This window comes from Sphingobium jiangsuense (assembly GCF_014196495.1).
Taxonomy (GTDB): Bacteria; Pseudomonadota; Alphaproteobacteria; order Sphingomonadales; family Sphingomonadaceae; genus Sphingobium; species Sphingobium jiangsuense.
The window spans coordinates 284,208-339,938 of record NZ_JACIDT010000004.1 but is presented as its reverse complement, the minus strand read 5'-3'; the positions used below and the strand labels follow the sequence as shown (position 1 = coordinate 339,938).

Annotated in this window: 53 protein-coding genes (2 of these 53 running past the window's edge); 20 read left to right on the top strand and 33 right to left on the bottom strand. The window is 67.4% G+C overall.

All coding sequences use genetic code 11. From position 1 onward, the window contains the following. On the top strand, positions 1-559 hold the 3' portion of the coding sequence (locus GGR43_RS08275; protein ID WP_188071484.1) for a LysR family transcriptional regulator. It extends 344 nt beyond the left edge of the window; the window shows 559 of its 903 coding nt (coding positions 345-903); its start codon lies off the left edge, out of view; the stop codon is at positions 557-559. A gap of 25 nt (positions 560-584) precedes the next feature. Here GGR43_RS08275 and GGR43_RS08270 read toward each other — a convergent pair whose 3' ends face one another. Genes GGR43_RS08270 through GGR43_RS08255 form a run of 4 tightly spaced genes read right to left on the bottom strand, consistent with a single transcriptional unit; the run spans position 585 to position 3,756 of the window. Further along, the gene (locus GGR43_RS08270; RefSeq protein ID WP_188071483.1) at positions 585-1,436 is read right to left on the bottom strand and encodes a TauD/TfdA dioxygenase family protein; all 852 of its coding nucleotides are present in this window, start codon (positions 1,434-1,436) and stop codon (positions 585-587) included. A gap of 24 nt (positions 1,437-1,460) precedes the next feature. Next, positions 1,461-2,624 carry a thiolase gene (locus tag GGR43_RS08265; protein ID WP_188071482.1) on the bottom strand — a complete coding sequence of 388 codons (1,164 nt, stop codon included), beginning with the start codon at positions 2,622-2,624 and terminating at the stop codon, positions 1,461-1,463. After that, on the bottom strand, positions 2,621-2,989 hold the full coding sequence (locus GGR43_RS08260) for a Zn-ribbon domain-containing OB-fold protein (protein WP_246343424.1): 369 nt from the start codon (positions 2,987-2,989) through the stop codon (positions 2,621-2,623). The genes GGR43_RS08265 and GGR43_RS08260 overlap by 4 nt, the downstream gene beginning before the upstream one ends. After that, the gene (locus GGR43_RS08255) at positions 2,986-3,756 is read right to left on the bottom strand and encodes an enoyl-CoA hydratase/isomerase family protein (RefSeq protein ID WP_188071481.1); all 771 of its coding nucleotides are present in this window, start codon (positions 3,754-3,756) and stop codon (positions 2,986-2,988) included. The genes GGR43_RS08260 and GGR43_RS08255 overlap by 4 nt, the downstream gene beginning before the upstream one ends. 162 nt (positions 3,757-3,918) lie before the next feature. Here GGR43_RS08255 and GGR43_RS08250 point away from each other — a divergent pair, with 162 nt between their 5' ends. Further along, on the top strand, positions 3,919-5,100 hold the full coding sequence (locus tag GGR43_RS08250) for an acetyl-CoA C-acyltransferase (RefSeq protein WP_188071480.1): 1,182 nt from the start codon (positions 3,919-3,921) through the stop codon (positions 5,098-5,100). A 48-nt stretch (positions 5,101-5,148) separates the two neighbouring features. Here the strand turns inward: GGR43_RS08250 and GGR43_RS08245 are convergent, their stop codons facing one another. The 11 genes from GGR43_RS08245 to GGR43_RS08195 all read right to left on the bottom strand — a co-directional run bounded on the left by GGR43_RS08245 (position 5,149) and on the right by GGR43_RS08195 (position 16,695). Continuing rightward, on the bottom strand, positions 5,149-5,835 hold the full coding sequence (locus tag GGR43_RS08245; protein ID WP_188071479.1) for an SDR family NAD(P)-dependent oxidoreductase: 687 nt from the start codon (positions 5,833-5,835) through the stop codon (positions 5,149-5,151). Positions 5,836-5,876: 41 nt separating this feature from the next. Continuing rightward, a complete protein-coding gene (locus GGR43_RS08240) occupies positions 5,877-6,431 on the bottom strand; it encodes a nuclear transport factor 2 family protein (RefSeq protein ID WP_188071478.1) in 555 nt (184 codons plus the stop codon). A 32-nt stretch (positions 6,432-6,463) separates the two neighbouring features. After that, positions 6,464-8,221: an N-acyl-D-amino-acid deacylase family protein gene (locus GGR43_RS08235; RefSeq protein ID WP_188071477.1), complete on the bottom strand. Its 1,758-nt coding sequence runs from the start codon at positions 8,219-8,221 to the stop codon at positions 6,464-6,466. 176 nt (positions 8,222-8,397) lie between these two features. Next, a complete protein-coding gene (locus tag GGR43_RS08230) occupies positions 8,398-9,693 on the bottom strand; it encodes a cytochrome P450 (protein ID WP_188071476.1) in 1,296 nt (431 codons plus the stop codon). 77 nt (positions 9,694-9,770) lie between these two features. Continuing rightward, positions 9,771-10,304 carry a MarR family winged helix-turn-helix transcriptional regulator gene (locus GGR43_RS08225; protein ID WP_188071475.1) on the bottom strand — a complete coding sequence of 178 codons (534 nt, stop codon included), beginning with the start codon at positions 10,302-10,304 and terminating at the stop codon, positions 9,771-9,773. Between the two features lie 68 nt (positions 10,305-10,372). Continuing rightward, a complete protein-coding gene (locus GGR43_RS08220) occupies positions 10,373-11,593 on the bottom strand; it encodes a cytochrome P450 (protein ID WP_188071474.1) in 1,221 nt (406 codons plus the stop codon). 14 nt (positions 11,594-11,607) lie between these two features. Then, entirely contained in the window at positions 11,608-11,925 is a 318-nt protein-coding gene (locus GGR43_RS08215; RefSeq protein WP_188071473.1) for a 2Fe-2S iron-sulfur cluster-binding protein, read from the bottom strand. Positions 11,926-11,953: 28 nt separating this feature from the next. Further along, positions 11,954-13,195, bottom strand: a complete 1,242-nt coding sequence (locus GGR43_RS08210) for a cytochrome P450 (protein ID WP_188071472.1) — start codon at positions 13,193-13,195, stop codon at positions 11,954-11,956. A gap of 71 nt (positions 13,196-13,266) precedes the next feature. After that, entirely contained in the window at positions 13,267-13,962 is a 696-nt protein-coding gene (locus tag GGR43_RS08205; protein WP_246343423.1) for a TetR/AcrR family transcriptional regulator, read from the bottom strand. Positions 13,963-13,966: 4 nt separating this feature from the next. Further along, a complete protein-coding gene (locus GGR43_RS08200) occupies positions 13,967-15,562 on the bottom strand; it encodes a GMC family oxidoreductase (protein WP_188071471.1) in 1,596 nt (531 codons plus the stop codon). After that, positions 15,559-16,695 (bottom strand): serine hydrolase domain-containing protein, encoded by a 1,137-nt coding sequence (locus GGR43_RS08195; protein ID WP_188071470.1) that lies wholly within the window; start codon positions 16,693-16,695, stop codon positions 15,559-15,561. The genes GGR43_RS08200 and GGR43_RS08195 overlap by 4 nt, the downstream gene beginning before the upstream one ends. 92 nt (positions 16,696-16,787) lie before the next feature. Here GGR43_RS08195 and GGR43_RS08190 point away from each other — a divergent pair, with 92 nt between their 5' ends. Both GGR43_RS08190 and GGR43_RS08185 read left to right on the top strand, forming a co-directional pair. Then, complete coding sequence (locus GGR43_RS08190) at positions 16,788-17,540, top strand: enoyl-CoA hydratase/isomerase family protein (RefSeq protein WP_188071469.1); 753 nt, start codon at positions 16,788-16,790, stop codon at positions 17,538-17,540. Positions 17,541-17,633: 93 nt separating this feature from the next. Then, a complete protein-coding gene (locus tag GGR43_RS08185; RefSeq protein WP_188071468.1) occupies positions 17,634-18,731 on the top strand; it encodes a phosphotransferase in 1,098 nt (365 codons plus the stop codon). On the opposite strand, the gene GGR43_RS08180 is transcribed toward GGR43_RS08185, so the two are convergent. Next, positions 18,713-19,651: an SDR family NAD(P)-dependent oxidoreductase gene (locus tag GGR43_RS08180; protein ID WP_188071467.1), complete on the bottom strand. Its 939-nt coding sequence runs from the start codon at positions 19,649-19,651 to the stop codon at positions 18,713-18,715. The two genes, GGR43_RS08185 and GGR43_RS08180, sit on opposite strands and share 19 nt — an antisense overlap. Positions 19,652-19,899: 248 nt before the next feature. On the opposite strand from GGR43_RS08180, the gene GGR43_RS08175 reads away from it, so the two are divergent. Next, positions 19,900-22,266, top strand: coding sequence for a TonB-dependent receptor (locus GGR43_RS08175; RefSeq protein ID WP_188071466.1), 2,367 nt, complete (start codon positions 19,900-19,902; stop codon positions 22,264-22,266). A 262-nt stretch (positions 22,267-22,528) separates the two neighbouring features. Here the strand turns inward: GGR43_RS08175 and GGR43_RS08170 are convergent, their stop codons facing one another. From GGR43_RS08170 to GGR43_RS08155, 4 genes are all read right to left on the bottom strand, one after another. Then, positions 22,529-23,059: a MarR family winged helix-turn-helix transcriptional regulator gene (locus GGR43_RS08170; RefSeq protein WP_188071465.1), complete on the bottom strand. Its 531-nt coding sequence runs from the start codon at positions 23,057-23,059 to the stop codon at positions 22,529-22,531. Between the two features lie 77 nt (positions 23,060-23,136). Further along, complete coding sequence (locus tag GGR43_RS08165; protein ID WP_188071464.1) at positions 23,137-23,457, bottom strand: 2Fe-2S iron-sulfur cluster-binding protein; 321 nt, start codon at positions 23,455-23,457, stop codon at positions 23,137-23,139. A 112-nt stretch (positions 23,458-23,569) separates the two neighbouring features. Beyond that, positions 23,570-24,796: an amidohydrolase family protein gene (locus tag GGR43_RS08160; RefSeq protein ID WP_188071463.1), complete on the bottom strand. Its 1,227-nt coding sequence runs from the start codon at positions 24,794-24,796 to the stop codon at positions 23,570-23,572. Between the two features lie 124 nt (positions 24,797-24,920). After that, positions 24,921-25,601, bottom strand: a complete 681-nt coding sequence (locus tag GGR43_RS08155) for a TetR/AcrR family transcriptional regulator (RefSeq protein WP_223177354.1) — start codon at positions 25,599-25,601, stop codon at positions 24,921-24,923. Positions 25,602-25,743: 142 nt separating this feature from the next. Between GGR43_RS08155 and GGR43_RS08150 the strand changes: the two genes are divergently transcribed. From GGR43_RS08150 to GGR43_RS08140, 3 genes are read left to right on the top strand one after another with little or no spacing between them, the layout of a single operon-like run. Next, positions 25,744-26,226: a VOC family protein gene (locus GGR43_RS08150; protein WP_188071461.1), complete on the top strand. Its 483-nt coding sequence runs from the start codon at positions 25,744-25,746 to the stop codon at positions 26,224-26,226. A gap of 48 nt (positions 26,227-26,274) precedes the next feature. After that, a complete protein-coding gene (locus GGR43_RS08145; RefSeq protein ID WP_188071460.1) occupies positions 26,275-27,288 on the top strand; it encodes an alcohol dehydrogenase catalytic domain-containing protein in 1,014 nt (337 codons plus the stop codon). Further along, the gene (locus tag GGR43_RS08140; RefSeq protein ID WP_246343422.1) at positions 27,285-28,454 is read left to right on the top strand and encodes a sulfotransferase family protein; all 1,170 of its coding nucleotides are present in this window, start codon (positions 27,285-27,287) and stop codon (positions 28,452-28,454) included. The genes GGR43_RS08145 and GGR43_RS08140 overlap by 4 nt, the downstream gene beginning before the upstream one ends. 20 nt (positions 28,455-28,474) lie before the next feature. Here the strand turns inward: GGR43_RS08140 and GGR43_RS08135 are convergent, their stop codons facing one another. Next, positions 28,475-29,704: a CaiB/BaiF CoA transferase family protein gene (locus GGR43_RS08135; RefSeq protein WP_188071459.1), complete on the bottom strand. Its 1,230-nt coding sequence runs from the start codon at positions 29,702-29,704 to the stop codon at positions 28,475-28,477. Between the two features lie 189 nt (positions 29,705-29,893). Between GGR43_RS08135 and GGR43_RS08130 the strand changes: the two genes are divergently transcribed. From GGR43_RS08130 to GGR43_RS08115, 4 genes are read left to right on the top strand one after another with little or no spacing between them, the layout of a single operon-like run. Next, complete coding sequence (locus tag GGR43_RS08130) at positions 29,894-30,697, top strand: enoyl-CoA hydratase/isomerase family protein (RefSeq protein WP_188071458.1); 804 nt, start codon at positions 29,894-29,896, stop codon at positions 30,695-30,697. A gap of 14 nt (positions 30,698-30,711) precedes the next feature. Next, positions 30,712-31,854 (top strand): NADH:flavin oxidoreductase, encoded by a 1,143-nt coding sequence (locus tag GGR43_RS08125; RefSeq protein WP_188071457.1) that lies wholly within the window; start codon positions 30,712-30,714, stop codon positions 31,852-31,854. Then, the gene (locus tag GGR43_RS08120; RefSeq protein WP_188071456.1) at positions 31,851-32,414 is read left to right on the top strand and encodes a nuclear transport factor 2 family protein; all 564 of its coding nucleotides are present in this window, start codon (positions 31,851-31,853) and stop codon (positions 32,412-32,414) included. The genes GGR43_RS08125 and GGR43_RS08120 overlap by 4 nt, the downstream gene beginning before the upstream one ends. A gap of 1 nt (position 32,415) precedes the next feature. After that, on the top strand, positions 32,416-33,183 hold the full coding sequence (locus GGR43_RS08115) for an SDR family NAD(P)-dependent oxidoreductase (protein ID WP_188071455.1): 768 nt from the start codon (positions 32,416-32,418) through the stop codon (positions 33,181-33,183). A 27-nt stretch (positions 33,184-33,210) separates the two neighbouring features. Here the strand turns inward: GGR43_RS08115 and GGR43_RS08110 are convergent, their stop codons facing one another. Further along, positions 33,211-33,663, bottom strand: a complete 453-nt coding sequence (locus GGR43_RS08110) for a nuclear transport factor 2 family protein (protein ID WP_223177353.1) — start codon at positions 33,661-33,663, stop codon at positions 33,211-33,213. Positions 33,664-33,677: 14 nt separating this feature from the next. Beyond that, positions 33,678-34,871 (bottom strand): acetyl-CoA C-acetyltransferase, encoded by a 1,194-nt coding sequence (locus GGR43_RS08105; RefSeq protein WP_188071453.1) that lies wholly within the window; start codon positions 34,869-34,871, stop codon positions 33,678-33,680. 86 nt (positions 34,872-34,957) lie between these two features. Here GGR43_RS08105 and GGR43_RS08100 point away from each other — a divergent pair, with 86 nt between their 5' ends. Then, positions 34,958-36,046 carry an alpha/beta fold hydrolase gene (locus GGR43_RS08100; protein WP_246343421.1) on the top strand — a complete coding sequence of 363 codons (1,089 nt, stop codon included), beginning with the start codon at positions 34,958-34,960 and terminating at the stop codon, positions 36,044-36,046. Positions 36,047-36,078: 32 nt separating this feature from the next. Here GGR43_RS08100 and GGR43_RS08095 read toward each other — a convergent pair whose 3' ends face one another. Together GGR43_RS08095 and GGR43_RS08090 are read right to left on the bottom strand one after the other, a co-directional pair. Then, positions 36,079-37,233, bottom strand: coding sequence for a Gfo/Idh/MocA family protein (locus GGR43_RS08095; protein ID WP_188071452.1), 1,155 nt, complete (start codon positions 37,231-37,233; stop codon positions 36,079-36,081). 102 nt (positions 37,234-37,335) lie between these two features. Beyond that, entirely contained in the window at positions 37,336-39,078 is a 1,743-nt protein-coding gene (locus tag GGR43_RS08090) for an N-acyl-D-amino-acid deacylase family protein (RefSeq protein WP_188071451.1), read from the bottom strand. A 108-nt stretch (positions 39,079-39,186) separates the two neighbouring features. Between GGR43_RS08090 and GGR43_RS08085 the strand changes: the two genes are divergently transcribed. The 5 genes from GGR43_RS08085 to GGR43_RS08065 all read left to right on the top strand — a co-directional run bounded on the left by GGR43_RS08085 (position 39,187) and on the right by GGR43_RS08065 (position 44,002). Next, on the top strand, positions 39,187-39,837 hold the full coding sequence (locus GGR43_RS08085; RefSeq protein WP_188071450.1) for a TetR/AcrR family transcriptional regulator: 651 nt from the start codon (positions 39,187-39,189) through the stop codon (positions 39,835-39,837). An 87-nt stretch (positions 39,838-39,924) separates the two neighbouring features. Continuing rightward, on the top strand, positions 39,925-41,157 hold the full coding sequence (locus GGR43_RS08080) for a cytochrome P450 (RefSeq protein WP_188071449.1): 1,233 nt from the start codon (positions 39,925-39,927) through the stop codon (positions 41,155-41,157). A gap of 33 nt (positions 41,158-41,190) precedes the next feature. Continuing rightward, positions 41,191-42,159 (top strand): SDR family NAD(P)-dependent oxidoreductase, encoded by a 969-nt coding sequence (locus tag GGR43_RS08075; RefSeq protein WP_188071448.1) that lies wholly within the window; start codon positions 41,191-41,193, stop codon positions 42,157-42,159. Further along, positions 42,156-43,064 carry an acyl-CoA thioesterase gene (locus GGR43_RS08070; protein ID WP_284276543.1) on the top strand — a complete coding sequence of 303 codons (909 nt, stop codon included), beginning with the start codon at positions 42,156-42,158 and terminating at the stop codon, positions 43,062-43,064. The genes GGR43_RS08075 and GGR43_RS08070 overlap by 4 nt, the downstream gene beginning before the upstream one ends. An 11-nt stretch (positions 43,065-43,075) precedes the next feature. After that, a complete protein-coding gene (locus GGR43_RS08065) occupies positions 43,076-44,002 on the top strand; it encodes an NmrA/HSCARG family protein (protein WP_188071447.1) in 927 nt (308 codons plus the stop codon). On the opposite strand, the gene GGR43_RS08060 is transcribed toward GGR43_RS08065, so the two are convergent. Further along, positions 43,978-45,240 carry an MFS transporter gene (locus GGR43_RS08060; RefSeq protein ID WP_246343420.1) on the bottom strand — a complete coding sequence of 421 codons (1,263 nt, stop codon included), beginning with the start codon at positions 45,238-45,240 and terminating at the stop codon, positions 43,978-43,980. The genes GGR43_RS08065 and GGR43_RS08060 overlap by 25 nt on opposite strands. Before the next feature lie 138 nt (positions 45,241-45,378). Here GGR43_RS08060 and GGR43_RS08055 point away from each other — a divergent pair, with 138 nt between their 5' ends. Next, a complete protein-coding gene (locus tag GGR43_RS08055) occupies positions 45,379-46,191 on the top strand; it encodes an enoyl-CoA hydratase/isomerase family protein (RefSeq protein WP_188071445.1) in 813 nt (270 codons plus the stop codon). Between the two features lie 13 nt (positions 46,192-46,204). Here GGR43_RS08055 and GGR43_RS08050 read toward each other — a convergent pair whose 3' ends face one another. Then, positions 46,205-47,185: a TauD/TfdA dioxygenase family protein gene (locus GGR43_RS08050; RefSeq protein ID WP_188071444.1), complete on the bottom strand. Its 981-nt coding sequence runs from the start codon at positions 47,183-47,185 to the stop codon at positions 46,205-46,207. 368 nt (positions 47,186-47,553) lie between these two features. Here GGR43_RS08050 and GGR43_RS08045 point away from each other — a divergent pair, with 368 nt between their 5' ends. Beyond that, the gene (locus GGR43_RS08045; RefSeq protein ID WP_188071443.1) at positions 47,554-48,660 is read left to right on the top strand and encodes an amidohydrolase family protein; all 1,107 of its coding nucleotides are present in this window, start codon (positions 47,554-47,556) and stop codon (positions 48,658-48,660) included. 210 nt (positions 48,661-48,870) lie between these two features. Here the strand turns inward: GGR43_RS08045 and GGR43_RS08040 are convergent, their stop codons facing one another. The 6 genes in view from GGR43_RS08040 to GGR43_RS08015 are tightly spaced (at most 34 nt apart) and all read right to left on the bottom strand, a layout consistent with a single transcriptional unit that may run on beyond the window. Next, on the bottom strand, positions 48,871-49,593 hold the full coding sequence (locus GGR43_RS08040; protein WP_188071442.1) for an enoyl-CoA hydratase-related protein: 723 nt from the start codon (positions 49,591-49,593) through the stop codon (positions 48,871-48,873). Continuing rightward, a complete protein-coding gene (locus GGR43_RS08035) occupies positions 49,578-50,687 on the bottom strand; it encodes an epoxide hydrolase family protein (RefSeq protein ID WP_188071441.1) in 1,110 nt (369 codons plus the stop codon). Before GGR43_RS08035 ends, GGR43_RS08040 begins: the two co-directional genes overlap by 16 nt. Positions 50,688-50,705: 18 nt before the next feature. Beyond that, entirely contained in the window at positions 50,706-52,280 is a 1,575-nt protein-coding gene (locus tag GGR43_RS08030) for an AMP-binding protein (protein WP_188071440.1), read from the bottom strand. A 32-nt stretch (positions 52,281-52,312) separates the two neighbouring features. Further along, positions 52,313-53,713: an MFS transporter gene (locus tag GGR43_RS08025; RefSeq protein WP_188071439.1), complete on the bottom strand. Its 1,401-nt coding sequence runs from the start codon at positions 53,711-53,713 to the stop codon at positions 52,313-52,315. Further along, on the bottom strand, positions 53,710-55,185 hold the full coding sequence (locus tag GGR43_RS08020) for an aldehyde dehydrogenase (RefSeq protein ID WP_188071438.1): 1,476 nt from the start codon (positions 55,183-55,185) through the stop codon (positions 53,710-53,712). Before GGR43_RS08020 ends, GGR43_RS08025 begins: the two co-directional genes overlap by 4 nt. Positions 55,186-55,219: 34 nt before the next feature. Beyond that, on the bottom strand, positions 55,220-55,731 hold the 3' portion of the coding sequence (locus tag GGR43_RS08015; RefSeq protein ID WP_188071437.1) for an SDR family NAD(P)-dependent oxidoreductase. It continues 277 nt past the right edge of the window; the window shows 512 of its 789 coding nt (coding positions 278-789); its start codon lies beyond the right edge, outside the window; it ends in the stop codon at positions 55,220-55,222.

Sequence of the window (55,731 nt, the reverse complement as noted above, 5' to 3'; positions counted from 1 at the left end):
GCTTCATCCCAATATCACGCTGGACCTCAGCCTGGGCGACCGGGGCACCTTCTTCCGCATCGACGGCTTCGACATCGTGCTGCGCGCAGGGGAGGTGCCGGCGTCGGGCTGGCGGACCATCCCGCTGGGGATGACGCGCCTGATATTCCTCGCCGCGCCCGCCTATATCGAGCGCCACGGCCTGCCCGCCGACCCGGACGGGCTGAAGCATCATCGCTGCATCTTGTACGCCAGCACCGAGACGCCCGGCGGCAATCCCTGGACGCTGATCCATCATGGGCGCAGGATGAAGCTGCGCCCGCCCGCAGCCTTCACCTTCAACGATGGCGCGGCGATCATGACGGCGACGCGCGCGGGCCTCGGCATCGCGCAGAATCTGGAGATGCTGGCGCGCGACGACCTGCAATCGGGCAGGCTGGTGCAGGTGATGCCGGAATTCGGCGTGGCGGAGCTTGCCGTCGTGCTGATGAGCGCGCAGGAGCGCATGGCGCTGCCCCATGTGCGCGCCGTACTGGATTTTCTTTCCAGCCGCATCGACTGGGCACTGGACCGGCGATGACGTGGCGGGTTTGGGCGCGGCCGGATCAGGCGGCGGCTTCGCACAGGGCGGGAATTCCCTTGGTGCTGATGCGGTAGAGCAGGCGCCGCTTGCCCGGCTCGTCCGAATAGTCGATGGGCGTCGCGCTGTGCAGCACCTGGAAATTGTCCCACAGGAAGATGTCGCCCACCCCGACCTTGTAGCTGGTGACGAACTCCGGCCGCGTCACATGCGCGCGCAGTTGCGCGACAAGCTCGCGCCCCTCGTCGCGGTCCATCCCCTCGAAGCCGAAGAGCGTGCCGGAGGGGAAGAGTGCCCTGCGGCCGGTCACCGGATGGCGCATCACCAGCGGATGCTTCCTGATGCCGTTGGCGGCGGTGCTTTCCGGGTTGAACGGGATTTTCTCGCCCGGCAGCGGGGGCGATCCGCCGAGGCAATGCAGGCCGGTCAAGCCGTCGAGCCGCGCCTTCATCGCCTCGTCCAGCGCGTCATAGGCCTGCACCGTGCTGGCGATCAGCGTTTCGCCGCCCTGCTCCGGCGCCTCGACGCCATAGAGCATGGTGACGCTGGCGGGCACTTCCTCATAGCTGCTGTCCGAATGCCAGTGCATCGCCCCGTCGCGATAGCGTTCCGGCGTGGCGGCGGCATTGGCGATGCGGATCATCTCCGGGTGATCGTCGCGCCGGTGGCTGTCGATGAAGAAATTGAGCGGCGTGCCCCAATGCCGCCCGAAGGCGACATAGAGATCGTTGCTGAGCGACTGGCCGGGAATCGCCAGTATCTGATGTTCGTGCAACGCGGCGATCAACGCGCGCATCGTCGCCTCGCTCTGGTCCGCCGCCAGATCCACATCCTCCGCGACGGCGCCGAACGGGCCGTCCATGGGCCTGATTATCATGATCGCTCTCCGAACTGGTTCATATTATCCGGCTGCCTGCGCGCTTCCCAGCACGACGGTGGCCTCGCTGGACAGCACGCCGCCATTGCCGTGCGCGATCGCGAGATGGGCGTCCGCTATCTGCCGCTCGCCCGCCGCGCCGCGCAATTGCCGCACCGCCTCGACCAGCAGGAACAGGCCGTACATGCCCGGATGCACGCAGGAGAGGCCCCCGCCATTGGTGTTGACCGCCAGCCCGCCGCCGGGCGCGATATGGCCGCCCGACACGAAGCGCCCGCCTTCCCCCTTGGGGCAGAAGCCCAGATCCTCCAGAAACAGGATCGGCGTGATGGTGAAGGCGTCGTAGAGCATCACCACGTCGATATCCGCGGGGACGAGGCCCGCCTGCGCGAAGGCCTGCGGGCCGGAGATCGCCGCGCCGGTCACCGTCAGGTCCGGCATGGAGCTGATCTCGCGGTGGGTGACGGCATGGGCGGCGCCCAGCACGGGGATGGGCGCTTTCGCGCAATCCCGCGCCCGGTCGGCGCGCACCATCACTATGGCGGCCGCGCCGTCGTTGAACAGGCAGCAATCGCGCACCGTCAGCGGGTCCGACACCATGCGCGCGCCCAGCACTTCGTCGACGGTCAGCGGATCGCGCACCGCCGCTTCGGGGTTGAGCCGCGCCCATTGACGGGCGGCGACGGCGACCTCGGCCAGCTGCTCGCGCGTGGTGCCGTAGAGATGCATGTGACGGCTCGCCGCCAGCGCATAGGAGGAGATCGGCGCGAGCGGGCGATAGGGCGCTTCCCACGGGCTTTGCCGGGTCATGCCGACGCCCGGCGGCGGGTTGCTCGCCGGGTTGGAGCCATAGGCGATCAGCGCGCAGTCGATCAGCCCCGCATCCAGCGCCAGCGCCGCCTGCTGCACATAGACCTCGAACGCCGAGCCGCCGGTGCGGTTGCAGTCGGTGATCTCCGGGGTCAGCCCCAGATATTCGGCCAGTTCCATACCCCCCAGCGCCTCATAGGGGGCGGAGGTATAGAGGGCGTCGACCTCCGACAGCGAAATGCCCGCGTCGGCCAGCGCCAGCAGCGCGGCCTTCGCCGCCATGTCCACCGCCGAGATGCCGGGGCATTTGCCGATGCCGAAGGTCGCCGCCCCGACGATGGCGGCGCGGCCGCGCGGAAATCCGTGGGTCATGGTCATGCGGGCACAAAGACGAGCAAAGGCGTGTCCCCTTCTTCGATGATACGGGCGCGGACCTTGAGACCGATCGCCACCCGATCGGCGGGAAGGCCGTCGACCCGGCTCATCAGCCGCGGCCCCTCGGCCAGATCGACCAGCACGACATTGTAATTGTCCGCCGGGTCCTTCTTGCGCACGACGGTGACGGCATGGACGACGCCCTCGCCCGACGCCTCGACCCATTCGAGATCCTCCGCGCCGGTACCGGGTTCCGCCACGCGCGGGTAAAAGACATGGCCGCCGGTCGAGCGGCTGCGCTGGATCATGAAGCGTCCCCCGGCAAGGTGGGCGCGCCATTCGGCCTCTGGCTGGAGCATCGCGGTCATTCCCCCCGGAATTCCGGTTTCCGCTTTTCGCGAAACGCGCGGAGGCCCTCCTCATGGTCCTCGGTGCGGCTGGCAATGGGCTGCATCGTCGCCTCCATGTCGAGATATTGCTCGAAGCTGGCGTTCCAGGCGAGGTCGAACTGGCGCTTGGCCAGCCCCATGGCGACGGTCGGCCCGGCGGCGAAGCTGGCGGCCAGTTCCATCGCCCGGTCCATCAGCGCGCCGTCGGCGACCTTCTCATAGGCGATGCCCATCTCCACCGCCTCTTCGGCGCGAATGATGCGGCCCGAATAGACCAGTTCCTTCGCCTTCTGCACGCCGATCAACTGGCGCAGATGCCAGACGAGGCCGCCATCGGGGGCGAGCGCGATGTTGCGGAAGATCGCGGCGAATTTCGCCTTCTCCCCCGCCAGCACGATGTCGCAGGCGAGCGCATAGGAAAAACCGACGCCCACGCACACGCCCGGCACCGCCGCGATCGTGGGTTTCTTCAGTGCGTAAATGGCCCTCGCGATGCGGTTGAGCGTATGCATCCGGTCCATCGATCCGGTGACGCCGCCCCGGCCCATGCCGCCCACATCCATGCCGGAACAGAAATCGCCGCCCGCGCCGGTCAGGATGACGGCGCGCACTTCATGATCCAGCGCGATATCCTCGAACGCGCCGTAAAGCTGGCCGCGCATCTCTTGCGTGATCGCGTTCTTGGTCTGGGGACGATCCAGCGTCACGATGGCGACCGGCCCCTGCTTGTCGACGGTGATGGTCATGATGGCTCCTTGCCGCAAACTGCTCCCCTCTGCTTTGTTGGGCGGCGGGGCGAGGGTCAAGGGCGCGGAAAAAGATCGGAATTGTGATGATGCGGCGCCGGCATGGCGGGCCGCGCGGGCAGCGCCTATTTCGCGGAAGGATCGAGCTGGAGGGCAGACGTCATGAAAGAAGCAGCCATCGTCGCGACCGCGCGCACCCCGATCGGCAAGGCGCATCGGGGGTCGCTCAACAACATCCATGGGGCGAGCCTTGCCGGTCATGTCATCGCCGCCGCCGTCGCGCGGGCGGGCATCGACCCCGGCGAGGTGGAGGATGTGCTGCTGGGGTCCGCGCGCTGCGAGGGCGCGGTCGGCTCCAACATCGCGCGACAGGCGGCGCTGCGCGCGGGCCTGCCGATCGGCGTGTGCGGCGTGACGCTCGACCGCAAATGCTCGTCCGGCCTCCAGACCATCGCCTTCGCCGCGCAGCGCATCCGCGCGGGCGAGGGGGGCATCTATGTGGCGGGCGGCGTCGAAACGGTGTCGCTGGTCGATCCGCACCGCAACAGCTTCCGCACGAAAGACGAGTGGCTGCTGGAGCACAAGCCCGAACTTTATATGGCGATGAACCTGACCGGCGATATCGTCGCCCGCCGCTATGGCGTCAGCCGCGAGGCGCAGGACGAATTCGCCGTCACCAGCCAGAGCCGCACCGCCACCGCGCAGGAACAGGGCTGGTTCGATCAGGAGATCGTGCCGATCACCACGGTGCGGAACATCGTCGACAAGGCGCTTGCCGTGCAGGGGCAGGAGGAAGTGACGCTGGCGCGCGACGAGTGCAACCGCCCCGGCACGCAATTGGAGGGGCTGGCGAAGCTCAAGCCGCTGTTCGAAGGCGGCACGGTGACGGCGGGCAATTGCAGCCAGCTTTCCGACGGGTCGAGCGTCTGCGTGGTGATGGACGCCGACGAGGCGGCGCGGCGCGGCATCCCGATATTGGGGCTGTACAAGGGCATGCAGGTCGCGGGCTGCGAGCCTGACGAGATGGGCATCGGCCCGATATTCGCGGTGCCCAAGCTGCTCGACCGGCTGGGCATGGGCGTCGATGATATCGACCTGTGGGAATTGAACGAAGCCTATGCCAGCCAGGCGCTCTATTGCCGGGACCGGCTCGGCATCGATCCGGCGAAGGTGAATGTCGATGGCGGGGCGATTTCCATCGGCCACCCCTTCGGCATGACCGGATCGAGGATGACCGGCCATGCGCTGCTCGCCGGGCGGCGGCTGGGCGCGCGCAACGCCGTCGTCACCATGTGCATCGGCGGCGGCATGGGCGCGGCGGCGCTGTTCGAGATTGTAAGCTAAAGGAAGGAAAGGAGGTCGGTCGGCCCGGCCTCCCTCTCTCTTCTCCGCTCAGCCCCCGCGCGACACCGGGATCAGCGCGCCGCTGATCGAGCGGGCGGCGGGCGAGGCGAGGAACAGGATCACCTCGGCGATCGCGGCGGGCTGCACCCATGTGCTGAAATCGGCGTCGGGCATGTCGGCGCGGTTGGTCGGCGTGTCGATGATGCTCGGCAGGATCGCGTTGACGGTGATGTCCTTGTCCGCCAGCTCGGCGGCGAGGCTTTCGGTCAGCCTGTGCACCGCGCTTTTCGATGCGGCATAGCTGCCCATGCCCGCCGCCGCCATGATCGCGCCGCCCGCGCCGATATTGACGATGCGCGCGCCCGCCGTCGCGGTGAGGGCGGGGAGGGCGGCCCTGGTCATGTTGACGCAGGTGGCCGCGTTCATCGCATACATGCGGTTCCAGGTGTCGATGCCGCCGTCGGCCAGCGTCTGCCACACGAAGCCGCCGGCGATATTGACCAGTATCTGCACCGGGCCGATCGCGGCGGCGACGTCCGCCACCGCCTTTTGCGCGGCGACCGGATCGGTCAGGTCGACGCCGCCGATATCCACGCCGCCGGGCAACGGCTCGGCGGGCGCGGGCGCATAGTCGATGCGCGCGACCCGGTCGCCCTGCGCGGCGAAGGCGGCGGCGACCGCGCTTCCCAATATGCCGAAGGCGCCGGTCACGATGACGGTGCGCGCTGATGTCATATTCCTCATCCTTTCTTCCGCTTTTCCGCGATCATCGGCCTTCAAGCATTGTCGCGCGCGCGGGTCAACGGGCGGACATAGGAGATATCCTCCTTGTCGCGCCGGTTGGGGCCGGATTTGAACATCAGCGCCTTCCATTCCTCCGGCAGTTCGGGCGCGACGAACTGGCCGGAAAGCTCGTTCACGCAGACGCGGTGGGCGATGCGCCATTCCCCGTTGCGCCGCTCGAACCGGTCGACATAGCGCCCGAAGGCGAGCGTCGGCGGGCCTTCGCGATTCTCGCCCCAGAATATATAATAGGTTTCGCCATGGGCGGTGTCGCCGCCCAGCTCGATCGTGGAATTGGCGATGATGTGCTGATGTTTGGTCTGGAACTCGCCATGCCAGCCGATCGCCCAGTCCACGAAATCGGCGGCGACGCCCTCGGCCACGCCATGTTCGTCGAAGGCGTCGGGCCAATAGGCGGAGAGCATCAGGTCCCGGTCATGCCGGTCCACCCCGCGCGTGTAGCGCAGCAGGCAGGCCTGGATGTCGGCCCGGTCCTTCTGCTCCCGAAGGAAGGCGACGAGGTCCGGCGTGAGATCTGTGTCGGTCATGGGTCGCGGTGCCTCCTTCGGGCGGTCGGGGTTCAGGCGGGCTGGAGCGCGGGTGCGGCCGCGCCCGCGGGCGCGGGCCTGCCGCCGCGCACCAGCCGCCCCGGCAGCGCGCCGGTGGAACGGCCGTTGCGATAGGTGACGACGCCGCTGACGATGGTCGCCTCATAGCCGTCCGCCCGCTGCGACAGGCGCCTGCCGCCGGCCGGCAGGTCGTAGGTCACGTGCGGGGCATAAAGGTGCAGCCTTTCCAGGTCGATGACGTTGAGGTCGGCCTTGTATCCGGGCCTGATGAGCCCGCGATCCTTGAGGCCGACCGCCTCGGCCGGTTCATGGGTCAGCTTGCGGATCGCATAGGGAAGGTCGATCTTGCGGTCCTCCTTCGCGTCGCGCACCCAATAGGTGAGGAAATAGGTGGTATAGGCCGCATCGCAGATCATGCCATAATGCGCGCCGCCGTCGCCCAGCGCGGGGAAGGTGCGGTCGTTCTTCACCAGATTGCGGCCGGAGCTTTCGAAACGCTCCCCTTCCGAATTGCCCATCGGGCGATAGAGCACCTCATGCCCGTCGCGCTGGAGCAGCGCGTCGTAGATGAGCTCCTTCGGATCGACGCCCATCGCGCGGGCGCGCGCCGCGATGCTCTCGTCCGGGCGCGGGTTGTAATTGGGGGGATTGCCGAGCACGAACAGCGCATCCAGATCGCTGATCACATAGCGGAAGAAATCATTGGGATCGGCCGGTTCCTCGGCGATCAGTGTCTTGCGGAACGCCGGGTCGCGCATGCGTTCGACCTTTTCCTCCAGCGGCAGCTTCTCGATCGCGCGGAAGCTGGGGTTGAGGGCGAAGGGATGGAGCGACAATTCCAGCCCCAGCAGCGCGCCGGTCGGCCGCGGGATGATCTGGCCCCTTATCTCCAGCCCTTCTTCTTTCGCGCTTTCGAGGCCGCGCAGCATCGTCTTCCAGTCCTCGGTCCCCTGCGGGGTCTGCATGAAGGTGAAGGACACCGGTCGGCCGGAGGTCCGGGCGATGTCGTTGAGCAGGCCCATGCGCTCCTCGGCGGTGACGTCGTAGCTCGGCACCATCTGGAACACGCCCTTGCCCGCGTCGCGCAGCCCTTCGGCAAGGGCGAGCACTTCCTGATCCTCGGTCCTGACCGAGGGGGCGGGGCGGCCATCGCGGAACTGATGGGCGAAGCTGCGCGAGGTCGAGACGCCGAGCGCGCCCGCCTCGATCGCTTCGCGCGTCAGGCGGCGCATGCGGGCGAGATCCTCGTCGGTGGGCGGCTCCAGATTGGCGCCGCGCTCGCCCATCACATAGACGCGCAGCGGGCTGTGCGGCAGCTGCGCGGCGAAATCGATGTCGCTTTCCCGCTTCTCGATCGCGTCGAGATAATCGGGGAAGCTTTCCCAGTTGAACGGCACGCCCTCGGCCATGACGACTTCGGGGATATCCTCGACGCCCTCCATCAATTTGATCATCAGCTGGCGATGTTCCGGCCGCGACGGCGCGAAGCCGACGCCGCAATTGCCCATGACCACCGTGGTGACGCCATGGTCGGACGAGGGGGCGAGGCGGTTTTCCCAGGTGATCTGGCCGTCATAATGGGTGTGCACGTCGACGAAGCCGGGCGTCACGATGCGCCCGGCGGCGTCGATTTCCTCGGCGGCCGTGCCGGTGACGTTGCCCACCTGCGCGATCACGCCGTCCTTCACCGCGATATCCGCCACGAAGGGCGCGCCGCCACTGCCGTCATGGACGGTGCCGCCCCGGATGATGAGATCGAAATCCGCCATGCGCTTATCCTCTTTCATTCTGCCTTTTCTGTGCGTCGCGCCTGCCCGGAAAAGGGGAAGGCGCGCCGACCGTCAGGCGCAGGGTGAACCATGGCGCCGGCAGCGCCAAGGCCCTGATGGGGTGCGGGGCGGACAATTCAGATAGGCGATGAATCGCCCGCCAGCTTTTCGCGGAATCAGTCCCAGGCGACCGGCAGCTCGCGCTGGCCCCAGTATATCCAGCTGTTGATGCGCCTGGGGTCGCCGGTCAGGCGCAGATTCGGCAGGCGCTCGACCAGCTTGCGCAGGCCGATCTGCGCTTCCAGCCGGGCGATCGGCGCGCCGAGGCAGAAATGCACGCCATAGCCGAAGCTCAGATGCCGCTTCACCTGATTGAGCGGGCGGTCGATCCTGAAGCTGTCGGGATCGGGGAAGATTGCGGGATCGCGATTGGCCCCCATCATCGAGAACATCAGCTTGCTGCGTTCGGGCAATTCCGCGCCGTGCATCGTCACCGGGCAGAGGCTGGTGCGGAAATGCGAGTTGATCGGCGGGTCGAAGCGCAGGCTTTCCTCGATCGCATTCTCGACCAGGCCCGGATCGGCCTTCAGCCGTTCCCAGCGCTCCGGTTCCTCCAGCAGCCGCCAGACGACATTGGTGAGCAGGCTGGTCGTGGTTTCCTGCCCGCCGGTCAGGAAGGCGGTGCAGATCTGGAACAGTTCCATGTCGTTGAAGCGGCGGCCCTCGACGCGGCTGACCAGCCCCAGCGAGATATAGTCGAAGGGCAGCACCGTGCCCCAATGCTCATGGGTGGGCTCATCGATGCCCGCATCGCGCAGCATCTGCTTGCGTTCCTCGATCAGGCCCATGAAATGCGGCTGGATTTCGGAAATCAGCGTCTGTTCGGCATTCGGGTCCTTGTCGTTGAACAGCAGCGACTGCAATTCATCGGCCCAGCGCTTGTAGTCCGCATAGAGGCCCTGATCGGCGCCCAGCATGAAGCACATGGTGCGCGCGGGCAGGGGCAGGGCGAAGAGATCGTGGAAATTGCCCTGCCTGTCCTCCCGTTTCTCCATCGCGCTTACCAGATCCTCGGCGATCTTCTCGACCTCCGGCTGGTAATAGCGCATGCGGGACGGGGTCATGCCCTTGCGCAGCGCGGCGATGTAATCGAGGTGGAAGGGCGGGTCGGTCAGGATGCCGAAATCGCTGAAGCTTTCCCAATCCATCGGCGCGTCGCCCCATTTGAACGACCAGACCGGGTTGTCGGACAATATTGTGTCGCGAATTTCCTTGTAATCGCTGGTAATGTAGAATTGATAGTCCTTGCCCTGATAGTGGTAGAAGGGGCATTTCGCGGCCAGTTCCGAATAGGCCGGCCCCGGATTGGCGATGGTCGCCGGGTCGAGCGGGTCGAAGACATGATCCGCCTTCGTCATCAACCGCCGTTCGCCCGTTTCCCCGTTCGTTTCTCTTGCCCTGCTGTCGGTCATCCCGTCCTCCTGCTTCGTCTGTCGGCGGGATGATAGGGGAGGGGCGCGGGCGGTTGAACGGCAAAGCCTTTAGCCCCCTAATCATCGCGATAGGGGCCGCCCTCATATTCCCGGTCGAAGCGCTGGTGCAGGTCGCCCAATATGCGCACCAGCGCCTCCCGGTCCTCCGGCGCGAGCTGGCGGAAGAAGCGGACGATCTTCGCCTGCTTGGCGATCAGCCGGATCGCCTGTTCCAGCATCGCATGGCCCCGGTCGGTCAGGCGCAGGTCGAAGGCGCGCCGGTCGCTGTCGCTGCGCCGCCGCTCGATCAGGCCGTCCTTCACCAGCCGGGCGATGCGGGTGGAGATCACCGCGTCGGAGACGTAGAGGGCCGAGGCGATGTCCGTCGCCCGCATCGCCTTGCGCTCGTCTATCGCCAGCGTGCCGAGGAAGTCGAGATCGGCGAAGCTGCACCCGATATCGCGCGCGATGCCGTCCAGATCGGTCGCGACCAGATGGCCGAGCGTGAACATGTGCCAGAGCGCGGCGAAATGATCGACCTCCACGCCCGGCAGCAACCGGGCGTAGAAGGCGCGCCCCGCATTGAGCTGATCCACAGGTTTGCGCGGCACTCTACCTCTCCCCGCTCATTGGCTGTGGGAAGAGATATCGTCCAGCCCTGCCCGCCGATGCAAGGGGGTCAGGGCCAGACCAGCTCCAGCCGCAGCACGCCGTTCACCATGCCGGTCGCCAATAGCGGCGTGGTGCCGGGCCTGATCCGGAAATCGGGGATGCGGCGCAGCCATTCCTGCAGGAAGATCCTGATCTCTCGCCGGGCGAGCACCGCGCCGGGGCAGGCATGGGGGCCGTTGCCGAACGCCGCATGCACCGGCTTCTCGCGGTTGAAATCGACCACCAGCGGATTGTCGTTCAGCCGGTCGTCCATGCCGACGAAGAGATTGGCGGGCAGGATGCGGTCGCCCGCGCGGAAGGATATGCCCTTATAGTCGAAATCCTCCGCGACGACGCGCGCGGTATTGGCGAGGCCGTGGCGGCGCACCAGCTCCTCTATCGCCTGCTTCAGGAAAGCGTCGTCGTCGATCCGCTCGACCAGTTGGCGGCGATGATCGGGATTGAGCGCGAGGAAGCGGGCGATGAAGCCGATCATCCCGGCCACCGTATCCAGCCCGCCGAACAGCACCAGCGTTGCATAGGCGACCGCCTCCTCTTCCGAGATGCGCTGCCCGCCCAGATCGACATTGACCAGCTTGCTGAGCAGGTCCTCGCCCGGATTGTCCCGCCGCGCGCGCACATGGTCGAGCAGATAGCCGCCCATCGCCCGATGGGCGCGCAGCCGGGTTTCGGCATCGCGCCCGCGCACCGAATCCTCGGCGAGGGGAAGCAGGACATGCTTGTCTTCGATGGGCAGGTTCACCAGTTCCAGGAAGACGTGGATCGGCAGGACCTTGGCGAAATCCTCGATGAACTCGCACTCGCCGCGCGGCAGCACCTTCTCGATCGCCTCGATGGCGACGGCCGCCACCGTGCTCTCCAGCTCCGCGACGATCGAGGGCATCAGCGCCTGCATCAGCGGGCGGCGATAGCGCGCATGTTCGGGCGGGTCCATTTCCAGCGGAATCTGGCGCGGCGTCCCCTCCGGCATCGGCGGCAGCACGATATGCTTGTGCGAGAAATGATGATAGTCGCGCTGCATCGCGATGATATCCTCGCCGCGCGTCGCGACCCAGTGGCCGCCATTATGCGGCGTCCAGAAGATATCGGGCGCGGCCTGCTGGATCGCCGCATAGGCCGCCTGCACATCCTCGGCCGCGCCGGGAATGTCGTAGAGGTTGAAATCATGGACCAGTTCGGCCGGGATATGATCGGGCCGGGAAAGGGTCTCTTGCTGATCGGTCTGCATGTCGGTGGCTCCGCTCAGTCTTCGGGGGCGATGGTGACGCGCAGCCCGGCCAGTTCCTCGCCCATGCTGATCTGGCAGGACAGGCGGGAGGTGGCGTCGCGATGCTCGGAACTGTCGAGCAGGTCGCTCTCGTCCTCGCTCATCGCGGGCAGCAGCGGCAGGAAGGCCGGATCGACCTTGACGTGGCAGGTCGCGCAGGAACAGCAGCCGCCGCACAGGGCGAGCAGCTCGTCGATCCCCGCGTCGCGGATCGCCTCCATCAGCGACAGGCCGGCGCCGGCATCTACGGCGCGCTCCTCGCCTTCGCGGGTGATGACTGTAATGGCTGGCATGATGACTATCCTCCCCCAAATATTCCGGTCAGTCGCCGAAGCGGACATGGAGATGGCGGGGCACCCGCATCATCGATCCACGGATTTCCGGCCGGGGCTTGTCCGGGTCGAACCGCAGATTGGGCAGATTGTCCAGCACCGCATGCAGCGCGCGGGTCATCTCCACGCGCGCGAGATGCTGGCCGACGCAGATATGCGGCCCGCGCGAGAAGGAGAAATGCGGCTTGCGCTCGCGGAAGATGTCGAACCTGTCCGGGTCGGCGAAGATCGCGGGGTCGCGATTGGCCGCGCCCGCCACCACGTCGAGCAGCGATCCGGCCGGAATGGCGACGCCGCCCAGCATCGTGTCGACCTTCGCCATGCGCAGCTGCACCAGCACCGGCCCGTCCCAGCGCAGCGCCTCCTCGATCGCCTGCGGAATGAGGCTGCGGTCGGCGCGGATCGCGTCGAACTGGTCGGGATTGTCGAGCAGCGCGGTCAGCAGGATGCTGGTGCCGCGATAGGTGGTGTCTCCGGCCGCGTTCATCAGCTGGCGCAGGAAGGATATCAGCACCAGGTCGGGCAGATAGTCGCCGTCGACCTCGGTGTTCGCCAGCAGGCTGACGAGATCGTCGCCCGGATGCTTGCGCCGTTCCTCGACCAGCTGGGAGAAATAGACGCCCTGTTTCCGCCCCGCCTCGATCGCCTTGTCCGCGTTGACATAATCGGTCTGGCCGATGGCGAGGCGCTGGAACGTCCTGATGTCGTCCACCGGCAGATCGAGCTGCTTGTAGATGATCGCGAACGGATAGAGGATGGTGAATTCCTCGATCAGGTCGGCCTCGCCGCGCGGGATGAACTTGTCCATCAGGCCCTTGACGATCGGATCGACGATTTCCTCGCCCCAGGGCTTCACATTCTGCGGCAGGAAGATTTTCTGGAAGATCTTGCGCCAGCGGCCATGTTCCGGATTGTCCATGGTGCTGATGCTGCCTTCCCCGAAGGTGCGGCCGATATTGAACTTGTACCCCTCGTTGGAAAAGCGGTCCATGTCGGTCAGCGTTTCGAGAATTTCCTTCGTGCCGACGACCGTGAACACCTTGCGATCGGGGTAGAGCGCCGAGGTGAGGCCCATTTTGGAGCGATAGTCGCCCTCGATCACGGGGGCGGTGGCGCGCCATTCGGCGATCTGGGGATAGGGATCGAGCGTCGCGCCGAAATTGATCTCGTCCGAATCGAACGGGTTGTAGGTGATGTCGTCGAAATCCTGGATCGCGATCTTGCTGGCCATATCGCCGCTCCTCTCTTATGTAGTGTTTACTGTATAAGAGAGGAGCGGGCACCTGTCAATCGAGACGCCCTCTAATCGAGACGGGGCCCGCCCAGCGCGCGTTCCACTATCTCCTCCAGCGCGCCGATCAGCGCTTCGCGGTCGGGATCGCCGTCGGGGAAGAGGGAATCGCGCATCACCACGCTGGCCGCGATCATGCCGAGGCCGAGGCGCACGCCTATCGACAGGTCGAAGGACGGCTTCTCGCCCTTCTTGGCATAGCGGCGCAGCACCTGATCGACCGACTGGTGGAAGAAGCCGTCCAGACCCTTGAGCGGGTTGACCCGGCCTTCCTCCGCGCCGGCATGCGGCCCGGCCATGACCGCGCGAAACAGCGCCTCATTCTCCTCGAACAGCTCATAGACGCGCCGGGTGAAGGGGCGCGTCGCGTGCCGGGTGAAGTCCGCCGCCGTGGGATCCGGGTTGCGGGCGATGAAATCGTCCATCAGGCCCTGAAACGGTTCGGTCACGACCTGGCTGAACAGCGTCGCCTTGTCGCCATGATAGCGGAAGAGCAGCGTCTCGCTGACATCCGCCAGCCGGGCGATCTCCTTCGTCGTGGTGGCCGCATAGCCGCGCTCGGCGAAGAGCCGGGCGGCGGCATCCTTGATGCGCTGGCTCACATCCTCGCGCGTGCGCCGCCGCCGCCGGGGGCGGGACGTATCGTCGCCTGCGCCCTCCGCCATATCCTCCACCTGCGCCGTTGCCGCCGCCGCTGCTGTCGTCATGCGCTCAGTGATTGTGTCCCTCCATTATCAGGTCCGCCGCATGCCAGGCCGCCGCCATGATCGGCCCGTTGGTATTGGCGGATACCATGGTGGGCATGATCGAGCCATCCATCACGCGCAAACCGTCCACCCCGCGCACGCGCAGCCTGTCGTCCAGCACCGCGTCGTCGAAACCGCCCATGCGGCAGGTGCCGCAGGCATGATAGCCCGCCTGCCCGATCTGGCGGAAGGCGGCGAGAATCTCTTCGTCGCTGTGCAGCGACCGGGTCGGCTCGCGCTCCTCGCCGACAAGGGCGGCCAGCGCGGGCTGCCCCATCCACTCGCGCAGATAGCGGTGCATGGCGACCGTGACCGCGCAGTCATAGGGATCGGTCAGATAGCCGGCCCTGATCCGTGCGGGCTGGCGCGGGTCGGCGGAGGCGATATGCACCTGCCCCTCGCTGCGTGAGCGCAGCGGATAGCCGAACAGCGACAGGCTTTCCGCCCGGTCCGCGACCATATTGCCCTTCTCGTCCGGCGCGGCGACGGCGGGGGACAGCAATATCTCGATATCCGGCGTGCCCGATTCCGGCAGCACCTTGGCGAAGGCGCCGACCGTGCCATAGCCCACCGCCATCGGCCCGCTGCGCAGCGCATAATAGCGCAGCACATTGCCGATGAGGCGCAGGCCCTGAAGCTGCCGGTTATGGCTGAACGGCCCCTTGAGGTCATATTGCATCATCAGCAGCCGGTGTTCGAGCATATGCTCACCCACGCCGGGGCTGTCGGCCACCACCTCTATCCCCAGATCGCGGAGCAGCGCGGCGCGGCCGATGCCGGAGCGTTCGAGGATCTGCGGCGACATCAGCGCGCCCGCCGCGACGATGACGTCGCGGCCGCTGGCGAAATACTCCGCCTTGCCGTTGACCGAGGCATGCACCCCCTTCGCCCGGCGGCCCGCGAAGTCCACCCGGTCCACCAGCGCGCCGGTCACGACCCGCAAATTGGGGCGGCTGCGCGCCTGCTTCAGAAAGGCCTGCGCGGCGCTCTGGCGGCGGCCTTTCCAGATGGTGCGGCTGGTATAGCCGACCCCTTCGCGCCCGCTCTGGTTGAGGTCCTCGACGCGGGGCAGGCCCATCTGCTGCCCCGCCGCGATGAACGCCTCGGACAGCGGTTCGCGATTGGGTTCGATGCTGATGCGCAGCGGCCCCCCGCCGCCCCGCACCGCATCGCCGCCCAGTTCATGCGTTTCCATCGCGCGGAAGGCCGGGCCGATGCGGTTCCAGCCCCAGCCCTTCGCGCCCAGTTCCTCCCAATGGTCGTAATCCTCCGGCTGGCCCCGGAAATACATCATGCCGTTGACCGAGGAGGAGCCGCCCAGCATCTTGCCGCGAATCCATGTTTCGGAGGGCACGTCCTCATGGCCCTCGGTCTGGAAATACCAGACATGGCGCGGATCGGTGTAGAGCTTCGCCGCGCCCCTCGGCATGTGGATGAACGGGTTGCGATCCTCCGGCCCCGCCTCCAGCAGCAAGACCGTGTTCGCCGGATTTTCCGACAGGCGATGGGCGAGCACGCAGCCCGCCGAGCCGCCGCCGACGATGATATAATCCCAGATCACAGCGCCCCCCGGATCACGTCGCCGATGATGGTGCGGCTGTCTTCGGCGATGTCGATCGTGTCGAACATGCGGTTGTGGCAGAAGGCGACCGCCAGCTTCAGGTCCGGATCGGCCCAGCCGATCGATCCGCCCATGCCGGGGTGGCAGAGCGCCCGCATGTTGCGCGGGCTGGAAACCGGCGGCGCCTCCGCCCCGCCCAGCCAGAAACCGGCCCAGCCGATCGGCACCTTCATGCCGAAAAAGACCGGGTCGGCATCCTCGAAATGGGGGCGCGGCGCGGCGAAGCTGGCGACGCGTTCCTCCGACAGCAGGCGCACGCCATTCAATTGCCCGCCATTGGCCAGCATCGCCCAGAAGCGCGCCTCGCTGCGCGCGTTGAAGATGCCGCCCACCGCCGGGATGCAGGCGCGGCGCACATAGGGGCGCTCGAACGGATCGGGCATCAGGTCGACGATCAGCGGCTGCGCCTCGCGCATCATATTGCCGTCGGGCGCGACATAGACGGCCACGTCGTCCAGCTTCGCGATGCGCGGCTCGACCTCCGCCGGAATGCCCATCCACAGGTCCGTCGCGCCGAGCGGCTGCGCGATCTCCTCGCGGATGAACTGGCCGAAGGGGCGGCGCTTCGGGTCGGTGCGGCGGACGACCTCGCCGACCAGCCAGCCGAAGGTCATCGACTGGTAGGAGGAGCGGCTGCCCGCCGGATAGACGCCCGGCATCTCCGCGATGCGACTGCACATCCAGTCCCAGTTGGTCATCAGTTCGGGCGTGACGTCGGGCGGCATGCGCAGCACGCCCGACACATGGGAGAGGACATGGCGGACGGTGACGTCGCCCTTGCCCGCCTGCGCGAAGTCGGGCCAATAGTCCGCGACCGGCGCGTCATACTCCACCAGGCCCCGCTCCACCTGCATATGCAGCGCGGTGGCCGTGACCGCCTTCGACACCGAAAAGACGTTGAACAGCGTATCGCCGTCGACCGGCGCGCCGGTATCGGCATCGGCCAACCCGGCCCAGCAATCCACGATCTGCTCCTCGCCCAGCCAGGCGCAGACCTGCACGCCGATTTCGCGCCCCTGCGCCACCAGATCGTCCAGCGTCCGCTGCACCGCCTCATTGACCTTGCCCGTCATCCTCTTCCTGTCCTCTCTCGCGATTGCTGCCGTCGAACATCTCTTATCAAGTGATTACTTCATAGTATAGAGTGGCGCGGAAGGAGAGAGACATGGACGAACATTTCGACACGATCGCGATCACGAGGCAGGATGGGATCGTCGAGCTGCGCCTGCATCATCGCGGCGGGTCCGCGCTGTGGGCGCCATGGGGCGGGCTGCATCGCGAGCTGGGCCGGGCGTTCGCGGGGATCGCCGCCGATGCAGATGTCCGCGCGGTGATTATCACCGGCACGGGCGAGGATTTCTGCGCCGGGTTCGACACCGGCGTCGCGCCGCCGCCGCTTTCGTCCGCGATGTGGGACGTCATCCTGCGGGAAGGGCGCGACCTGCTGATGAACCTGCTGGCGATCGAAGTGCCGGTGATCGCGGCGGTGCACGGCGCGGCCTTCGTCCATGCCGAAATCCCGCTGCTCGCCGATATCGTGCTGGCCAGCGAAACCGCGCGGTTCGCGGACAAGGCCCATGCGATCGCCGGGGTCGTTCCGGGCGACGGCGTGCACGTCGTCTGGCCGATGCTGCTGGGGCCGAACCGGGGCCGCTATTTCCTGCTGACGGGGCAGGAAATCGCCGCGCGGGAGGCGCTGTCGCTGGGGCTGGTGGGCGAGGTGCTGCCCGCCGACCGCCTGACGGACCGCGCGTGGGAGCATGCGCGCGCCATCGCCGCCCGCCCGCCGCTCGCCAATCGCTATACCCGCCTGCTGCTGACCCGCCACCTCAAGGAGCGGCTGGCGGCGGAACTGGAGCAAGGGCTGACGATGGAGGGCATGGCGGTGCTCGCGGGGATGAATATATCACATGGCTGATACCGTGCGCGGCCGGGCGGCGGGCGATGGTGCTGCGCGCCCGGACCGGTCCATTGTCGCGCCATGACCGCCGCGAACAGAGGAGGGGCCGGAATGGCGAAAGGGCGATTGCCGCTGACCGTGGAAGAGGTGACGGCGGACTGGCTGGGCGAGGCGCTGTCCGCCCGCCATCCCGGCGTGGCGGTGGAGCGGCTGGAGGTCGGCGATATCCTCTGGGGCACCGGCACCAAGATGATGGCGCGGGTGGCCTATAATGAAGCGGGCAGGGCCGCCGGACTGCCCGATCATCTGTGCATCAAGGCGGGGCTGGCCGAACATCGCGAGCTGGTGAAATTCTGCTACCAGACCGAGGCGCGCTTCTTCGACCGGCTGGCGCCGCAGCTTTCCATGGGCCTGCCCCGCATACTCTTCGCCGCCGACGATGCCGATCAGGGCATGGTGGTGATGGAGGATCTGCGCCATGCGGGCGCGCGGATCTGCCGCGTGCAGGAGCCGCTGGACAAGGGCGCCGCCGCCGCCTTTCTGGACGATCTCGCCGCGCTGCATGCCCGCTGGTGGAACAGCCCGGCGCTGGAGGATGACGGCGCGCTCGGCTGGCTGATGCGCCACGATCCCCTGCCCGACGAGCAATGGGGCGATTTCGGGCGCGGGCAGCTCCAGCCCGCGACATGGGATCGCTATATGGCGCTGCCGCGCGCGCTGGCCGTTCCGGCGCGATGCAGGGACCGGGTGACGATGGCGGCGGCGTTGCAGGCGCTGCGCCGCTACGGGCGGCGGGGGCCGGTCTGCGTCATCCATGGCGATGCGCATCTGGGCAATATGTATATCCGCGCCGACGGCGGGCCGGGCTTTCTCGACTGGCAGACGACGCGGCGGGGCCATTGGGCGCAGGACGTCGCCTATTTCTACATCTCCGCGCTCGATCCGCTCGACCGGCGGACGTGGGAGCAGGAACTGATCGCCGGATATCTGGCCGCGCTCGCCCGGCACGGCGTCGCCGATCCGCCCGGCCTGCCGCAGGCGTGGGAGGCGATCCGCGCGCATATCGTCTACGGCCTGTTCTACTGGATGGTGAACCCGGTGGAATGGCAGGCGGAGGAGAATAACGCCGCGACCGCGCCGCGCTTCGGCTGGGCGGCGGTGGATCATCACGCGCCGCCCGTGGGGCCCATTCAGGCCGGTGGCGCCTGACGGACGAAGCGGTTGGGGATGTCGCCGAATATATAGGCGCGGTTGGCCTCTTCATCTAAGGCGTCGAGCGTCCAGCCGCCCGGATGGATGCTGGTGCGGATCGCCTCCGGTTCGGGGATCAGCGCGACCTCGTCGCCCTGGATGAAGAAGTCGCGCCCGCTGATATGCGCGGCGGCGTCGGTGCACAGCCAGACGACCAGCGCGGCGACATGCTCCGGCAGCGCGGTCATCCGGGGCGCGGCCATCGGCCTGTTCCACAGCAGCGGCAGGCCGAGGCGCGCCGACTGGTCGATGGTGTCCTGAATCTCCGGCGTATAGGTGCCTGTCAGGTGCGACACCGGGCGGATCAGGTTGCAGCGTATGCCGAATTCGCCCAGGTCGCGCGCGATCGAGCGGGTGAAGCCCAGCAGCCCTTCCTTGGCGGCGGAATAGTTGGACATGCCCCAATGGCCGAAGCCCGACGGGGAGCCGGTGTTGACGATCACCCCGGAGCGCTGGCCGATCATATGGGCGGCGGCGGCGCGGCAGGTGTGGAAGCTCGCGGTCAGGCTGACGTCCATGCAGAGCCGCCAGTCCTCGTCGGTCATGCGGTCGATGCGGGCCGGGCGCACGATGCCTGCATTGTTGATGAGGATGTCGATGCGGCCATAGGCGTCGATCGCCCTGGCTATCGCCGCTTCCGCCCCTTCGCGAGTCGCCACGCTGGAACAGTGCGCCACCGCCTCGCCGCCCGCCTCGCGGATTTCCCGCGCCACCGCCTCGGCGAGGCTGTCGTCCCCCGGCTCCGTGCCATAGGGGCCGCCGCCCAGATCGTTGACGACCAGCTTCGCGCCCTGCGCGGCCAGCAGCATCGCCTCGGCCCGGCCGATATTGCGGCCCGCGCCGGTGACGACCGCCACCTTGTCCTTCAGCCTCTGCATCTCTCGATCCTCCTCATTTTCCGGTCGTTTCGGTGTCGGGCAGGGCACCGGGCCAAGACAAGGACAGGAAAGGCCGCGACCATGACATATCGCATTTCCGATATGTCGGGCGCGCCAAGTGCCAAGGACGGCAATGGGTGATAATCCTCATGCAACAACAGAAAATGTGAAGAAATCCAAGGTCGCCAATTTAATTGGGGCGTATGCTTCGGGTATGCGCCCATGTGTCAGAGAGGGGATTGTCGCAAATGCGCATCAGAACAATTTTACTGTCGTCATGCCTCGTTACCGCTGGACTGTACGCCGATCATGCGGCGGCCCAGGTGGCGGAGCAGGGGGCCGTGTCCGCCACCGAGATCATCGTCACCGCGCGCCGTCGCGAGGAATCGATCCAGGACGTGCCGATTTCGGTGTCGGCCATTTCGGGCGAGCAATTGCAGAAATCGGGCGTGACGGACGTTCAGGGCCTGCAATATCGCACGCCGTCCCTTTCGATCACCAGCGCGCAGAGCCAGCGCAACACGGTCGCCTTCTCACTGCGCGGCCAGCGCACGCAGGAAACGCAGCTTTTCACCGATCCGCCGGTCGGCACCTATTTCGCCGAAGTCGTCCAGCCGCGCCCCTACGGGTTCGGCAAGAGCTTCTTCGACCTGGAATCGGTCCAGGTGCTGAAGGGCGTGCAGGGCACGCTGTTCGGCCGCAACATGACCGGCGGCGCGGTGCTGGTGGAGCCTGCCCACCCCAGGCTGGGCGAGTTCGCGGGCGAGGTGCGCGGGCAGTACGGCAATTACGACATGTACGACGTCTACGGCATGGTCAACGTGCCGCTCGGCGACAAGATCGCGTTGCGCTTTTCCGGCAAGACGCATGAGCGCGACGGCTGGGCGCGCGAAGTCACCACCGGCCGCCGCTACGACAACCAGAATTACGACACCTTCCGCGTATCCGCTCTGGTAGAGCCGGTGGAAGGACTGGAATCGCTGACCGTCTTCGACTGGTACAAGTCCAGCGAAACCGGCACCGCGGCCTTCCTCACGTCGACGCGCTTCCCGTCGGTGCTCAGCAACTATGCGAACCTGTATCTTGGCGGCCTGATCGACGGCAATATCACGGCCCAGATCGCCGAGGCGCAGGAGCTGTTCCGCAACAAGCGCTTCACGTTCAACCTGGGCGCGGGCGAAGGCGGCAATCTCGACGTTTTCGGCGCGCCTTATGAGGATATCAAGAACTGGGGCATTACCAACAAGACCACCTGGGAACTGAGCGACAACCTGACGATCAAGAACATCTTCGGCTATCGCAAGGTCCGGCGCGACATGGTGCAGGACTATGACGGCATACCGCTCTTCCTGATCACGCCCTATCAATATTCCCGCTCGCGCAATATCAGCGAGGAATTCCAGATCCAGGGCAAGGCGTTCGACAGGAAGCTCGACTATATCCTCGGCGTCTATTATTTCGAGGAAAAGGGCATTGACGGGTCGCTCGCCAACACCCTGCCGGAACTGAACATCGTCGGCGCGGGCCTCAACGCCCGGACCACCGATGGGGCGCTGTTCGTCACCGCCAATCCGGGCGAGGGCTATTCGCGCACGGCCGCCGCGTTTATCGCGGGGACCCTCCACGTCACCGATCAACTGAGCCTGTCGGGCGGCCTGCGCTACAATTACGACAAGCGGAAGATCACAGTGTCGCCCTCCATGCCGAACATCGTCAACGGCGACGGCTCCGTCGGCCGGTGCAGCTTCGACATCGACGCGGCGACGGCGGGCACCCAGACGGTTCCGTTCGACCAGTGCCGTTTCACGAACCAGAAGACGTTCAAGGAATGGACCTACGACGCCACCGTGCAATATGAGCCGAGCGAGCAGGTGACCGCCTATGCGTCCTATCGCCATGGCTTCCGCGCGGGCGGCTTTTCGACCCGCGCCACCAGCTATGTGACGCTGGCGCCGTTCCTGCCGGAATTCGTCGACGAATATGAAATCGGCCTCAAGACCAACACCCCGCTGGGCGCGGGCCGCCTGACCACCAGCACCGCGCTGTTCCGTCAGGACGGCAGCAACGTGCAGAAGCAGCGCGCCACCTTCGTCAACGGCAACGTCTTCACCATCGTCGACAACACCGCCAAGCAGCGCAATACCGGCGGTGAGTTCGAGGCGACGTTCAATACCGAGGGCTTCTCGCTGACCGGTTTCTATTCCTATACCAAGGTCAAGGTTCTGGAAGGCGGGGCGACATCGGCCATCGGGCCGGAAATCGCCCAGCGCGGCGTGCCCAAGCATCAGCTGGGAGCGACGGCCGTGATCTCGCCGCCGCTCGACCCGAATACCGGCGAGCTGAACTTCGTGCTGAACTATACCTGGCGCAGCGCGAACTATCTGGACGACTTCGAACGGGAAGGCAGGCAGGCGCCCTATTCGCTGGTCAACCTGCGCGCGGAACTCAACGATATCGGCCGTTCCGGCATTTCGGTCGCGGCGTTCGTCAACAACGCGCTCGACGAAACCTATCGCATCGGCGTGCTCGGCCTGATCGCGGAAGGGCTGGGCTTCCAGTCCAGCGTCTACGGCGAACCGCGCACCTACGGCCTGGAGGTCGGCTTCCGCTTCTGATGGCGGGTCGCAAGGGGGAAGGGTCAGGGGCACGCCATCCAGCCCCTGACCCCATCTTCGGATATTGGAGGAAAGGGGCGGGCGATTGCCTGCCCCCTTTTTTGTTGGCGATCGGGATGCGGAAGGGGCGGATTTAACAAACCGTTCGCCCTGAGCTTGTCGAAGGGCTGTACTTTTTTCTGCGCCGGAGAAAGAAGAAGGACAGGGCTTCGACAAGCTCAGCCCGAACGGTTGGGGGGAGTGTCCGCTCTCCACCCCCCCCTCACTCCTGCCGGACGGCACCGACGAACAGGCGATCGTAATCCTCGTGCAGCAGGCCCAATATGCGGGTGAAGGCCTGGCGGTCCTCCGGGGTGAGGCGGCCGAAGAAGCGGACGATGTTGGTCTCCCGCGCGATCATGTCGAGCGCGCGGCGGAGTAGCTCCCGCCCTTTGGGGGTGACGCTCAGCACATGGGCGCGGCGGTCGTCGCCCGCCGGCTCGCGCGCGATCAGGCCCGCCTTCACCAGCCGCGCGACGCGGGAGGAGACGGCGGCGTGGGACACGTAGAGGGAGGAGGCGATGTCGGTGGCGCGCGGCGACTGCCGCGGTTCGATCGGCAGCATGCCCAGAAATTCGAGGTCGGCGAAGCTCAGCCCGATCTTGCGCGCGACCCTGTCGAGGTCGGTCTGGACCAGATGCCCCAAGGTATAGAGATGCCAGACGCAGCCGAAATGCTCCACGCCGATATCGGGCAGCATATCGGCATAATGGGTCTGCCCCACCTCCACCTGCTTGACCGGATTTCTCGGCATGTCGGAACCTCTTTTCCCGGATCGAAGATGCGTGTCGCCGCATCTGGCCATCGGCGCGTGCGCCTGTCCAGTCCCCTCTATCCCTGACGCTCCGGCGTGTGCACGACCAGCCCGTCCAGCGCCTCGCGCACGCGGATCTGGCAGGAGAGGCGGGAGCCCTCCCGCCGCTCGGACACGAACTCCAGCATGTCGGCCTCGTCGGCCGAGGGCGGCCCCACCCGCTCGCGCCAGTCCGCCGCGACATGGACATGGCAGGTGGCGCAGGCGCAGCACCCGCCGCATTCGCCCACTATGCCGTCGACGCCGTGGCGCTTGGCGATTTCCATGACCGACTGGCCGACCGGGCCTTCCACCGTGCGGACGGCCCCGGTGCTGCTGATGAAGGTGATATGCGGCATCAGGGCGTCCTGGCGGGGAGGGGCATGGGGTCGGTCATCATCGCCATTTGATGACAGGACAGGAGGCGTTGCAATATCCCGTCGCGGATTTCCTTCCCGTCCGCCGCCGTCCCTATGGCGTCAGCCCCATGAACCTCATGCCGTTTTCGTACATGATCTTGCGCGTGTCCTGCGGCGAGAGGCCCCGGCACGCCTCGTCGGCGAAGAGGCGGGGCTCCTCCACCCCTTCGGCATGGGGATAGTCCGACCCCATCAGCAGCCAGTCGGCATTGCCGACCTGATCGACGATCGCCTTCAGATTGTCCTCCGGATAGGCGACGACCGAGACATGGCGGGTGAAGATGCGGCTGGGCCGGTCCTTGAGCTGCCCGGCGGGCCAATGGCCGTTTTTGGCGATGCCCCGGCACTTGTCCATCTTGACGAGCATGGACGGCACCCATTCGGCCCCGTTCTCCGCCGACAGCAGCTTCACATTGGGGAAACGTTCGAAGAAATTCCAGAAGATGAAGCTCGACAGCGTTTCGATCACCGGCCGCTCCGAATAGCCGTGCATCCACACGAAGGCCGACTGGCGTATGCGCGATTGCTGCATGCCCTCGCCCCACAGCGCCATATGATCCTTCATGTAGATCGCCTCGGAAACGTGGAACACGACGCGGATGCCCGCCTCGTTGGCGATCGCCCAGAACGGGTCATGGTCGGGATGGGCGGGCGCCTTGCCGTTATAGGGTCCCATCGGCATAAGGATGAGCTTCGCGCCTTTCCCGATCACCCCGCGCAGCTGCTTGCACGCCTCCTCCACGCTGTCGAGGGTGACGATCGGCGCGGCGAAGATGCGGTCGTCATAATTATATTTCCACTGGTCGTACATCCACGCATTATAGGCGTTCAGCACCGGATAGGCGTAGGCGGGATCGTCGAGGAAGCTGATCGCGGTGATCATGTTGCCGATGAACAGGATGGACGAGCGCACATCCCATGCATCCAGCTTCTTCACCCGCGCCTGCGGCTCCAGCATGTCGGCGGTCTTGGGCACGTGCAGGTCGATCTCCGCCTTGCCCTCCTTCATCGCGCGCAGCCATTCGTGCAGCTTGCCCGGCGCGGGGACGCGGCCGTCCTCGAACAGATGGTCGGCGCTGATCTCCACCTTGCGCGGGCCGACATACATCGCATAGTCGCCATCCTCGCCGCGCCGGAAGCTGACCCCGTATTTCTCCGCCGCGTCGCGGGGCAGATAGCGGGTCCATGCCTCGTCCGTTTCCCAGAAATGCGTATCCGCGTCGAAGATCGGACCCGTATATGAAGGCGCCTTTTCGACGGCCTGCGCTTGCGCTGTCATTGCCCCGCTCCTTATCCGTTATGGCGGATCACAACCCGCCGTCTCTCCTCCCCCCGATATAAATGAGTCCCCGACCCCGAACACCTCATGCCCGGATGCCATCACATAGATGATGGAACGGGTGTCAGGACCAGCCCTTGAGGAAGCGGCGGGCGATTTCGCCGCTGCGGCCGGGGCGGGTGAGGAAGGCGGGGTTTTCGACGAAGACGCGGAATCCCTGCGTCATCAGCCCTTGCAGGTCGAGCGCCACTTCCATCGGATCGGCGCGGCACAATATCCCCCGCTCCATCAGCCGGGCGATGAAATCGGCGATCGGTCGCAGCCCTTCCCGCGCCTGGTCGAGGATCATACGGCTCAAATGCGGGGAGGCGGTGCGTTCCAAGATCGCGACGCCCAGCAGCATATGGCCGAGCGGATTGCCGATCGCGGTTTCGATATAGGCGTCGATGAACTGCTCGATGGTGCGGCGCGGATGCTCGACATCGAAGCGGACGGCGGCAAGGCGCGCGCGGATCGCCACCATCGTCTGGTCGATCAGCGTGTTGAACAGCCCCTCCTTGCTGCCGAAGCGGCGCAGGATGGTCGTCTTGCTGACGCCCGAAAGCGCCACCAGCCGGTCGAGATTGGTGCCGCCGAAGCCGCGCGCCGCGAATTCCCGCCCGGCCACCTCCAGCAGATGCGCGATGCGCCGCTCCACCTCGCTCTGCGGCAGCCGCCCGCCGCGCCACGGCTGCTTGGCGGTTTTGGCCTGCGATGGGGCCTGGGGCGGGACGGGCGGGGGTAGGCGGCTCTGCATGGTCGGCATGTCTCCGGCGTGGGCGGGCGGAAGGATTCATCACGGATGCGATGGCCATCCCGCTTGAGTTATAGATACTATAGGGTACCTATATTGCAACGGGAAGGCCCATGGCGACAAATGGCACCCGACGCAAGGAGGATGCCTGCCCATGAATTTTTTCAGCGGCTTTTTTCAGCTCGGCTATGTGACGCGCGATCTGGATCGCGCCTGCGCCGCCTTTGCCGACCGCTTCGGCGCGGTGGACTTCACGGTCAGCGAGCCCGGCCCGATCGACGGCCGCCAGCCGCCCACGCGGCGGATCGCACTGACCTGGATCGACGAGGTGATGACCGAGATCATCGAGCCGGACCCGGCGCAGCGAACCATCTATGACGACGCGCTGCCGGGGGGCGATGAAGGCGGGGCGATCCGCCTGCATCATCTCGGCTATCTGATCGACGACCATGAGGCGATGCTGACGCGTCTGGGACAGATGGGCTATGCGGTGCCGCTCCATGGCGGCATGCCGGGCGCGCTCGATTATATCTATGCGGATACGCGCGCCCATCTGGGGCATTATTGCGAGTTCATCCGGCTGGACGAAGGGGGCAGGGCCTTTTTCGGCAGCGTGCCCCGCCTGCGCACCCGTTGAACGAAAAGAGCGCCGCCGACCCCGCGCGGCGAGCAAGTGGAGAGCAAGATGAAAGCAGCTGTTTTCAAGGGCGCGGGCACGCCGCTGGTGGTGGAGCGCGTGGCCGATCCTGAACCCGGCCCCGGCGAGGCGGTGATCCGCGTCACGCGCTGCGGCGTCTGCGGCACCGACCTGCACATGACCTCCGGCCATGGCAACGACTTCCCGGCGGGCACGGTGCTGGGGCATGAATATTGCGGCGAGGTGGTCGCGCTCGGCAAGGGGGTGGAGGGGCTGAAGGCGGGCCAGCAGGTGACGGCGATGCCGGTGGCCGGGTGCGGCCGGTGCGCGCCCTGCCTTGCGGGCTATCCGATGGCCTGCGCGCAGATGCAGGGGCTGGTCGGCGGATTCGGCGAATATATGCGGATTTCGGCGGCCAGCGCGATCGTCCTGCCGCAGGCGATGTCCGCCGAGGACGGCGCGCTGGTCGAGCCGCTGGCCGTGGGCCTGCGCGGCGTGCGCCTGTCGGGGATGCAGCCGGGCGCGCGGGTCGCGGTGCTGGGCGCCGGATCGATCGGCCTTGCCGTCCTCTATTGGGCGCGCCTGCTGGGGGCGGGCAAGGTCGTCGCGCTGTCCCGCTCGTCGCGCCGGGCGGACCTCGCGCTGCACATGGGGGCGAGCGCGTTCGAAACCTTCGGCGAAGGCGAGGGGGAGCGGATCGCGGCGGCGCTGGGCGGCATGCCCGACATCGTGTTCGAATGCACCGGCGCGGTCGGGTGCACGCAGAAGGCGGTGGAGCTGGTCGCGCCCGGCGGCACGGTCGTCTCGCTGGGCTTCTGCACCTCGCCCGACCCGATCCTGCCGTCGCTCGCCACGTGGAAGCAGGTGACGATCAAATTTTCCTTCGCCTATGATCTGCGGGAATTCCAGCACAGCGCCGACATGCTCGACGCCGGGCATGTCGAGCCGCGCCGCATGGTGTCGCGCACGGTCGGCCTCGATGATTTCCCCGCCCTGTTCGAGGCGCTGCGCGCCGGCGCGAACGAAACCAAGGTGCATGTCGACCCGTGGAGGGCGGCATGAGCGGGGCGGCGGTGATGGACGGCGCGGAAACATTGACGCCCGAAGCGATGCTGGCGGCCTCGACCGCGCGCACCGGGCTTGCCGACTTCGGCGACGAGGGCTTTCGCGAGGGGCTCGACCTGCTGCTGGCGGATATCCGCGCGCTCGACCTCGATCCCGCCTGCGTCGCGGCCAGCGCCTTCCGCATAGGCCAGTCGCTCGACACCCGCGCGCTGGCGGTCAAGGGGCTGAAACGGCATCCCGAATTGCTGGACCAGCCGGTGCGGGCGCCGGTGATCATCGCCGGGCTGGTGCGGTCGGGCACGACCGCGCTGCACCTCCTTCTGTCGCTCGACCCGCAATTTCAGGGGCCGGAACATTGGCTGACCGTCTACCCGATGCCGCGTCCGGCGCGGGAGGACTGGGATGCCATCCGCGAATATCGCGCGGAAAAGGCCGCGCTCGACGCCTTCCTCGCCGCCGCGCCGGAGGCCGCCGCCGATCATATGATGACGGCCGAGGGCATAGAGGAATCGCTGTTCATCCTCGGCGCCAGCTTCGCCAGCAATATGTGGCCCTCCATGTGGGACGTGCCGCGCTACGACGCCTGGTATCAGGGGCGCGACGACAGCGATTCCTATCGCTGGCTGGCCGATGTGCTGCGCCTGATCGGCGCGGGGGACCGGCGGCGCTGGCTGCTGAAGAACCCGACCGACCTCTTTTCGCTACGCGAGGTTCTGACCGTCTTTCCCGACGCGACGGTGATCCAGACCCATCGCGATCCGGTGGAGGCGATGCCGTCGGTCAGCAACCTCATCTATGCGGCGCGGCGCGCCTTTTGCGGGGCGAAGGCCGATCCGGCGGCGGTGGGACGGCGGGAAACGGCGATCTGGGCCGAGGCGCTGGAGCGCGCCCATGCGGTGCGGTCGGCCAGCGCCAACCGCTTCATAGACGTGGATTTCCGCGACTTCACCGGCGATCAGATGGGGACGATCCGGCGCATCTATGACGCGCTGGATCTGGAGCTGACCGCCGAAACGGAAGGCGCGATGCGCGCCTGGCTCGACGCGCATCCGCGCCGGAGCGGCGGCGGCGGGCCGAAGCACCGGCCGGAGGATTTCGGCCTGACCCGCGCCGGGCTGGAGGAGCGCTTCGCCGTCTACCGGGCGCGGCAGGGCTATGGCTGAGCGGCGGCGGGGCCGGGGCGTCAGATAACGCCCTGCTCCCGCAACCGGGCCAGCGCTTCCTCATCGAGGTTCAGCACCTCGCCCAGCACCTCGGCGGTATGTTCGCCCAGCATCGGCGGCGCGCGATAATCGGTGATCGGCGTGGCCGAGAAATTGAGCGGGCTGCGGATCACGTCGAGATCGGGCTTGAGTGGATGGGGCGCGCGGGCGCGCAGGCCGCGATGCACCGCCTGCGGATAGGCGAACACCTGCGCCAGATCGTTGATCGGCCCGCTGGGTATGCCCGCCGCGCCCAGCTTCTCCAGCCAGTAATCGACCGTGTTGGTCGCGAAGATCGCGTTGAACACCTCGGTGATCTCGTCCCGGTGCTGCACGCGCAGCACATTGGTGTGGAAGCGCGGGTGGGTCGCCAGTTCGGGATGGCCCACCGCGTCGCACAGCGCCACATATTGCTTGTCGTTGCCGGAGGTGATCATGATCGCGCCGTCGCTGCACGGGAACATGCTGGTCGGCATGCCGCCATTGCCCTGCGTGCCGCGCCGCACCGGGACCTCGCCCGACGTCAGATAGATCTGCGCATAATGGGACAGCGCCGACACGCCGCAATCCAGCAGCGCGATGTCGATATACTGCCCCTCGCCGCCATTGGCGTCGCGATGATAGAGCGCGGCGAGGATGGCGTTGGCGACGTTGAGGCCGGTGAACAGGTCGATGATGCTGGGACCGACCTTCATCGGCCCGGCGCCGGGCTTGCCGTCCGGCACGCCGGTCACGCTCATCAGCCCGCATTCGCCCTGGAACACCGCGTCATATCCCGGCTTGCCCGCAAGCGGCCCGGTCTGGCCGTAGCCGGTGACGGAGCAATAGACGATGCGCGGGTTGACCGCCTTCAGGCTTTCATAGTCGAGGCCGTAGCGCTTGAGGTCGCCGACCTTGTAATTCTCCATCACCACGTCGCAGGACTTCACCAGCTCGCGGATCAGCGCCTGCCCCCCGGTGCTCGCGATGTTGAGCGCGACCGACCGCTTGTTGCGGTTGACCGACAGGTAGAAGGCGTTTTCGCGCGTCGGCCTGCCTTCCCCGTCGCGCAGATAGGGCTCGCCGAAGATTCGGGCGTCGTCGCCCACCACCGGGCGCTCTATCTTGATCACGTCCGCGCCCATGTCCGCCAGTATCTGCGACCCGAACGGCCCCGCCAGTACCCTTGTCAGGTCCAGCACGCGTATAGTTTCAAGAGGCAATCGGGCCATGGTCCACCTTGTCGACGATCATCCCTTCGTCCTCGCGTCCCGTCCCGGCGAAGGCAAGGGGCGGGGCATGTTTCTTCATACCTGTGATATGCCGCGCCGGGCGGCGTCGCCGCGTGGGCGGCCGCTCGCCTTTTGCGGCATAATGGTCCAGAGCCATATGGCAGAGGACAAGGGAAGGATGAAAGGCCCATGGGCGATATTTTGCGCGACACCCCGGCGGAAGGCGTCTGCCGCCTGACGCTCAACCGGCCCGATGCGCTCAATTCCCTGACATTTTCCATGTATGCGGAGCTGATCGATCATCTGGAGGCGGTGCGATACGACCATGACGTGCGCGTCGTCCTGCTGACCGGCGCCGGGCGCGCCTTCTGCGCGGGGCATGACATCCGCGCGGCGGGCCAGCCCGAATGGGTGGCCGAGGGCCTCGGCAAGGCGCAATATCAGCGGCGGGTGATGGACAGGCTGGGGCAGATCCCGGTGCTGATGCGCGCGCTGCCGCAGCCGGTCGTCTGCGCGATGAACGGCGTGGCCGCGGGGGCGGGCTATGCCCTCGCGATCGCGGCGGACATGACGCTGGCGGCGCGCTCGGCCAGGTTCGTCAACGCCTTCCACAATGCCGGGACCGGGCATGAGCTGGGCTTTTCCTACATGCTGCCGCGCCTCGTCGGCATGCAGCGCGCGGCCGAGCTGATGCTGACCGGGCGGCAGGTGATGGCGGAGGAGGCGGAGCGGATCGGCCTCGTCCTGCGCTGCGTCGAGGACGGGCAACTGATGGACGAGGCGCTGAAGCTCGCCGACGCGGTGATGGTCAACAGCCCGATCGGCATCGCGGTCACGAAAAGCTCGATGTGGCTCAACGCCGCCGCGCCCAGCCTGGAGGCGGCGATCGAGATGGAGAACCGCGCCATCTTCATGAGCCAGTCCACGGCGGACACCGCCGAGAAGCGCGCCGCCTTCGTCGAGAAGCGCCGTCCCTCCTTCACCGGCCAATGACCTGGGCATCTGATATGAGCATCATCGACCCCCTGTTGCAGCCCTTCACCCTGCGCGGCCTCACCCTGCCCAACCGCGTGCTGATGGCGCCGATGACGCGCTACCGCTCGCCGCTCGGCGTGCCGACGGCGGAGGTGGCGAGCTATTATGCGCGGCGCGCGGCGACCGGCCTCGGCGCGATCCTGACCGAGGGCGTGGCGCTGCCCCATTATGCCGCCGCCGACCATCCCGATATTCCCCGCATCGACGGCGTGGAGGTGCTGTCCGGCTGGCGGCAGGTGGTCGACGCGGTGCATGCCGCCGGGGGGCGCATTCTGCCGCAGCTCTGGCATCAGGGGCCGATGTGGAATGTCGAATATGCCGGGACCGGCACCGGCAAGCCGATGCGCCCGTCCGGCATATGGGGGCCGCCGGACGGCACCATCTCCTTCCGCCCGGAGGGGCGCGACGAAAGCCTGTCCCCGGTGCCGGCGATGACCGACAGCGAGATCGCGGACGTGATCGCCGCCTATGCCCTCGCCGCGCGCAATGCGGTGGCGCTGGGGGTGGACGGCATCGCCATCCACGGCGCGCACGGCTATCTGATCGACGCCTTCCTCTGGGACTATACCAACCGGCGCGACGACCTGTGGGGCGGCGACGCGGCGCGGCGCGCGGCGTTCGGCGTCGCGGTGGTCAAGGCGATCCGCGCGGAGATCGGCGAGGACCTGCCCATCGTGCTGCGCTTCTCGCAATTCAAGATGCAGGATTATCGCGCGATGCTGGCCGACACACCCGATGCGCTGGGGGCGCTGCTGGGGCCGCTCGCTGATGCGGGCGTCGACCTGTTCGACGCCAGCCAGCGCTATTTCGACACGCCGATCTTCGAGGGCTCGCCGCTCAATCTGGCGGGCTGGGCGAAGAAGCTGACCGGCAAGGCGTCGATGACGGTCGGCGGCGTCGCGCTGGACAAGGCGCGGGGCAGCGCGAGGCATATCGACGCCAGCCAGCAGTCGGTGAACAACCTGCCGCTGCTGGTCGAGCGGTTCGAGCGCGGCGAGTTCGATCTGGTCGCGGTGGGCCGGGCGATCCTCAACGACCCCGACTGGTTCACCAAGGCGATGCGGGACGAGCCCTTCCTGCCCTTCGACCCCGCCAATCTGGAACGGCTGGCATGAGCGGCGCCGACCTCGCCGCGCGGATCGACCGGCTGGAATCGCTCGCGGCGATCCAGCAATTGCCGATCCGCTATGCGCTGGCGGTGGACGGGCGGGACATGGACGCCTGGGTCGGCCTGTTCGTGCCCGATGTCCAGTGCGGCCGCCACGGCACCGGGCGGGCCGTGCTGCGCTCGATCATCGAACCGGCGGTGCGGACCTTCTATCGCTCCATCCACCAGATTTGCGGCCATCGCATCGAATTCGACGATGCCGACCATGCCCATGGCGTCGTTTACTGCCGCGCCGAGCATGAGGATGGCGGCAAATGGATCGTCATGGCGATCGCCTATTTCGACAGCTATGAGCGGCGCGAGGGCGAATGGTATTTCGTCCGGCGGCGGGAAAAGCACTGGTATGCCGCCGATTGGGAAGAGCGGCCCGCCGCCCCCTTCACCGGCTGGGCGGCCCATGCGACCCCGCCCGATCTGCCGCAGGATTTCGACAGCTGGACCGCGTTCTGGGCGGAGGAAGGCGAGGACAGCCTCGCCCGCCTGACCCGGCAGCCCATAGGAGGATGAGATGACGCAGAGGCAGCGGTTCGAGGGGCGCTCGATCATCGTGACGGGGGGCGGGTCCGGCATCGGCGAGGCGGCCGCCCATGCCTTCGCCGAAGAGGGCGGGCTGGTCACGCTGGCGGAGCTGGACCCCGACAAGGGGCAGGCGGTGTGCGACGCCATCCTTGCGAAGGGCGGGACCGCCCGTTTCGTCCGCACCGACGCGACCGACGAGGCGTCGGTGCGGGCGATGGTGGCGGAGGCTTGCGCCGCGCACGGGCCGGTGCGCCATGCGTTCAACAATGTCGGCGGGTCGAAGCCGGGCAGTCTGGAGGGCCTCAGCCTCGACGAATGGAACTGGACGATGGCGCTTTCGCTGACCAGCTGCTTTCTGGCGATGAAGCATGAAATACCGGTGATGAAGGCCAATGGCGGCGGCACCATCGTCAACACCGCGTCCATGTCCGGCCGCATCTTCACCCCGGCGGCGGCGCCTTCCTATTCGGCGGCCAAGGCCGGGGTCATCCACCTGTCCCATTATGCGAGCTGCGCCCATGCGCGGGACAATATCCGGGTGAACAGCGTGCTGCCCGGCCTGACCGCGACGCCGCTGGTCGCGCAGATGCTGACGCCGGAGCAGCAGGCGGAGATCGCCAGCGAGCATCAGATGATCCCCCGCGCGGTGCAGCCCGCCGAGGTCGCGGCGACGGTGCTGTTCCTGTCCAGCGACGAAGCGGCGATGATCACCGGGCGCGGGATAGAGGTGGCGGGCGGGGGCACGCACCCCGGCTGACGGCCCCGGCTTGGCTGACAGGGCCGGTCAGGCCGCCCCTGCGGCGGGGGTCAGCACCCGGCCCCAAAAGGCCTGCGCCCGCGCATCCAGCATATCCGCGCCATAGGTGATGAGGCCGTCCTCGACCCGGTAGAGCATCGCCCATTCATAGGCGATTTCCTCCCCGTTCGCGCGGCTGCGCCGATAGGCGCGGGCGTGGACGAAGGCGCATTGGCCGTCGATGCCGGTGATCGTCAGCACCTCGTCGCGCCGTTCGGACAGCGCCTCCGCGCAGCGGCCGACAAAGGCGAAAAACGCATCCCGCCCGACCAGCAACTCCTTGGTTCCCGATGGCCCGAACAGGCTGTGCACGACATCGGGGTGGAAAAATCCTTCTCCGCCGCCGCCCCCGCGATCAACGAAGATGTCCCGGCCGTCCGCGCCTGCCGCGGACCAGCCGAACATCCGCGCCAGTAATCGCTCCGCTTCATTCATCGCCATATCCTCCCGCCCGATCAGGCGCGTTCGAAGATCGCCGCCGCGCCCTGTCCGCCGCCCACGCACATGGTTTCGAGGCCGTAGCGCGCGCCGCGCCGCCGCATTTCGTGCAGCATCGAGGCGAGGATGCGCGCGCCCGTCGCCGCGATCGGATGGCCGAGCGAGATGCCGCCGCCATTGACGTTGAGCCGGTCGGGGTCGTTCCACTCCCACCCCTTGAGCACGCCCAGCACCTGCGCGGCGAAGGCTTCGTTGAGCTCGACCAGATCGATGTCGCCCCAGCCGAGGCCGGTCTGGCGGAACAGCTTCTCGACCGCAGGGACAGGGCCGATGCCCATCAGCGCGGGGTGGCATCCGGCGACCGCATAGCCCGCGAACCGTGCCATCGGCGTCAGCCCCAGATGCTTCAGCGCCTCCTCTGACACGACGAGGCAGGCGGCGGCGGCGTCGTTCTGCTGGCTCGCATTGCCCGCCGTCACCACGCCGTCCTTCAGGATCGGGCGCAGCGCCGCCATGGTCTGGGCGGTGGCGTCGGCGCGGATGCCCTCGTCCCGGTCGACCACGACCTCGCCCTTGCGCGTCCTGACCGTGACGGGAACCAGCTCGTCCGCGAATCTGCCCGCGTCCCATGCGGCGGCGGCGCGCTGGTGGCTGCGGGCCGCATAGGCATCCGCCTCCTCCCGTCCGATGCCGTAGTCGCGCGCGACATTTTCCGCCGTCTCGATCATGCCGGAAATGGCCCCGAAGCGCTCGACCGGCTGCGATCGCTCCCGCTGGCGGTCGAGGCGGTCATACAGCGTCGCGGAGCCCGCCCGCATGCCCTTGCGCATGCCGGTAGTGTAATATTCGACATTGCTCATGCTCTCCGCGCCGCCCGCCAGCACGACCTCGGCCATGCCGCCGCGCACCATCGCCGCCGCCGTCGCCACGGCGGTCAGCCCCCCGGCGCAGCGGCGGTCGAGCTGCATCCCCGGCACCTCCAGCGGCAGGTCGGCCGCCAGCGCGGCCCAGCGGCCGATGCTGGGCGCCTCGCCATTGGCGTAGCTCTGGGCGAAGATCACATCGTCGATCGCGGCCGGGTCGACGCCGCTGCGCTCCACCACCGCGCGGATCACCGTCTCGGCGAGGCGCTCGGCCGGAATGTCGGACAGCGCGCCCAGATATTTGCCGACGGCGGTGCGGACCGGCGAGACGATATAGGCTGTACGCATGAACCAGATGCCCCATTTGCTCCAGATGGACGATCGGGCCGCTATAGGGAAAGCGGCGTCCGAGGGGAACGGGCGAGGGGAACATCATGGTTCTGATGGAATGGGCGGCGGCCATTTTCCCGATGCCTCCGCCCGGCGGCGCGCCTATCTTCCCGCCCATCACGAGAGTGGAGAAGGCGATGCTGATACTCGAAAAGCGGATCGACGTCCGTGAGGCGGCGCCCGTGCTCGGCGCGCCGCTGGAAATGGCGGTGACGCTCTGCCTGCCCGACCCGGCGCTGATGCCGCCCCGCCCGGTGGCGATCTTCGCGGCGCCCGGCGGCGGCTATTCCCGGCGCTATTTCGACCTGCGCTTCGACGCGCATGACGGCTATGGCGAGGCGCGCTGGCATGCGGAGCGCGGGATCATCCATGTCGCCATCGATCATGTCGGCGTGGGGGACAGCACGATCCCCGATCTGTCGAAAATCGATTTCCAGACCCTCGCCGCCACGCATGACAGCTGCGTGCGGCAGGTCGCGCGCCTGCTGGAACGGGGCGAGGCGGACAAGCGCTTCCCCGCCACGGGGCCGCTGTTCAAGGTCGGCATGGGCCAGTCCATGGGCGGCGGCGTCACGATCCTGACGCAGGGGCGCTTCGCCCCGTTCGACGCCATCGCCCCCTGCGGCGTCAGCGCGATCCACACCGTGCTGCCGCAGCGGGACGAGGCGGCGCTGGAAAAGGGCAAGCGGCGTTTCCTGCCCGTGGCGGAAGGGCGCGTCACCAGCCATGAGCAGACCGACCATGAGGGCGTCGATTATCTCTACGCCTTCCATTGGGAGGATGTGCCCGCCGACATATTGCATGAGGACATGAAGGGCGGCTATCCGATCCGCGAGACGGCCCCGGATTTCGGCAGCCTCACCATTCCCCATTGCGCGGTGCGCATGATGCTGCCCGGCGCCTTTGCCGAGGACGCCGCGCGGGTGGCCGTGCCGGTGCTGGTCGCGAACGGGGAACGGGACACCTGTCCCCATCCGCACCGGGAGGCCGCCGCCTATTCCGCCTCGCGCGACGTCACCATCTTCATCGCGCCGACCATGGCGCATATGCACAATTTCGCCTCGACGCGGGCGATATTGTGGGAAAAGCTGCATGGCTGGTCGCGCATGCTCGCCGCTGCCGCCGCCGGCTGAACCCCAGCCGCGGCTGGGGCCTCGGCCCGACTTCAGCCCATTTCCGCCATGCGCACCCAGCGCCGCTCCCGGTCCGCCAGCTCCACCGCCTCGACCACGCGATGCACGGCTGCGGCCTCTGTAAAGCTGGGCGATCCCTCCGTGCCGTCCCTTATGGCCTGCGCCATGGCGGAGAACATCCAGTCCATCGCGACGAACGGGCGCGGTTCCGTCTCGCCGCCGATCGTGCCTGGCACCGCGTAGAAAGCGGGGTCGATCGCCACCTCCTCGCAGGTGCGCGCGCCATAGGTGAGCAGCCGCCCGTCCCCGGCGAAGAGCTGGGCGGAAAGCAGATTGCCGAAGCTGTTGTCGACCAGCAGCAGCCGCCCCTTGTCGCCCCATATCTCGACTCGCCACCCCTCGGTATCGGGCACGCACCAGCCCGCCTGCAGGCTGCCGATCGCGCCATTTTCCATGCGCAGCGTGGCGCTGCCCAGATCGTGGGTTTCGGGGCGCAGCGTGGTGCCGTTGGGCAATTGCCATTCCGGCACGCCGGTGGTCAGCATGCCGGTGGCCTCCGCGACCGGGCCGATCAGATGGGTGAGGAACAGCAGCGAATGGCTGGCGAAATTGCGCCAGGCGCTGCCCCCGCTGCTCTTTTCCGCCAGCCAGTAATAGGGATCGGTATGCTCCGAATAGGCGGAATAGGGGTAGGTGTGGCCGTTTTCCACGACCAGCGGCAGCATCAGCTGCACGTTGAAGCCCAGCGGCCTGCCGATGAAGCCCGCGTCGATCATCGCCTTCATCTGCTGCGCCGGGGGCGACCAGCGGAATTGCGCGTCCACCACGCCGACCACGCCCGCCGCCTGCTGCGCGTCGCGCATCGCCTTGGCATCGGCAAGGCCCATCGCGAAGGGCAGCGCGTCATAGACATGCTTGCCGTTGCGCAGCGCCGCCATCACCATGGGAAAGCGGAAGGCGGGGCGGGTGCCGACGTCGATGATGTCGATATCCGGGTCGGCCGCCATTTCCTCGTGATTCCAATAGGCCCTGGGAATGGCGTGGGCCTGCGCGGCCCGCTCCGCCGTTTCCCGGTGCGCGGTGCAGATCGCCGCGACCTCGACGCCCTCGATGCGCTTCCACGCGGCGCCGTGAACCTTCAGGCTCCAGTTCGCGCCGATGATGCCGACGCGCAGCTTCCTTGTCATTATGCTCTTCTCCTCCTCGACTGGCCGCGCAGAACGCGGCAATTCCGGCGGCGCCTGCACGCGCCGCCGGAACGGGGGTGCCCGTTGCGGCGGATGATGGCGTCAGACGAGTTCCTGACGCTTTTCCGCCGCCCTGGAGGGCGCCCCGCGCGTGCCGCGCACCAGACGGCCCGGCAGTGCGCCGGTCGCCCGGCCGTCGCGATAGGTGACGACGCCGCTGACGATGGTGGCGACATAGCCCTGCGACCGCTGCGACAGGCGCTTGCCCCCGGCGGGAAGGTCGGCCCGCACCTGCGGCCGGTGCAGCACCATGCGGTCGAGATCGATGACGTTGACGTCCGCCTTATAGCCTTCGGCCAGCAGGCCGCGATCCAGCAGGCCGACCGAGCGCGCGGGCTGGCTGGTCAGCGCCTTGACGACGACCGGCAGGTCCAGCCCGTCGCGCTTGCGCCGTCCGGCCAGCATATAGGTGGTATAGGCCGCGTCGCAGATCATGCCGTAATGCGCGCCGCCGTCGCCCAGCGCGATGATGAATTCGTCGCGGCCGATGAGCGGGCGGGTCATGTCGAGATAGGTCTGCACGCCGATGGAATAGGAGCACAGGATCGCCTTGCCCCCATCCTCCAGCAGCGCGTCGTAGATCACCTCCCGCTCCGGCCGCCCCTCACGCGCGGCTTTCGCCTGAAGGCTGTCTTCCGGGCGGAAGTCGTAATCGGCCGGATCGGTCATCACATACAGGTCGCCGATGGACTTGAGCAGGCCGACGAAAGCGGGGTTGGGATCGTCCGGCTCCTCGGCGATCAGGCGGGCGCGCAGGTCGGGATCGCGCATCCGCTCGACCTTTTCCGCCAGCGGCAGATGGGCGATCGGGCGGAAGCCGGGGTTGAGCGAGAAGGGGTTGAAGCTGAGGTCGAGGCCGTAGAGCACGCCGATCGGCCTCGGCATATATTGCGCATGGACGGTCAGGCCGTCGGCATTGGCCTGCTTGACCCCCTCGACATATTTGTTCCAGTTCTCCGGCCGGGTCGGCATCGCGATCAGGCTGAAGGTCACGGGGCAGCCCGCCTGCTCGGCGATGGTGCGGAACAGGGCCAGCTCGGTTTCGGCGTCATTGTCGAGATTGGGGTTGCACTGGAACACGCCCTTGCCCGCGTCGCGCAGCCCTTCGGCCAGCGCCAGCACCTCGTCCGTCTCGGTCGTCACCGACGGGGCGAGCGCGCCGGAGCGGAAGCGGTGGAACAGGTTGCGCGAGCTGGCGACGCCCAGCGCCCCGGCCTTGACCGCTTCCGAGACATAGCGGCGCATCTCGACCAGATCCTCCAGCGTCGGCGGCTCCAGATTGGCGCCGCGCTCGCCCATCACATAGACGCGCAGCGGGCTGTGCGGGATCTGCGTCGCGAAATCCAGGTCGGCCTCGCGCTTTTCCAGCGCGTCGAGATAGTCGGGGAAGCTCTTCCAGTTGAACGGCACCCCTTCGGCCATGACGACTTCGGGGATATCCTCGACCCCCTCCATCAACTTGATCATCATCTGATGGTCGCCCTCGCGCACCGGCGCGAAGCCGACGCCGCAATTGCCCATGATGACCGTGGTGACGCCATGGTCGGACGAGGGGGCGAGGCGGTTTTCCCAGGTGATCTGGCCATCATAATGGGTGTGCACGTCGACGAAGCCCGGCGTGACGGTGAGGCCTGTGGCGTCGATCTCCTCGGCGGCGGAGCCCTGCACCGCGCCGATCCGCGCGATCACGCCGTCCTTCAGCGCGACGTCGGCGACATAGGGCGCGCCGCCGCTGCCATCCACGATTGTACCTCCGCGAATGATTATGTCATAAAGCTGGCTCATGATGGTCCTCTCGTTCTCGACGAATGGCGACTCAACGGGTGCGCCTTTTATAAATAGCAAATACTATTTAACGCAGGATGCCGGTTCTCACAATGGCCAATCGACAGAATGACTGAAACCTCCGCTGAAACTGGCGCCGAACCCGCCGCCGCGGGCAAGCCGCGCCGCGTCCGCCGCTCCACGGAGGAGATACGCGCGCTCATCCTGTCGGCGGCGCGCAGCTGCTTTGCGGAACGGGGCTATTCGGGCGCGACCACCCGCCTCGTCGCCGAGCGGGCGGGGGTGGCGGAGCCGCTGATCTTCAACAATTTCGGCAGCAAGGCGGCGCTGTTCGCCGAGGCGGTGGTCGGGCCGTTCAACGCCCGCTTCAGCGAGTTCCTCAGCGCCAGCGACATGATGCCGCCCGACCGCGAGCAGCGCAGCGCCCATTTCGTGCACAGCGTCTATCCTTTCCTGCGCGACAATGCCGACCTGCTGCACGCGCTGGTCAAGTCCACCGGCGACATGGAGGCGGAGCCGCTGCACGCGCTGGACGATTATTTCTCGCGCGCGGTGTCGCGCATGCGCACGCAATATGAGGCGGCGGGCCTGCGCTTCGACGTGGAGCCGGAATTGCTGGTGCGCTATTGCTTCGGCATGCTGGCCGGGGCGGTGCTGTTCCGCGACTGGTTCTTCCCGGAAACGGGGCCGCGCGAGGATGTGGCGGAGGCGGCGCTGGCGCGCATGCTGTTCAAGGCGGCCGAACCGGCGGATCGGTAACGGCAAGGGGCATCATAGCTGTGATGATCGCCCCGGCCATGGCGGCGGCGCTCGACGGGCGGGGGCCGCCATCCTAGACTTGCGCCCATGCAGACAGATATCCACAATGGCGGCGGTCCGGCGGCGCCCGGCAGGGTGCCGGATCATGTGCCCGCCCATCTCGTCGTCGATTTCGACGCCTATCGCCCGATGAAGGGCGAGGCTTATTATCATGAGCCCTATGCCCGCATGCAGGGGAAGGTGCCGGACATCTTCTGGTCGCCCTATAATGGCGGGCACTGGATCCTGTCCCGGCGCGATTATCTGGCGGAGGCCTTCGCCGACCCCGCCCGCTTCACCTCCAGCCAGGGCGCGTCGGTGGACAAGGTGCGCGCGCCCGGCGATCCGCTGCTGGCGCCGATCGAGATGGACCCGCCGGAGCAGCAGACCTTCCGCCGCCTGTTCGCGCCCGCCTTCATCGTGCCCGCGCTGAAGGAGCGGGAGAAGGAAGCCCGCGCGCTCGCCATCGAGTTGATCGAGGGGCTGAAGCCCCGTGGCCGCTGCGAATTCGTGACGGAATTCGCGCAGCATCTGCCGATCAGGATCTTCATGCGGATGGTGGACCTGCCCGAAGCCGACAGGCTGGAGCTGCTGCCGCTCGCCAATGCGCAGGTCGCCGCCGACGGGCCGAAGGAGGAGAAGCTGGCGCTGCTGTTCCGCTATGCGGGCGAGCGGGTCGCCGAGCGGGCCGCCCATCCGGGCGACGACCTGATCAGCCGCATCGCCACCGCGCAGATCGACGGGCGGCCCATCACGCTGCACGAGGCGGTCGGCGTGACGACGCTGCTGCTGATCGGCGGGCTGGATACGGTGGCGTCGATGATGGGGCATATCATGCACTTCCTCGCCGGCTCGCCGGAGCACCGCCACCAGCTGGCGGCCGACCCCGGCCTGTCCGCCGCCGCGACCGAGGAATTCCTGCGCCGTTTCGCGCTGACCAATCCGGGGCGCACGGTCGTGCGCGACATGGATTTCCATGGCGTCGCCATGCGCGCGGGCGACAAGCTGATGCTGGCGACGCCGTTCGGCGCGGTCGATCCGCGCGACTATCCCGACCCGCTGCGTGTTGATTTCACGCGCAAGTCGAACAGCAAGACCACCTTCGGCGCCGGGCCGCACGTCTGCCCCGGCTCGATGCTCGCGCGGATCGAGATCAGGATATTGCTGGAGGAATGGCTGCCCCGCATCCCGGACTTCGCGCTCGACCCGGAGGACGCGCCCCGGTTCCGCACCGGCGTCAACGGCAGCGTCGAACGGCTGCCGCTGGTGTGGCAGATCTGATCGGGCAACGGCGCGGGAAAGGAAACAGGGACGATGGCGGATATCGATTTCAGCGGCCAGGTGGTCGTGGTGACGGGCGGCGGCGGCGCGCTGGGCGCGGCCTTCTGCCGGGAGCTGGCGCGGCGGGGTGCGGCGCTGGTCGTCAACGATCTGGGCGGCAGCACCACCGGCGCGGGCGGATCGCCCGATTATGCCGACGCCGTCGTGCGCGAGATCACCGAAGCGGGCGGCCGGGCGGTCGCCAATTACGACACGGTGGCCACCGCCGCCGGGGGGCAGGCGATCATCGATGCCGCGCTCACCGCCTTCGGCCGCGTCGATGCGGTCATCAGCAATGCGGGCAACCAGCGCAACGCCGCCTTCGGCGAGATGACCGAGGAGGATATCGAGGCGGTCTATGCCGTCCATGCCAAGGGCGCCTTCCATGTGTGCCAGCCCGCCTATCGGGAAATGGTGAAGCAGGGCTATGGCCGCCTCGTCCTCGTCAGCTCGCAGTCGGGCATTTTCGGCAATCCCTTCCGTGCCAATTACGGCTCGGCGAAAACGGCGCTGATCGGCCTGATGAACGTCATCGCGCAGGAGGCCCCGGCGGGCATCGGCATCAACACGCTTTTCCCCAATGCGCAGGGCGGCAGGCTGGGCGGGACGCCGCTGTCGGAACGGCCGGACGTGGAATTCCTGAAGGCGGCGGGCGAGCGGTCGCGCCATTTCATCGAGGGCATGAAGCCGGAATTCGTCGCGGCGCTGGCCTGCTATATGGCCAGCAGCGCCTGCACCGGCTCGCAGCATATGTATTCGGTGCTGGGCGGCAAATATTCGCGGATTTTCGTCGGCCTGACCGAAGGCTGGTACGTGCCCGGCCCGGATGCCCCCAGCTGCGAGGATATCGCGCAGCATATCGGCGAGATCGAGGATATCGGCCGCTTCGCCGTGCCCCGCAGCGGGCTGGAGGAGATGGACACGGTGCTGGCCGCGCGCCGCGCGCTGGGCCTGTCCGCGTGAAATCCTGCCCGTTCCCGGACGGGGAAAGCCTGCCGACCACCGAAACGGCGAGCGAGATACTGGACCTGCGGCGGCAGGGTGAGGCGGACATATTCGTGGCCGCGGGCGGCGCGCGCAACCATATCGGCACGATGTTCGGCGGCAGGCTGATCGGCCAGTCGCTGTTCGCCGCGATCCAGGGCGTCGACGCCGCCATGCCGCTGACGTCCTTCCATGCCTATTTCCTCGCGCCGGGGCAGGCGGACCGGCCGGTCGACTATCATGTCGCCCGCCTGCGCGACAGCCGCCGTTTCGCCAATCGCCAGGTCAGCGCGGTGCAGGCCGGGCGGACGATCTTCACCCTGATGTGCGAATTCCACGCGCCGGAGGACAGCTTCACCCATCAGCATGCGGCGATGCCCGATGTCCCGCCGCCCGAAGAGGTGATGCCGCTCCAGCGGTTCGTGGAGGAGAACCGGGCGTGGATCGATCCGTCCGCGATCCGCAATTTCAGCGGCGCAACGCCGATCGAGCTGCGCCCCGTCGCGCCGGAGCGCTATTTCCTGACCCGCAGCGGCGGCCCGCGCGATTTCTGGTTCCGCCTGCCCAGCGCCGCCGGAATAGCCGACCCGCGCCGGCACCAATGCCTCGCGGCCTATGGCAGCGACTACTGGCTCGGCGGCGTCACGGCGCTGCCGCACGCCTTCCCGACCAACGGGCGGGAATTGCTCATCTCCAGCCTCGACCATGCGATGTGGTTCCATCGCCCGGTCCGTTGCGACCAGTGGCTGCTGCATCATACGCGCAGCCCCGGCGCGGGCGACGGACTTGGCCTGGCGCAGGGGCAGATATTCGACCGCGACGGCCGCCTGATCGCGACGACGGTGCAGGAATGCCTGTTGCGCAGGCTTCAACCCGACAGGTGAAGGAAACCGGCATGGTCACAGTGGTAACCGGGGCGACGGGAACGCAGGGCGGCGCGGTCGCGCGGGCGTTGCTGGCCGGGGGGCATGCCGTCCGCGCGCTGGTGCGGGATCCGCTTGGGCAGGCGGCGCTCGCGCTGGAAGCGGCGGGGGCGACGCTCGTGCAGGGATGCTTCGAGGACGGCGCATCGCTGCGCGCGGCGATGGCGGGGGCCGACGCGCTTTTCTCGGTCCAGCAGGCTCCCACCGCCGATCCCGACAGCGAACGCCGGCAGGCGCGCATGCTGATGGAGGCGGCGCGAGGGGCGGGCGTCGATCTGGTCGTCCACAGCTCCGTATCCCATGCGGGCGGCATCGAAACGATGGAGGGATGGGACGAAGGGCGTTGGGCGCGCAACTATTGGGAAAGCAAGCGCGATGCCGAAGCCCTTGTGCGCGACAGCGGCTGTCCGCGCCATGTGATCGTGCGGCCCGCGTTCATGATGGAAAATTTCGCGATGCCCAAGGCGGGCTGGATGTTCCCCGATCTCGCCGCCGGCGAGTTGGTGACGGCGCTCGATCCCGAAACGAAGATGGTGCTGGTCGCCGCCGGGGATATCGCCGCCGTCGCGCGGGCCGCGATCGAACGGCCCGATCTCTTCCACGGCCGCGCGCTGGAGCTGGCGGGCGATCTGCTGACCCTGCCCGAAATCGCGGCCATCCTCTCGCGGGTGAAGGGCCGCCGTATCCTCGCCCGCACGATGGCGGCGGAACAGGTGGTCCGCCGCGGCCAGCATGCGGGCTGGGTCGAAACCCAGCAATGGATGAACAGCGTGAACTATCCCGCGCGGCCGCAGGAAATGGCGGCCTGCGGCGTGACGCCCACCTCTTTCGAGAACTGGGCCGAAAGCCATGTCGACGCCATTCCGGGCAACGGTCACTCCACGACGCTGTCGGGATAGCGCCCCATGGCGAGATAGAAGCAGGCGGCGGTGGCGAAGGACAGCGCCGCCACGCCGATCGCCACGTCGTAATGGCCGAAATAATCATAGGCCCGCCCGATCAGGCTCGCCCCCAGCGCCACGCCCAGCGCGATGCCGAGGGTCGACAGGCTGTAGATGGTGGCATAGCTGCGCAGCCCGAAATAGCGGGCGATCATGAACGCCACTATGTCGATCTCCGCCCCCTGGCCGAGGCCGATCATCAGCACCGCGCCGTAGAACAGGACCGGCGGCACGTCGCTTTGCAGCAGCAGCAGGCACCCGGCCGCCGGGGCGAGGTTGAGGATGAAGGCGATGGCGGGCGCCCAGAAACGGTCGACGAGGATGCCGCTCAGCAGCGCGCCCATCGCGGCGGCCAGCCCCATCACCGACACCGCGCCGACGGCGGTGACGGCATCCAGCCCCTTTTCGATCGCCAGCGGCTTCATCTGCGACAGCAGCGCCACCACCGGCACATAGTTGAGCACCGACGCGGCGATGAGGATGCGTACCTTGCGCATCGCCAGCAAGTCCCGCCATGATTGCGCGTGCGCCGCGCTCGCCGCGCCGCCGCGCCGCGCGCCGACCTGTTGCCCGGCGGGCAGCCACAGCCGGATGGCGGGCAGCGCGACCAGCCCCATCAGCGCGCCGAGCAGGAGATAGCCGCCCGCCGTCCCGAAGCGGTTGATCACCGGGAACAGCAGCATCGGCATCAGCGCGCCCGCGCAGGCGAGGCCCGACCGCCCGATCGCGAGGGCCGTCCCCCGCGTGCGGTCGAACGCGCCGCTCAATATGCGGGTGACGGTAATGCCGGTGGTCGCCATCCCCACCATGGAAAAGAAGAAATAGGCCGCATAATAATAGCCCAGCGATCCCCCCATCGCCGCCAGCAGCAGATAGCCGATGACGGTCAGCAACAGGCCCGCCGACAATATCGGGCGCACCCCGTGGCGGTCCGTCAGCCGCCCGACCACCGGCGCGGCGAAGGCGGTGGCGAGGCCGAAGCTGTGGACGAAGGCGATCTCCCCCCGCGACCAGCCGAATTGCTGTTGCAGCGGCTCGACGAACAGGCTGGATACCGCCGGATAGAGGGAATAGCCCAGCGACCCCGCGAGCAGCGCGGCGACGCCTGGGCGCCAGGCCGCCTTCCACTCCTCGACGATCGACCGGCTGTGGGATGCGGGCGCGGCCGCCGCTGTCGCTGGGCTGTTCTCCTTCATCGCCCGATCGTGCGGCAAGGCGGCGGCCCTGCCCAGCCCCGCCGCGATCTCTACGCATATGTGTAGAAGATCGCCCCGCCTTGTCATCGCCGACCGGGATCACCCACAGTCCGCCGGACAGGCGATGGAGTCCGAAAGATGAGCGATCAGGACATAATATCCCGGCGGCTTCCCGGCGGGGAGGGCATCCATGTCGTGACCCTCAACCGTCCCGACCGGCTGAACGCGCTGACGCGAGGGACGGTGGCGCGGCTCAACGGTGTGCTGGACGGGCTGGCGGCGGACGCCTCCTGCCGCGCGGTCATCCTCACCGGCGCGGGCCGGGGCTTCTGCTCCGGTCAGGACTTGCAGGCGGCGAACGAGCGCAACCGGGGTGGCGCGAGCGGCGTTGTCGAGAAGCTCCACTGGCAGGAGCAGTTCGCGGGCATGGGCGCACGGCTGCGGGCGATGCCGCAGGTGGTGATCGCGGCGGTGAACGGGCCGGCGGTGGGCGCGGGCATGGCCCTCGCGCTGACGGCGGACATCCGCATGGCGAGCCCGCAGGCGCGCTTTCTGGTGGCGGCGGTCCGCATCGGGCTGACCGGCGGGGAAAGCGGCCTCAGCTATCTTCTGCCCCGCCAGATCGGGGCCTCGCGCGCGTTCGACATATTGCTGACCGGGCGGCCGATCGAGGCGGAGGAAGCGGAACGGATCGGGCTGGTCCGCTCGGTGAGCGCGCCTGAGGCCTTGCTGGACGATGCGATCGCCCATGCCCGCGCGATTCTCGCCAACAGCCCCTATTCCATCGCCCATACCAAGAAGCTGATGTGGGAAAATCTGGATGCGTCCTCCTATCAGGCGGCGCTGGCGGCGGAGAACCGCACCCAGATATTGGGCACGATGACGCGCGATTATGCCGAGGCGACCGCCGCCTTCACGGAAAAGCGGCCGCCCCGGTTCGAGGGAAGCTGAGCACGAACCTCGATCAGTCGACCAGCCGCTTGACCTTGCGGTTGCGGTCGAGCGCCTCGTCGAGATAGCGGCCGACCTCGTAATCGCCCATGATCGTGGTCCGCCGCGCCTGCCGCTCGCAATCCAGCGGCACGCCGTTGGCGGAGTGGATCACCCGCCAATTGTCCCACACCAGCATGTCGTTGGTCTGCCATTTGTGGAAATAGGCGAAGCGCGGATCGACCAGATGGTCGGCGATCTCGTGCAGCAGCGCGTCGCTTTCGTTCCGATCCATGCCCAGCACGTAGCGCGCGTGCATCGGCGAGAGCTTCAGCACCTTGCGCCCCGTTTCCTGCTGCGTGATCACCAGCGGATGGACGACGGGCGGGAAATCATAGTTCACGCCCTTCGATGCGATGTCGAGCCGCTGGATATTCTTGGGAAAACCGAACTGGCCGGAGCAGAAATCGGGGTTGAATTCATAGACGACTTCCAGCTTGTCGATCCGCCGCTTCTGTTCTTCGGACAGCCGGTCATAAGCCTCGATCGCGTCGATGAAGCCGGTTTCGCCCATTTCCCGCGCGGGGACGGTCATCCGCAGCACCGCGCCGCGCACGATGGTCGGCATGAACGCCTGGTCCCAATGCCAGCCGAGCCAGCCCGCGCGGTCGATGCCGTCCACATTGTAGAAGGGGGCGGGGCGGCCGGTGGGATCGGCGGGATCATAGGCCAGCGTCATCATGAACTTGTTGACCGGATCGTTGAGGTCCGCCGTCGCCGCCGGTTCCATCTCGCCGAACAGGCGGCTGAGGCGCATCTGCGCCTCGTCGTCATGGTCCGCGCCGCGAAACAGCAGCAGGCCCGATTCGATCCACGCCGCCCGCACGATATCCGCGACATCCTCGCCCAGCGGGCGGGACAGGTCGATGCCGATCACCTCCGCGCCGAAACTGGCGGTGAGGGGACGAATTGCGATTCCGGCGCCGGCATCGCGGGCGGGGGCTTCAGTCAGCATTGCACCTTCTCCATATCCTGTCGATCGCGCGCGGCGTCCCGCGCTTCGAGGCGCGCTCCGGGCCGCGATCATCTTGTCCCTCGACCTTATGACAATGGCCGTTGAACGATAATCGGGCAAAATTCGAACGCACTATTTTATATAGGGACATAATAACGACTGTTTTGACCGCTCGCCGCATAAACAAGAGGGGCAGCACAACTCATCGCATTTCTGAACAAGTTCGCCGCCGCCGCACAGTTGCTTGCTACGCCCCGCGGACCAACGGATAATCGGAAGCGTTCCAACCCGGCGAACCAGCCGAACGCAAACTGTCAGGCAGCGCATATGATGGAGCCAATGCGCGCGAAGCTAAGGATCGAAAAGAAATGAGTATCGTCTCGGCTACGCCGTGGCCCAGGGATCGCGTGATTCCCCCGTCGGAATGGAAAAGGCCGGAGGGGCTGCGGGTCATTTCCAGCGACGACCATCTGATGGAAATACCCCATTTGTGGGAAGAGCGGCTGAAGGGCGCCGACAAGGACCGCGCGCCGAAATATTGGCAGGACGAGACGGGCTTTCATCTGACGGTCGACGGCCAGTCCTACGACGTGCCCGGCCTGCCGCCGGAATTCCCCGAAGGCCGCGAAGGCTATTGGGAGGTGGACAAGCGCCTGGCGGACATGGACGCGGAAGGGATCGACGCGGCCATCGTCTATCATGGCCGGCTGAACAGCCTGATCCGCATGCCGGACAAGGATTTCTGGTTCCGCTGCGTCGACGTGTGCAACGAATGGGCCGCCGAATGGAAGGACGCCGCGCCCGACCGGCTGTTCCCCGTCGCGCTGCTGCCCACCTTCTTCTGGCCCGACCGCACGAAGGACTATCTCCAGAAGCTGAAGGGCCTCGGCTACAAGGCGATCGACATTCCGGTGAACCCGAAGGGCGTGCGCTACAACAGCCTGTCGATGGATCCGATGTGGGCGGCGATCGAGGAAAGCGGCTTTCCGCTGTCCTTCCACATCGGCGCCTATCTGCATTATAGCGGCCGGGGCTCGCTGGGGGCCAATCTCAACGCCAATCTGATGCCGTTCACCGGCCTGTTCGGCCAGCTGGTCTTTTCCGGCGTGTTCGACCGCTTCCCCGGCCTCAAGGTGGTGTTCACCGAGGGCGGCGCGAGCTGGGTGGCGGGCACGCTCGAAAATGCGGACAAGGTCGCGCGCGACTATGCGTCCGAACTGCGGCCCAAGCTGGCGCACAAGCCGAGCTGGTACTGGTTCAACCATTGCTACACCACCTTCATGGAAGACGATGTGGCGATGGAGAATATTGGCCGCATCGGGGCCGACCGGGTGATGTGGTCGACCGACTATCCGCACCCGGAAGGGGTGATGGGCAATAGCGACGCCATATTGAAGGGCATATACGACAAGGTGGGCGACGCGGCCGCCCGCAAGATCCTCGGCGAGAACGCGGCGCAGGTCTGGGGCATCTGAACGGACGAAGGGGAGGGGCCGCGGTGCCTGTCCCCTTGATCCCTCCTAGAGCGGGTCGACATTCAGAAGATGACGAGCCGGAGTCGCAGACGGCCGCAGGCCAACATGGTGGATTTTGCGACCCGGAGCGCAGCGACCTAAAGGGTCGTGAGCACCGGAAGCGCGGAAATTCGCCATTTGCAGGCCGTCAGGGCTGAATGTCGGTCCGTCCTAGCGGGTCCAGCGCATCGCGCCCGCCGCCTTGCGTCTTTCCAGCGCTTCCGTCTCGATCGTCAGCGCCTCGGCCAGCGTCGCATGGGTGCCGCGATCGATCACGTCGCGGGCGATGGCGATCAGTCCCGGATCGTGGGCGGCGATGGCCGCCGCGACCTCGATCGCGCGGGGCAGCAGCCGGTCGGGCGGCAGCACTTCGTTGACCAGCCCGGCGCGCAGCGCGGTTGCGGCGTCGACCGGCTGGCAGGCCAGCATCATCTGCCGCGCGAAGCGGGCGCCCACCGCATGGGGCAGCCGCGCGCCCATGCCGCTGCCCGACAGCGCGCCGATCATCGCATGGGTGTCGGCGAAGCGGGCCTCCTCGCTGGCCAGCGCGAAGTCGCTCGCCAGCACCATTTCCAGCCCGCCGGTATAGGCCGCCCCGTTCACCGCGGCGATCACCGGCTTGCCGAGCGCGGCGATCGAGCGGATCATCTCCGTCACCCGGCCGCGCGGCGCATCGGGCGCGGCAAAGGCGTTGAGGTCCAGTCCGGCGCAAAAGGCGGGCGCCCGGCCGGTGAGGATGGCGCAGCGCCAGCGCGGGTCGGATCGCAGCTCCCCGAACGCCTCCATCAGCGCATCGGTCAGCGCGAGGTCGAGCGCGTTGCGCCGGCCGGGGCGGTTCAGCGTCAGCAGCATCACCCCTGCGGTCGGCTCCTCTCGGATCAGGACGCCGTCCATTGCCCGTCCCCGAAAAATTCGATGAGGTCGCGCGCAAAGGCTTCCGGTTCCTCCATCGCGGCGAAATGGCCGCCGGAGGGCATCTCCGTCCAGCGATGCAGGTCATATTGCCGCTCTGCCAGCGCCCGGCTCGGCATCGGGTAGAATTCGCCGGGGAATTTCGCCAGCGCCGTCGGTGCCGTGACCGGCCCGTTTTCCCGGCTTTCCTGCGCGGTGGCATAGTAGATCCAGAACGACGACATCACCGAATCGGTCGCCAGATAGCTCATCAGGTTGGTGATGAGATGATCCTTGTCGAACCGGCTTTCTATATCGCCGCCGGTGTCGCCCCAGCGCTGGAACTTCTCCACCACCCAGGCCGCCCAGCCGACCGGATTGTCGTGCAGCGCGAGGCCGATGGTCTGGGGCTTGGTCGCCTGCTCGTGATGATAGCCGCTTTCGACCTCCATCGTCGCGCGCACCGCGGCCCAATAGTCCAGCAGCTCGGCATCGGCGTCCGGGCCGGGCAGCGGCGCCATGAAGAAGTTGAGGTGGATCGCCGCCACGACATCGGCATGGCTGATGCCGAGCTGCGCGGTGATGGCGGAACCGAAATCGCCGCCCTGCGCGAAGAAGCGGGGATAGCCGAGGATATCGACCATCAGCCGCCGCCACATCCGCGCGATGGTGGCCGGGCCGATGGGAAGGCGGGGCCTGCCGGACCAGCCGAAGCCGGGCAGCGAGGGCACGACGAGGCTGAACCCCGCCTCCGCCAGCAGCGGCATGACCGCCTGAAACTCCACCACCGAACCCGGCCAGCCATGGGTGAGCAGGATCGGTATGGGACGGTCGGCATGGCTGCGGACGTGGTAGAAATGGATCGGCACGCCGTCCACCTCGGCCCGATATTGCGGCCAGCGGTTGAGCTTCTCCTCCTCCGCCCGCCAGTCATAGCCGGTGCGCCAATAGTCGACCAGCTCGGCCAGATAGCGCGCGTCCATGCCATATTTCCACTGGTCCGGGTCGTCGGGCATATAGCCGATGCGGCTGTCGGCCAGCTTCGCCTGGATGCGGTCGAGCACGGCCTGCGGCACGTCGATGCGGAATGGCTTCATGACGGGCGGTCCCCTCCCTCAGTCGGATTGCAGCATCTGCCGGAGCGCGTATTTGACGACCTTGCCGGTCGAGTTCATCGGCAGCGCGTCGATGAAGGTGACGCCGCGCGGCACCTTGTAATTGGCGAGATTGGCCTTGCTCCACGCGATCACCTCCTCGGCGGTGAGGGTGGAGCCGTCCGCGCGCACGATGAAGGCATGGCCGACCTCGCCCAGCCGCTGGTCCGGCACGCCGATGATCGCCGACTGGAAGATGCCGGGCAGGCCGGACATCTGCTTTTCGATTTCCGCCGGATAGACGTTGAACCCGCCGACGATGTACATGTCCTTCAGCCGGTCGGTCAGCTTCAGATAGCCGTCCGCGTCGAGATAGCCGACATCGCCCGAATGCAGCCAGCCGTCCGCATCCAGCGTGGCGCGGGTCGCCTCCGGATTGTCGAGATATTCGATCAGCAGCTTGTCGTCGCGGATCAGCACCTCGCCCTGCTCGCCCGGCTCCAGCCTGCGCCCGTCCGGCCCGGCGATCGCGATTTCCGTCCCCGCGATCGCGGTGCCGACCGTATAGGCGACGCGCTCCATGCTGTCGCCGGGGCGGGTGTGGGTGGCCGAGCCGCAGCATTCGGTCATGCCGTATCCGGTGGTGATCTCGCGGATCGGCGTTTCGGCGCGCAGCCGCTTCATCAGTTCGATCGGCACCACCGTCGCGCCGGTCGACAGGAAGCGATAGCTGGAAATGTCCCAGTCGCGCCAGTTGGGGTGGGCGAGCATTTCCTGAAATACGGTCGGCGGCGCGGGCATCACGGTGATGCGGTTGCCGGCGATCAGGTCGAGGATCGACACCGCGTCATAGGCTTCGGGCCAATAGAGGGTGCTGCCGGTCATCAGCCCGGCGACCCAGCCCGCCTTGTAGGAGGCGTTGTGGGAAAAGGGGCCGAACACGCAATAGCGATCCTCGGCGGTCTGGCGCGAGATATTCGCCCAGGCCCGGCCGCCGCCCAGCGAGCGGCGATGGTCGAAGATCGCGCCCTTGGGCGCGCCGGTGGTGCCGGAGGTGAACATGATGTCGGCGATGCTGTCGGGCGTCACGCCCGCCTCGCGCTCCGCCAGCGCCGCATCCGTGGTCTGTCCGGCGAGCGCGAGGAAATCCTCCCACCGCTCCTCGCCCGGCCCCAGCTGGTCGGGCGTGGCGCGCAGCACGATGCGCCGCCGCAGGCCCGGCATCGCCTCGTCCCGCAGCATCTGCGGATAATAGCGGCCGAGGAAGGGGCCGATGACGAACAGGCGCGACAGGCCCGCGCGGCGCACCACGTCGGCGACCTCGCCCCCCTTCAGCCGGGTGTTGAGCGGCACCATCACGCCGCCCGCGCGCTGGATGCCGACGGCGGCGGCGATCCATTCCCACATATTGGGCGCCCAGATCGCCGCGCGGTCGCCGGGCAGGGCGCCGTCGGCGATCAGCGCCTTCGCCACCAGATCGGCCTGCCGGTCCAGCTCGATATAGCTCATCGCGCCGTCCTGTTGCGACACGAGGGCGGGGCGGCCGCCGAAGCGCTGGGCAGCGTCGCGGAGAAGGGCGGGGATGGTCGTGGTCATGAAGCGGTCTCTTGGATAAGGATGTGTCACGGTCAGCGCGGGGATGAAGCGTCGAGCAGCCGCAGGAAATCCCCCCGCGCGCGCCAGACGAGGAAGGCGCAGCCCGGCCCCGCGACCAGCATCGCGACGATGATGGCATAGCCGATCTTCATCGGATCGCGGAACGCATAATCGGTCAGCAGCCCGATCAGCATCGGCCCCAGCGCATAGCCGAACAGGTTGGACGCCAGCACCGTCAGCGCGGCGAAGCGGCCGCGCATCTCCGGCGGGGCGATCATCTGGACGGCGGCCATGGTCGGGCCGAAACAGGCACCCATCGTCATCATCATCAGCGTCACGGCGAGGAACAGCAGCGTGAAATCGCCCGCCAGGAAGGCGAGGGCCAATATGGGTGGAATGACGAGGCTGAAGCCGGAGAGCAGGCGCAACGCCATGTCGCGCGTGCCGCGCGCGAACTGGCGGTCGATCAGCATGCCCATGCTCAGCCCGCCGACGATGCCGCCCAGCGCCACCGCGACCGACATCATCGTGCCGATCTCCGCCGGGCTGACGCCGAGGACGCGGCGGGCATAGGTCGGCGTCCAGATCATCGTGCCCTGTATCGCCATGGCGAGGATCGCGGAGCCGAGGATGATGCCGATCATCAGCCGCGCATGGGCGCCGATATAGCGGAAAAAGGCGCCCCAGCCCGCCGCGTCCGGGCGGAGCGGGGCGGCCGAGCGGCGGATCGGCTCGCGAATGGCGAAGGCCAGGAACGCGACGATGACGCCGGGCAGGCCGGTGACGATCAGCACCTGCCGCCACGGCGCCAGCCCTTCGAGCGGGCCGCCGAGCGGCGAATGGCTGAACAGCTGGAGCAGGTTCCCGCCCAGCGCATAGGACAGCGAAATGCCCGCCACGCCCGCGGCGGTGAAGCAGGCGATCGGCGTCGTCAGCCGGTGGCGCGGGAAGATGGACGACAAGAGCGACTGGCCCGCAGGCGCGATTGCGGCCTCCCCGCAGCCCACCATCAGGCGGCCGAGGAACAGCTGGCCGTAATTGCGCGCCAGCCCGGTGCTCGCCGCCGCCAGCGACCAGAGAAAGATGCCCGCGAACATGATCTTCCGCCGCGAATAGCGATCGACCATGCCGCCGATCACCAGCCCCATCACGCCGTAGAACAGCGCGAAGGCCAGCCCCTGCACAAGGCTGATCTGGAAATCGTTGAGGTTGAGGTCGGCGCGCATTTCCGGGATGAGCACCGACATCACCTGCCGGTCGATCATCGAGACGATCTGGAACAGCATCAGCAGCAGCACCGACCACCAGGCGGTGACCGCGCTGTAATTGTCCGGCCAGCCCGCGTCCGGCAGGGGCTGTGCGGGCGTTGCCGGGGCCGAAGCCGCAGGACCGGGGGTCGGACCGGAAATCGGGGTGGTGCTCGCGGTGCTCATGCGCGCAGGTGCGACGGCAGTTCGGCCATGAACACGGCCTTCACCTCGGTGAAGCCGTGCAACCCTTCCACGCCGCCCTCGCGCCCGACGCCCGACTGCTTGAAGCCGCCATAGGGGATGGTGTAGTCGATCACGCGGCCGTTATGGCCGAAATTGCCGGTGCGGATGCGGCGGGCGATCGCATAGGCGCGGTCCGGATCCTGCGTGAACACACCGCCCGACAGGCCGTAGATGCTGTCATTGGCGATGGCGATCGCCTCTTCCTCGCTGTCATAGGCGATGACGGTGCCGACCGGGCCGAAAATCTCCTCGCGCGCGATGGTCATGCCGTTGCTGGCGTCGGCGAACAGGGTCGGCTCGACGAACCAGCCCTTGGGCAGATGGGACGGCCGGTTGCCGCCGGTGACGATCCGCGCCCCTTCCGCCTTGCCCTTTTCGATATAGCCCAGCACCCGCCCGTGCTGGTTGCGGGTGACGAGCGGCCCCATCTGCGTCGCCTGATCGAACGGATCGCCCACCGTCACCGATTGCATCGCGGCGGCGAGCGCGCCCGTCACCGCGTCCTTCAGCGCCGAGGGCACGAGGATGCGGCTGAAGGCGGCGCATTGCTGGCCGCACAGGCCGACGAGATTGGGCATGATGCCCGCCACGACCGTGCCGATATCGGCATCGTCGAGGACGATCGCGGCCGACTTGCCGCCCAGCTCGGTGGTGACGCGCGCCATCCGCCCGCCGCAGACCGAGGCGATGTGCAGCCCGGCGGCGGTCGATCCGGTGAAGCTGACCTTGTCCACTTCCGGCTTGCGGATCAGATAGTCCGACACCTCCCGGTCGGCGGTCAGCACGGAGAACACGCCTTCCGGCACGCCCGCCGCCGCGATGCATTCGGCGAGGATCAGCGCCTCCAGCGGGGTTTCCGGCGAGGGCTTGGCGATGACGGCGCAGCCCGCCGCCAGCGCGGGCGCGACCTTCAGCGCCAGCGTGGCGAGCGGCGCGTTCCACGGCACGATGGCGACGACGACGCCCACCGCCTCCCGCACGACGATCGCATGGCCGCCCATCATCGGCGTGCGCACTTCCTCGAACCCCTGTTCGGCAAGGCCCGCATAATAGCTGAAATAGCCGCTCATATAGGGCGCGGTCTGCGACGACTGGCTGTAGGGCATGCCGACCTGCAACGACCAGGCCCGCGCGAAATCGTCTGCCCGCTTGTCCATTTCCGCCGCGATGCGCCGCAGATAGGCCGCCCGCTCCGCCCCGCCCAGGCGCGGCCAGGGGCCATGGTCGAACGCATGCCGCGCCGCCGCGACGGCGCGGTCCATATCCTCCCGCGTCGCCATCGCCACGCGGCCCACGCTTTCCTCGGACGCGGGCGAGATGATGTCGACGCCCCCGTCCCCGGCGGACGACAGCCAGCCGCCGCCGATGAAGAGCTTGTCCGGGCTGGCGAGGTTTACGAGCGTTTCGGTCATGAAATCCGTCCTTGTGAAAGGGAAGGGGAGAAGCTCAGGTCTCGACGACCACGGGCAGGGAAAGAATATTGGCGACGCCGCCGTCGACCGGCAGCATATGGCCGGTGATGTAGCCGGAGGCTTCGGACGCGAGGAAGCGCACCGGCCCCACCATTTCGGCCGGGTCGCCGAACCGGCCGAGCGCGATCGCGTCGCGGAATATCTTCGCCCGCTGCGGATGGCCGACGGTGGGCGCGGCCATGTCGGTATCGAAAAAGCCCGGCGCGATGGCGTTGCAGGTCACGCCATGGGGGGCGAGGTCGGCGGCGATCGCCCGCGTCAGGCCCAGCACCGCGTGCTTGCTGGCGGTATAGGCCGACAGATTGGGTCGCCCCCGGTCCGCGACATAGGAGGCGAAATTGATGATGCGGCCCCATTTGCGGTCCACCATGCCGCGCGACAGATCGCGGCAGAGCAGGTACATGGAGGACACGTTCACGTCGAACATCGTCTCCCAGTGATCCAGCGTCGATTCGTGCAGCGCGCCCCAGCCGCCGATGGCGCCGT

Coding starts and splice junctions, on each gene's coding strand:
- GGR43_RS08270 (WP_188071483.1), bottom strand. CDS start 1,436: ATGATAATCAGGCCCATGGACGGCCCGTTCGGCGCCGTCGCGGAGGAT.
- GGR43_RS08265 (WP_188071482.1), bottom strand. CDS start 2,624: ATGACCATGACCCACGGATTTCCGCGCGGCCGCGCCGCCATCGTCGGG.
- GGR43_RS08260 (WP_246343424.1), bottom strand. CDS start 2,989: ATGACCGCGATGCTCCAGCCAGAGGCCGAATGGCGCGCCCACCTTGCC.
- GGR43_RS08255 (WP_188071481.1), bottom strand. CDS start 3,756: ATGACCATCACCGTCGACAAGCAGGGGCCGGTCGCCATCGTGACGCTG.
- GGR43_RS08250 (WP_188071480.1), top strand. CDS start 3,919: ATGAAAGAAGCAGCCATCGTCGCGACCGCGCGCACCCCGATCGGCAAG.
- GGR43_RS08245 (WP_188071479.1), bottom strand. CDS start 5,835: ATGACATCAGCGCGCACCGTCATCGTGACCGGCGCCTTCGGCATATTG.
- GGR43_RS08240 (WP_188071478.1), bottom strand. CDS start 6,431: ATGACCGACACAGATCTCACGCCGGACCTCGTCGCCTTCCTTCGGGAG.
- GGR43_RS08235 (WP_188071477.1), bottom strand. CDS start 8,221: ATGGCGGATTTCGATCTCATCATCCGGGGCGGCACCGTCCATGACGGC.
- GGR43_RS08230 (WP_188071476.1), bottom strand. CDS start 9,693: ATGACCGACAGCAGGGCAAGAGAAACGAACGGGGAAACGGGCGAACGG.
- GGR43_RS08220 (WP_188071474.1), bottom strand. CDS start 11,593: ATGCAGACCGATCAGCAAGAGACCCTTTCCCGGCCCGATCATATCCCG.
- GGR43_RS08215 (WP_188071473.1), bottom strand. CDS start 11,925: ATGCCAGCCATTACAGTCATCACCCGCGAAGGCGAGGAGCGCGCCGTA.
- GGR43_RS08210 (WP_188071472.1), bottom strand. CDS start 13,195: ATGGCCAGCAAGATCGCGATCCAGGATTTCGACGACATCACCTACAAC.
- GGR43_RS08205 (WP_246343423.1), bottom strand. CDS start 13,962: ATGACGACAGCAGCGGCGGCGGCAACGGCGCAGGTGGAGGATATGGCG.
- GGR43_RS08195 (WP_188071470.1), bottom strand. CDS start 16,695: ATGACGGGCAAGGTCAATGAGGCGGTGCAGCGGACGCTGGACGATCTG.
- GGR43_RS08190 (WP_188071469.1), top strand. CDS start 16,788: ATGGACGAACATTTCGACACGATCGCGATCACGAGGCAGGATGGGATC.
- GGR43_RS08185 (WP_188071468.1), top strand. CDS start 17,634: ATGGCGAAAGGGCGATTGCCGCTGACCGTGGAAGAGGTGACGGCGGAC.
- GGR43_RS08180 (WP_188071467.1), bottom strand. CDS start 19,651: ATGCAGAGGCTGAAGGACAAGGTGGCGGTCGTCACCGGCGCGGGCCGC.
- GGR43_RS08175 (WP_188071466.1), top strand. CDS start 19,900: ATGCGCATCAGAACAATTTTACTGTCGTCATGCCTCGTTACCGCTGGA.
- GGR43_RS08170 (WP_188071465.1), bottom strand. CDS start 23,059: ATGCCGAGAAATCCGGTCAAGCAGGTGGAGGTGGGGCAGACCCATTAT.
- GGR43_RS08165 (WP_188071464.1), bottom strand. CDS start 23,457: ATGCCGCATATCACCTTCATCAGCAGCACCGGGGCCGTCCGCACGGTG.
- GGR43_RS08160 (WP_188071463.1), bottom strand. CDS start 24,796: ATGACAGCGCAAGCGCAGGCCGTCGAAAAGGCGCCTTCATATACGGGT.
- GGR43_RS08155 (WP_223177354.1), bottom strand. CDS start 25,601: ATGCCGACCATGCAGAGCCGCCTACCCCCGCCCGTCCCGCCCCAGGCC.
- GGR43_RS08150 (WP_188071461.1), top strand. CDS start 25,744: ATGAATTTTTTCAGCGGCTTTTTTCAGCTCGGCTATGTGACGCGCGAT.
- GGR43_RS08145 (WP_188071460.1), top strand. CDS start 26,275: ATGAAAGCAGCTGTTTTCAAGGGCGCGGGCACGCCGCTGGTGGTGGAG.
- GGR43_RS08140 (WP_246343422.1), top strand. CDS start 27,285: ATGAGCGGGGCGGCGGTGATGGACGGCGCGGAAACATTGACGCCCGAA.
- GGR43_RS08135 (WP_188071459.1), bottom strand. CDS start 29,704: ATGGCCCGATTGCCTCTTGAAACTATACGCGTGCTGGACCTGACAAGG.
- GGR43_RS08130 (WP_188071458.1), top strand. CDS start 29,894: ATGGGCGATATTTTGCGCGACACCCCGGCGGAAGGCGTCTGCCGCCTG.
- GGR43_RS08125 (WP_188071457.1), top strand. CDS start 30,712: ATGAGCATCATCGACCCCCTGTTGCAGCCCTTCACCCTGCGCGGCCTC.
- GGR43_RS08120 (WP_188071456.1), top strand. CDS start 31,851: ATGAGCGGCGCCGACCTCGCCGCGCGGATCGACCGGCTGGAATCGCTC.
- GGR43_RS08115 (WP_188071455.1), top strand. CDS start 32,416: ATGACGCAGAGGCAGCGGTTCGAGGGGCGCTCGATCATCGTGACGGGG.
- GGR43_RS08110 (WP_223177353.1), bottom strand. CDS start 33,663: ATGGCGATGAATGAAGCGGAGCGATTACTGGCGCGGATGTTCGGCTGG.
- GGR43_RS08105 (WP_188071453.1), bottom strand. CDS start 34,871: ATGCGTACAGCCTATATCGTCTCGCCGGTCCGCACCGCCGTCGGCAAA.
- GGR43_RS08100 (WP_246343421.1), top strand. CDS start 34,958: ATGGTTCTGATGGAATGGGCGGCGGCCATTTTCCCGATGCCTCCGCCC.
- GGR43_RS08095 (WP_188071452.1), bottom strand. CDS start 37,233: ATGACAAGGAAGCTGCGCGTCGGCATCATCGGCGCGAACTGGAGCCTG.
- GGR43_RS08090 (WP_188071451.1), bottom strand. CDS start 39,078: ATGAGCCAGCTTTATGACATAATCATTCGCGGAGGTACAATCGTGGAT.
- GGR43_RS08085 (WP_188071450.1), top strand. CDS start 39,187: ATGACTGAAACCTCCGCTGAAACTGGCGCCGAACCCGCCGCCGCGGGC.
- GGR43_RS08080 (WP_188071449.1), top strand. CDS start 39,925: ATGCAGACAGATATCCACAATGGCGGCGGTCCGGCGGCGCCCGGCAGG.
- GGR43_RS08075 (WP_188071448.1), top strand. CDS start 41,191: ATGGCGGATATCGATTTCAGCGGCCAGGTGGTCGTGGTGACGGGCGGC.
- GGR43_RS08065 (WP_188071447.1), top strand. CDS start 43,076: ATGGTCACAGTGGTAACCGGGGCGACGGGAACGCAGGGCGGCGCGGTC.
- GGR43_RS08060 (WP_246343420.1), bottom strand. CDS start 45,240: ATGAAGGAGAACAGCCCAGCGACAGCGGCGGCCGCGCCCGCATCCCAC.
- GGR43_RS08055 (WP_188071445.1), top strand. CDS start 45,379: ATGAGCGATCAGGACATAATATCCCGGCGGCTTCCCGGCGGGGAGGGC.
- GGR43_RS08050 (WP_188071444.1), bottom strand. CDS start 47,185: ATGCTGACTGAAGCCCCCGCCCGCGATGCCGGCGCCGGAATCGCAATT.
- GGR43_RS08045 (WP_188071443.1), top strand. CDS start 47,554: ATGAGTATCGTCTCGGCTACGCCGTGGCCCAGGGATCGCGTGATTCCC.
- GGR43_RS08040 (WP_188071442.1), bottom strand. CDS start 49,593: ATGGACGGCGTCCTGATCCGAGAGGAGCCGACCGCAGGGGTGATGCTG.
- GGR43_RS08035 (WP_188071441.1), bottom strand. CDS start 50,687: ATGAAGCCATTCCGCATCGACGTGCCGCAGGCCGTGCTCGACCGCATC.
- GGR43_RS08030 (WP_188071440.1), bottom strand. CDS start 52,280: ATGACCACGACCATCCCCGCCCTTCTCCGCGACGCTGCCCAGCGCTTC.
- GGR43_RS08025 (WP_188071439.1), bottom strand. CDS start 53,713: ATGAGCACCGCGAGCACCACCCCGATTTCCGGTCCGACCCCCGGTCCT.
- GGR43_RS08020 (WP_188071438.1), bottom strand. CDS start 55,185: ATGACCGAAACGCTCGTAAACCTCGCCAGCCCGGACAAGCTCTTCATC.